Raw genomic sequence first — 50,974 nt, forward strand, 5'->3', positions numbered from 1 at the left:
TAGTACCACACACCCCGCATGGCTATAGCCAGCAATGAATTCACGTCAAGTCGTTACTACAAACGGGGGTAACCATCACGCGTTAGGTGATGTGTTCGAACCTCAATCAGCAGCACTCACAAGAGGAAACGATTAATGCCCCACGCGCGATGTCGGTGGCACGTGGGGCGAGGAGGTCCTACTGGGCGTCGGGAAGCGCGACGCTAGTGAGTGATTTATTCGTAACGCATATCACCGCGCGCAATATCCTTGCGCCCATGAACAAAGAAATAGACCACTGAGGCAACTAGCATCAAAGCCGCCAGCATCCAGTACATGGCGGAGTATCCCGTCGCGGAGATGACCTGCCCCAGCAGAATCGGGCCGAAGCCGATGCCTAGGTCCAGCAGCAAGAAAAAGGTCGAGATGCCCGCACCCATCTCATACATCGGCACCAGACGCACAGCGATAGCCTGACCGGCCGGCAGGATAGAGCCGTATCCGATGCCCACCAAGGCACCCGCCGCAACAATCTGCCAATCAGCACCAGCCGAAGCCAGAACAGCCAAGCCAGCGATAAAGAAGACGAGCGAGGAGTAGATGATGATGTTGTCACCGCGACGATCCTGCAGCTTGCCCAGCACAAAACGCAGGATGAGGCTCACCACCGCATAAGCCAAGAAGAAGTAGCTAGCGCCTTTCTCCAGACCGGCGTGAGAGGAATAGCCATTCAGGAAGGTAATAATGCCCGTATAAGCTACACCGACCAAAAGGATGAAGACACCGAATGGCGCCACGGCTGGGTGCACAATATTCCCCAAAGAGAAGGAGACACTACGCCGCTCCTCCGCTGGAGCCTTGACGACGAGCCCCAACCCCAAGGCCACTACCGTGAGTGTCAGCGCCACCAGAAACACGGTGTTATAGCCAGCACTGTGAACAATCGCCAATCCAGCCGCTGGGCCAAAGGCAGTGGCCAACGTTGTACCCAAGGCGAAGTAACCGGTTCCCTCAGCGCGGCGATGGTCAGGAATCACCGATTGCGCCACGGCCATCACAGCCGTCGACGCCACCGCATAGCCGAAGCCGTGCAAGATGCGGACAGCAAACAACAGTGGCAGTGACTGAGCTGGGAAATACAGCGCCATCGCCACAGTGACCACGATGAGGGAGATGACCAGCGAGCGCTTCCGCCCAGCAGCATCCACAATGTAGCCCGAAAAGAGGCGAGCAATCGTCGCCCCCACCACGAAGGCGCTTGAGGCAAACCCGCCCGCTGTGTCCGAGGCTTGGAACTGCTCGACAGCATAGAGCGCCATGAAGGTCACGAGCAGATAAAAAACCGTAAATTGGGCGAAATTGACCAACCACGCAAACACGAATGTCGGCGTAATGAGGGACTGGGATTCAGAGGACGTTTGAGACACCTTCTTCGACAGCGTTATGGAATTAAGACTTCCACACGCTATCAAAGATCAGAGATACTTTCGAATCCACCCTCAGGGTTGTACCACGCTTGACGACGCCCCTATCCGAACAGTTTCCGCAGGTAGGGTGAACCAAACTTCCAATCAGTGTCCATCCTTTCGCGCAACTCACAGAACTCATCAAATCTTGTATAAAGTTGAGCAAAGTCCTTTCGGGACAGGGAGTTCATCTTGCCCCAGTGCGGGCGTCCACCGGCCGCATGGAGGATCGGCTCCAGCTTCGGCATATAATCCTGCGGGTTGAGCGCACGCGGAATGTGGAAGGCAATGTACATAGATTCGCGGCCGGATGCCGTCGAGAGAGCAACGTCATCTGCGGCCGTCGTGCGCAGCTCCATCGGAAACCCGATCCGCCAATCCTGCTCGTCGATGAAGCGGCGGATTTCGCGGACGGTGGCGGGGCCGTCGGCAAGCGGCACGGCGTACTCCATCTCGTGGAAACGAACCCGGCGCGGGCTGACAAATACGTCGTGAGCAGCGGAACGGTAGCGGTTATGAGAGATGACCGAGGTAGCGAACTTGTTGAGCGTCGGGATCGTCCCGGGAAGAAGGCGCCCCAACGCTAGGGCCGCGGCGAAGGCACCGTTGCCGATGAGCTCGTCGTCGATAAGCTGCTTAAGCCGTGAGCGGCGCTCCCCAGTCGGTTCGAGGCGCGTGTTGGCCTTGACCATGGCGCGGTCGGTATGCGGGAACCAATAGGACTCGAAGTGATCGACGCTGCGGGAGAGCTCCTCCCAGTTGTCCATCAGCTCATCGAAGGCAATGCCGGATTCTTCCGCCAGCAGGTCGAAGGCATCCACGCACTGCATTTCGACCTCGACGACCACGCCGAGCGCGCCAACGCTAACCACCACGAGGCGAAGGAGCTCTGGGTCTTCGTCGATGGAATAGGTGCGGGTGTTACCGTCGGCGTCGATAAGCGTCAGCCCAGTAACCGTGCCCGCAAAGCCTGTGTAATTGATGCCGGTGCCGTGGGTCGACGTCGAAATCGCGCCCGCCAGCGATTGCGGGTCCACGTCACCCTGGTTAGCCAGAGCAAGCCCAAACGGGCGCAGGAGCTTAGGCACGTCCCGCAAGCGAGTGCCCGCCAGGAAACGGACGCGCTTGCACTGCTTGTCGACGCTCACCAGACCACTCACGTGATCGAGATTGAGCATCGTCTCCTCCCCCCCGCCGCAATGGGACTGAAAGAGTGGCCGGCACCCACAGCACGCACGCTGCGGGAGCGGCTAATGATTCCAGGGATCTCGTCGATGCGGGAGGGCTGTACAAACTCCTGCGGTTTCGTAGTGACCGATCCTGCCCAATTACTAAATGCGGTTGTCATCGGAGTGTCCATCCTTCTCCTCTATAGGTGTCCCATACATCAACGCCGTCTTGTCCAACGGCCAAAAGGCGGTCGACGTTCTCTGTCATTTCGCCGGCCTTGGCGTGTCGGAACCACACCAAGTCCTCGACGTTCAGGTCAGCCCCATGTAGCGGAGTTTGCACCTCACCGGCACCCTCCGTGCTGGAATAGCGCAGCCCTTCTGGCCACACCGGAACCGGAACGCGATCCTTCGCGGGTGGCCCGGAGGCAATCCAGCCTCCGGAGTTGACCGTGGCCCAGCCCGACGCGGGAACGCGGGAGACCTGGCAGACGAAGAATGCTGCCGCCTTGTGGTTGATGCCAGTGAAATCATCGAAGATCGCTGGTGTGTAGAAACCGGATCCAGCGGCCAGCTCGGTCAAGGTTCCCTCGGCCGCGGATTCTTGAAGGCTGCCCGTGCCACCGCCGTTAACGAATTCGATGTCCGACACCTCCCGCGCGGCCTCCACGCAGGCACGGCGTCGCGGGGCAAGGTCAGCCATGGACTTCGAACGCAACCAGCGCTTGACCGCCCCACCGGACCTGGCAGGCCATCCGCGACGGAGGCCACCTGCCCTTCATAGGCCATGAGTCCGACAAGCCGGTGCCCGCGGCGAAGAATCTCATGGGCTAGCGCTGAGACCTGTTCCGGTGTGCGCACGGGCGAGCGCCGCGGGCCGATAACCGCACCCGGCAAATGGAGGGTGCAGTCTATGTCAATGGCCACGCGCAGGGAACCCTCAAGCAGGTCTAGGAGCTCAGCACTATCCACCATGATGGTGATGGCCTCGCACGCAGTGTCATCCGCTGCGAGCTCACGCAGAGCCTTCCGATTGACGCTCGGGTAGGCCACCACGATGTCACGGAAGCCCTCTCCCACCAGATGCAGCGCCTCTGGAACGGAATACGCGAGGATACCCCGGTATCCCTCATGCTCGAGGGCGCGGCGAAGTGCCGCCACGCTGCGTATTGACTTCGAGGCCACGCGGATCGGCAGTCCTCCGGCACGAGTCGGCATCTGCGCAGCGTTGTAGTCAAACGCGGCGAGGTCAATAACGCCCACGGGCGCTGGGCTTTCTCCTGATCTGACGAGCGGCTCAACGGCCGCGCGTACCTGGGCCTGTGGAGTGGTCGCGAGGATTGGCATAGCGTCATCCTAACCACAACTAGTTTAGTTTGTGAGACAAATCTCGAAAGACTCATAGCGCCATCACATATTTTTGGGACAATAGACCGCATGAAGACCTTCACTCAGACCTGTCTGCCCCAGCGAGTGCTCAATTTCTTGGACACGGACCCCGCCCGCGATGTGCGCGGCACGGGTGAGCAGCACCAGGCCCACGCGCCATTTAGCGGTGAGGAGCTCTTTAGCTTCCCCGTCGCCACCGCCGGGGACGTCGAGAAGGCAGTCACCTATGCGCGTACCGGCGTTGGCCAAGGTGACCGCGCCGCCATCCTGCTGCGCCTGCACGACCTCGTCCACGAGAACGAGGAGCTCATTCTCGACCTCATCCAAGCCGAGAACGGCAAGTCCCGCTCCCACGCCTATGACGAGCTGATGGATCTGTATAACTGTGCGCGCTTCTACGCCGTCAACATCCGCAAGGCTTTCGGAAACGACCGCCACCCCGGCGCGCTTCCCGTGCTGACTAAAACGCGCACCCAGCACTACCCGCTGGGCGTGGTGGGACTTATCTCTCCGTGGAACTATCCTCTGTCCCTCGGTGTGGGCGATGTTCTGGCGGCCCTTTCTGCTGGTAATGCCGTGGTCCACAAGCCGGATTCTCAGACCACGCTGACAGCGATTCTACTGCGACGCTTAGCCATTGAGGCGGGCCTTCCGGAGGCCGCTTGGCAGCTGGTTCCCGGCCGCGGGGCGGAGGTGGGTGATGCCCTGGTTCCGCTGGTGGATGGGCTCTCCTTTACCGGTTCCACCAAGGCCGGTAAGTCCATCGCTACCCAGGCTGCGGGGCGCCTCATCCCCACCATGCTGGAGCTAGGCGGCAAGAACCCGATGCTGGTGCTTGACGACGCCCCCCTTAAGTCCACCGCCCAAGGTACCGTGCGCACCGCATTCTCTTCCTCCGGGCAGCTCTGCATGTCCGCCGAGCGCGCCTATGTCCACGAGAGCGTCTTTGAGGAGTTCCTCGCAGAACTCACAAATGCACTGGACCAGCAAGTGCTCGGGGCGGCATTCTCCGATGCTGCCACCATCGGCTCGCTGACCTCGCAACGCCAGCTCGATGCCGTTCAAGCCCACGTCGAAGACGCCGTGTCCAAGGGAGCCACCGTGGTCTACGGCGGAAAGGCTCGACCGGACCTCGGCCCCTTCTTCTACGAGCCCACCGTGCTGACCGGCGTGACCCCAGAGATGGATCTCTATGCCACCGAAACCTTCGGCCCAGTACTGGCGGTGTATGCGGTGAGCTCTGATGCCGAGGCCATCCAGCGCGCCAATGACACCACCTACGGTCTTTCTGCCTCCGTGTGGTCCGGAAACTCCCGCCGCGCGTGGAAGGTTGCCTCCCAGCTGGAGGCCGGCATGGTCAACATCAACGAAGGCTTCGCCGCCGCCTATGGCTCCATCGCCGCCCCCGGTGGAGGCGTCAAGGAGTCTGGCCTCAATCACCGCCACGGCATTACCGGCATGCGACTGTGGGCCAACGAGCGAACCGTGGCCGAGCAGCGCCTGCACCCGCTTGCGCCGTCGGAGTACATCTCGCCGGAACGCTTCCGCCAGCTGGTATCGACGGGCATGCAGCTGATGAAGACCTTCCGGCTCTAATCTAGACAGCCATGAAGGAACTTAACCGCGACGAGCTTCTAGCCCGCCGGCTCATTGCTCAAGGCCTCGCCCCATCGGCCGCGAGGCCATCGCTCGCCTCGGCGCTGGACGTCGCTGAGCATCTCCTCGCCCTGCAGGGTCAGACCTACGATGCCGGCGTTCGTGCACTCTCCCTGCGCGCCGGGTGTGACGAAGACAAGGTTGTGGAGGAGATAAAAAGGTATCGCGTGGTGCGCTGTTGGCCACAGCGCGGCACGCTGCACTTCATGCCGGCTGCCGACGTCCGTTGGATGTCCCGCTTGCTCTATCCGCGCGTGGCCTCCAGCCAGAAATCCCGGCGACCGAGCTTGGGGCTCAGCGAGGACATGGTGGCAGCAGCTTCGGAAGCACTACATGGCGCAGCCACCGAGCCTCTCACTCGCGCGGAGGTCTACGAGCTTTTCGCCGAGACAGGCGTGGATCCCACAGATGGTCGCGGCTCCCACTTATTGCGTGCCTTCGGCGGGGCAGGTGACCTAGTCCAGGGCCCAAAAGCTGGCAACCAAGAGACCTTCCTCCATGTCGATGCGCTACCTACCGTCCAGCGCGAGCCAGAGGAACCGCTTACTGAGCTGGCCCAGCGCTATGTCGAAGGCCATGGCCCCGTGTCCGTAGCCGACCTCCAAACATGGTCCAAGCTCAGCAAGTCCCAGGCCGCCAAGGCTCTTGCGAGCACGGAGGCCACGACCGTTAACCATGATGGGCAGAGACTGTGGATGGCGGGCTGGCAGGAGGATGTCACCGCGAGCGAAATCGACGGTGCCTTAAAAATCCGGCTCGAACTCCCTGCCTTCGACGAATACCTGCTGGGCTATGCCAACAAGGATTGGATCGTGCCCGATGAGATCCGAGCAAACGTCCTCACTCGAAATGGCCTCAGTTGGCCGTGGGTCATGGAAGGCGGACGCGGCGTGGCCAGCCTACGGCATCCGTAGGATGCGGCGATGAACCGTTCCTTCGGGCTCGACATGGATAAACACTTCCGCACCGGGAAAAAGCTCATCGATGGCGTCTTCGATGCGGTCGGCGATTGTGTGCGAGTGCAGTACCGTCCACTCGCCGGGAACATCCATGGTGAGGTAAACAAGGCGCTGGCGCCCTGCCGCGACCGTGCGGCGTGAGGTGAAGGAGACCTGGTGGTGGTCCTCCAGCTCATTGAGAAGCGCGTCCAGCTGGGCGTGCTCTTCCTTAGGCAGGGACTCCGACAACAGGGAGCTCAGTGATTCTTTGAGCAGCTTGTAGCCCGTCCACAAAATATTGAGGCCCACGGCAAACGCGATGGCTGGGTCGAGCCACAACCAATCCGTGAGGCTGACCGCGCCGATGCCAAGGAGGACGCCGACGGACGTCCAAACGTCGGTAAGCAGGTGCTTTCCATCCGCCTGCAAGGTGGCCGAACGATGCTGCCTGCCCGCGCGCACAAGCAGAAGGCCCACGCCCAGGTTAAGCAAGGAAGCCACAAGCGACAGCAGGAGGCCAAGCCCAGGCTGCTCCAGCGGCTGCGGATCCAGAAAACGGCGAATGGCCATGTAGATAATCATCGCTGCAGCGACGAAAATCATCACACCCTCGACCAGCGCGGACACATACTCGGCCTTGCCGTGACCGAACTGATGGTTCGCATCGGCCGGCTTTGCCGCAATTTTGATAGCCACAAACCCCACAACGGCGGCGACGAGGTTAACGCCGGATTCGAGGGCGTCGGAAAGAAAGCCCACCGATCCCGTCACCGCGGAAGCGATGACCTTGAGCGCAATCGTGGCCACTGCGGTGGCGATAGAGAGCTTCATAAAGCGCTCGAGCAGCAGTTGCTCTGAGCTAAGAGAAGACAAGTGAAAACTCCTTCGGTTCGGGTGCGGACCGAAGGTCTCGTTCACGCCGCAGGCTGTGCAAACGCTGGCTGGCCGGGCGGAAAAGCCAGTATGTCGACCAGGCATCTCGGAAAGTATCCGAGGGAACTACTCCCCTTCAGGAATATCTAACATTATAGAGGCCTTACAGCGGAAGCAAGACGCAAAAGCCGCGGGTTGCGCACCCGCGGCTTTACTAAACATAAGGTTTAGTGCTGGCCCTCTGCGAATTCCTCAACCAACTTAGCGTTGAAGGCTGGGAGATCGTCCGGGGTACGGGAGGAAACCAGACCCAGGCAGCGCCTGCCTTCTTGACTGCCTCCAGCGGAGAGAACTCGCCTACCACGTCGCTACACCCGAACGCTTTCGAGTTGGGTGCGCGGGCAGCATGTCGACCGCCCCATGTTCCCAGCTACTCCTTAAGGACATCCTTACGCTGATTACCCAGATAGGCGTAAGCAGCGGCGATGAGAGCCTGCGTCGCCGTGGTGAGCGTCGGCTGCAGCTCCGGAGCAAATCGCGAGTTGTGGTTGGGAATTGATGCGCCATCGGTACGCCCGCCGAAGCCCCAGAAACAATAGGGAGCGCCAAAGGCATCGGGGATGCGTGAGAAATCTTCGGACGCCGTCCACGGCTCCATGTCGAGAACATTGTCGCTGCCGAGGACGTCGATAAGCTGCGCGCGCACCTTTTCAGTCACGTCTTCATCGTTGACGGTGAGGGGGTAATTATCACTCTGCGCAAACTCTGGCTCGCGCGGGGACATCGCTGCCCGGCACTCTGCCTTCACAATGCGGTGAATCGCCTCAACGATTTGAGCCCTGACATCCTCATCATAAGCACGGATGTTGATGCGCAGGGTCGCCGAGTCCGGGATGATGTTTGCCTTCGAGCCCGCCTGCAGTGCCCCAACGGTCAACACGGCGAACTGGTGCGGATCGACCTCACGGGAGACAATTGTTTGCAGCCGCAGAACGATGGAGCTGGCCAGCACCACAGGATCGACGCTGAGGTGCGGCATCGAGCCGTGGGAACCGTGACCATAAACGGTGACCGTGAGTGAGGTCGCTGTAGACAAGACTGGGCCGGGCGCAATCAGTACGCTGCCGGCTGGGGCGTTCTTATCAATGAAGATGTGCTGGCCAAAGGCCACATCAGGCGTGGGGACTTTATCGGTGAGCCCTGCATCCACCATGGACTGCGCGCCCTCCGCGGTTTCCTCGCCCGGCTGGAAAAGGGCGACGAATGTACCGGACCACGCATCGGTCGCCTTGGCCAGCGCCTCGGTGGCGCCGAGTAACCCGGCCACGTGGGCATCGTGACCACAGGCATGCATTGCCTCGCCCGTAGCGGAGTAGTCCAAGCCGGTGTCCTCGGTGATGGGCAAGCCGTCGAAATCGGCGCGCTCTAGGACCGTCGAGCCTTCGCCGTTTCGGAGGATGCCGACGACTCCCCCGCCGAATTCCAGCACCTCAACTCCAGGAAACTCCCGGAGCTTATCCGCGATAACGCCGCGGGTGCGCTCCTCCTCCATGCTGAGCTCAGGATGCTGGTGCAAATCCTTGTAGAGGGCTTCTTGCCACTGCGTGGCCTCTGCTGCGCGATCTAGGATGTGGGCAATACTCATGCCCACAGCCTACGCGCTATGAGCGCACGGTTAGCCGCCGATCTTGAAATCGCAGACGTCGCCGTCCTGCATGATGTACTCCTTGCCCTCTTGGCGCACCTTGCCAGCATTGCGGGCTTCCGCCATGGAGCCGGCGGCGTCCAAGTCATCGAAGGAGACGATTTCGGCCTTGATGAACTTCTTCTCAAAGTCGGTGTGGATAACGCCGGCTGCTTGCGGTGCTGCAGAGCCTTGCTTAATGGTCCACGCGCGGGCCTCCTTCGGGCCGGCAGTCAGGTAGGTCTGCAGGCCGAGAGTGGCGAAGCCGGCCTTGGCCAACGTCGCCAAGCCGGGCTCCTCCTGGCCTACCGACTCGAGCAGCTCCAGGGCCTCCGCCTCGTCGAGCTCCAGGAGGTCGGTTTCGGTCTGGGCATCGAGGAAGACGCATTCCGCAGGGGCGACGAGCTGGCGCAGCTCCTCCTTCTTGGCGTCATCGGTGAGCACGGCCTCATCCGAGTTGAAGACGTAGAGGAAGGGTTTCGCGGTCATGAGGTGCAGCTCGCGCAGAAGCGCGAGGTCGATCTCGTTGTTCTTGGAAGCAGCGAAGAGGGTCCGGTCATCCTCCAAGATGGCCTGGGCCTTCTTGGTCTCCTCCACGGTCTCTGCCAAGTCCTTGTTCTTGCGGGCTTCCTTTTCCAAGCGCGGCAGGGCCTTCTCAATGGTCTGGAGGTCCGCGAGGATGAGCTCAGTATTAATAACGGAGATGTCGTGCGCCGGGTTGACCTCACCGTCGACGTGGATCACGTTTTCATCAGCGAAGGCACGAACCACCTGGCAGATGGCGTCAGCTTCACGGATGTTGGCGAGGAAGGCGTTACCCATGCCTTCGCCCTTGGAAGCGCCTTCCACAATGCCGGCGATATCCACGAAGGACACGGTGGCCGGCAGGATGCGCTCGGAGCTGAAGATTTCCGCAAGGCGGTTCAGGCGGGAATCGGGAAGCTCAACGAGACCGACATTGGGCTCAATGGTGGCAAACGGGTAATTCGCCGCCAAGATGTCAGAACGGGTCAGGGCATTAAACAAAGTGGACTTGCCCACGTTGGGCAGGCCGACGATTCCAAGTGTAAGACTCACGGGGCCAATCCTAACGCACCCCGAATCTTTTGAGGCAAGATGGTGGGGTGAGTTCTGATCAGCCATCCCCCAACGCCTCTTCCTCTGAGTTCGCCGCCGCGGAGGCAGCGCTCGGCGGGCGTTTCGATGACTCCGTCGATGCTGCTTCGCTGAACGCTGTCTCTCCGCACCCGCCCGGCAACCAGGTGGATCGCTCCGTGGTCGTCGGCGAGGTCATCAAGTCCGCATCGCTGTGGGCACTCCGCCTGACCATCATCGGGATATTCCTGTATGCCTCCTTCCGCATGCTGGGCAACTTTTGGCGCGGCATCCTGCCCGTTCTCATAGCGCTGATTATTTGCACTGTGCTTGCCCCCATTGCGAGCGCCATGCGGCGCAAGGGACTGCCCTCAGCTCTCGCTGCGGCAGTGACCATTCTGGTGTCTTTTACTGCGGTGGGCGCTCTTTTTATGTTCATCGCACCGGACTTCGCGCGGCAGTCCCAGACACTGTATCTGCAGACGGTAGAGGGCATTCAGCGCTTGCAGCTATGGGCACAGGGCCCGCCGCTCAACCTCGACGCGGATGAGATCGGCGGCTACATCGATGAAATCGCCCTGTGGCTACAGCGCCAAGCAGGATCCATCGCGGGCTCCGTATTCACCGGCATTGGCACGGCGACTTCCATCGTGGTCACGCTCTTCATCATCGTGGTGCTGACCTTCTTCTTCCTTAAGGACGGCCACAACTTCTTGCCGTGGCTGCGCCAGGCCACGGGCCGCCGGACCGGCTGGCACCTCACTGAGCTGTTGACCCGCGTGTGGAGCACGTTGGGTGGTTTCGTACGGGCACAAGCTGTCGTCTCCGCCGTTGATGCTGTCTTTATCGGCCTCGGCCTGGCACTCATCGGTGTGCCTTTGGCCATGGCGTTGGCCATCATCACGTTCATCGCCGGATTCATCCCCTTTGTCGGCGCGATCGTGGCCGGCGCCCTATCCGTGACCATCGCACTGGTCTCCTTGGGCCTTACCAAAGCACTGCTCGTTCTTGGCTTGGTCCTATTAGTTCAGCAGCTCGAGGGCAACGTGCTTTCCCCGTGGCTGCAGTCGAAGGCCATGAACCTGCACCCAGTTATCGTGTTGATTTCCGTGACCGTAGGTTCCGCACTCTTCGGCCTCATCGGTGGTTTCCTCGCCGTCCCAGCCGCAGCGACCATCGCGGTGGTCTACCGCTATTTCCAGGACATGATGATGCTCCAGTCGGGCGAGAGAACTGCCGAAGACTTGGAGTTTTCGACCGTCGCTGGTTTCCTCATCGGGCGCTATACGCAACAGCAGGGCGACCGAAAGCGCGAACAATGGCTGTCCATCCCCGACCACGCCGCACCCGAAGGTGCAGCCGAAGACGTCGCCCACAACGGTACGAGCCCTCTGGACCAAAAGATCGACGCGAATGTCGACGTTGACGCGGGCTTCAGTGAGCGCGATGGAGGAGCACGAGCGGGGATCAAGCGCGCAATTAACGCTCTCGAACAGATGTTGCAGTCAAAGGATAAGGACTAACCCTTCACGTCCGGGGCGCATGCCATGATGACAGGCATGACGTCTTCCCTCCCCGTAGTGCTCCTATTCCTCGGCCTCATCATTGGGGCCGCATTGGGCTGGCTAGCCCGCGCCTATTCAGCGCAATCCGCCCAGCCTTCAGAGGAGCATCGCGCCCTGCAAGAGTCCCAGCGCCGCCAAGCAGAGCTCGCTCCGCTGGAGAAGGCCATGGACCGTCTCGGACTACAGCTCCAGGAAATCGAGGAAGATCGAGCGACCTCACTCGCAGCACTCAGCAGCCAAGTCCAAGCGGTAACTCGTACCTCAACACGCCTGTCGGATCGCACGGACAAGCTGGTCGGCGCGCTGCGCTCCCCCAATGTCCGCGGACGGTGGGGCGAAGTGCAATTAGAGCGCGTCGTTGAACTCGGCGGCATGCGCAAACACGTCGACTTTGATTCCCAAGTCAGCGCCCGCATCAACGGATCGCTGGTACGCCCCGATCTGGTCATTCACTTGGCCGGAGGGCGCAGCATTGTCGTGGACGCAAAGGTTCCTCTCAGTGCCTACCTCGACGCAATGGAGACCGAGGACCCAGAGGAGCGGGCAGGGTATCTCCGGCGCCATGCTCACCTCATGCGTTCTCACGTGCAGGCATTGGCCTCCAAGGACTATATCGAGGCTTTCTCCCCCACCCCACAGTTTGTGGTTCTCTTTGTCCCTGCCGACACTTTCGTTGACGCTGCCCTGTCTATCGACGCCGAATTGCTGGAGTTCGGCTTCGAGCGCAACGTCGTCATCGCCACCCCAAGCACCCTCTTTGCCCTCTTGCGCACCGTCGCGGTGAGCTGGCAGCACGAGGAAATCTCCGATAAGGCCCGCGAAGTCCAGCGTTTGGGTCGCGAGCTTTATACGCGCTTGAACACTCTTAACGAACACTACGACAAGGTGGGCCGCGGACTCGAACGCGCGGTGGAAGCCTATAACGCAAGCTTGGCCAGTTTGAATTCTCGCGTCGGGGTTACCGCGCGGCGGCTCAAGGATCTCGATGTTCCAGCCCGCGTCGACCGCCTTCCGGTGGAACCGCGCAGCGTCGGGTCTTGGCCGCGGCGCGCCCAGAATGAATAACGTTTTGGTCACCAAGCCCGGTAAGCTTTCTGGGCGTGTCTGTAGCCAAAAATCGTCGCCGCCCTCCCCGCCGCGGGATGCCGCTTAGCCGAGCACTCCTCGTCGCGCTCGTCGTTACGCTTGTGGCCTTGGCGGTCTCAGGCATTCTGGGCAGCGTGGGGCTGCCCTTCGCCCTGATTTTTGGACTCGGCTCGCTGTCTGTCACCTGGTTGGTGGAAACTCGCGGCCTCTACATGACGGTAATTTCCCTGCCGCTGCTGTACGCATTAGGAACCGTGGTTGGCGGGTTCATCAACTCCACCGCTGGATTGCCGGAAGGGGCCTCGCCCTTTTCCAAGACTGCGATTCTCACCACGGCTTTCCCACTGTTGCAGCATTTCCCCGTGCTCATCGTCACGGTTGTGGCTTGCGCGCTACTTGCAGTTCTGCGCCTGTGGCGCAGCGATAGCCACGCGAAGGACCTTGAGGCGGAAGCCCAAGAAAAGCGCCGCGCCGAAGTTGCGTCCGATCGCCGGAGCCGCTCCGAGCGCCTGTCCGTAGCAGAACTCCTTGCCCGTGAGGCCACGGGCTCAGGCCGAGTCCGTGAGCGCGACCGTGAAGAACGTCGCCGGATTCAAGCTGAAGAACGCGCGAAGCGCCGACAGGCTTCCCCCGATGCGGATGAGCGGGAAGATTTCCGCCGCGCTGCAGCCGAATCAGCGGAGAATGCGCGGCGTGCGCGGGAGCGCTCCCAGCGGACCTCCCAGCCGCTGGAAGAAAATCTCTACGACGAGGATTAACGCGCCGTACGTGCCGGACGCAGTTCGCGCGGCAGGGAGAAGGTAATGGTCTCCGTAGAGGTGGTCACCTGCTCAACATCGTTGTAGCCGCGCTCATCGAGGAACTCCAGCACTTCACGGACGAGCAGCTCAGGCACGGACGCACCACAGGTCACGCCAACGGTGTTTACGCCTTCGAGCCAGGCTTCGTCGATCTCCGAGGCAAAGTCCACTAGGTGTGAGGTCTTAGAGCCCGCCTCCAAAGCAACCTCGACGAGGCGCTTGGAGTTCGAGGAGTTCTCGGAGCCCACAACGATCATGAGATCGCACTTCGGCGCAATGGCCTTAACCGACTCCTGGCGATTCTGCGTGGCGTAGCAAATGTCATCTGATGGCGGGTTCTCCAAGTGCGGGAAGCGCTCGCGCAGCTTGTTGACGATCTGGATGGTTTCATCCACCGACAACGTGGTCTGGGACAGCCAGATGAGCTTTTCCTCATGCAGAAAATCGGGCAGCTTGTCGACGCCCTCCAGGCCATCCACGAGGTGGGTGACGTCTGGGGCCTCACCGGCGGTGCCTTCGACCTCTTCGTGCCCCTCGTGGCCGACAAGGAGGATCTGGTAGCCATCGCGCTCAAAGCGCTGAGCTTCCTTGTGAACCTTGGTCACCAGCGGGCAGGTGGCATCGAGCGTGAGCTGCTTGCGCTCTTGTGCCTCCTTGCGCACGCTCGGCGCGATGCCGTGTGCAGAGAACACGAGGTGAGCGCCTTCGGGGGCTTCGGAAGCCTCCTCCACAAAGATGACACCACGCTTAGCCAGGGATTCAACAACGAACCGGTTGTGCACAATCTGCTTGCGCACGTAGATAGGGGCGCCGTACTTCTCCAACGCCTTCTCCACTGTCTCAACAGCACGGTCCACGCCGGCACAGTAGCCGCGGGGAGCCGCCAGGAGCACCTTCTTTGCAGTTTCAGTCATGGCACCCACAGTATCGAAAGTCGCAGACATACTGTAGTTCCCGCCCAACCGGCTTGGCGGTGACACCGGATGTCCGGCACGCCTCCTAGACTGAGCCATACACTGTTCAGAACAGACCCCAACGAGAAGACCGCTCAAGAGAAAGGACTGCGCGTGAACCAACCGGCCAATTCCGCGGAGACTCCGTGGCCAGTCGGCAAGGTCAATGACCAAGTCAAAGGCTGGATCGAACGCCTCGGCTTCCTCTGGGTGGAGGGGCAAATTACCCAGCTGAACATGAAGCCGACGTGGAAACTCTCCTACATCACGCTGCGTGACGTCGAGCAGGAAAAGTCTGTTCAGTTGACGTGCAACACCTCGCTCATCCGCAATGCTCCCTCACCGCTCAAAGATGGCGACCGCGTCGTGGTGTACGGCAAGCCTGCCTTCTACGCTGGGCGCGGAAGCTTCTCCCTGTGGGTGACCGAGATCCGTCACGTCGGCATCGGTGATCTCCTCGCTCGGGTGGAAATGCTGCGCCAGAAGCTGCGCCAGGAGGGCCTGTGCGATCCCTCGCGCAAGTTTCCGCTTCCCTACCTGCCCAAGAAGATCGGCCTCATCACCGGTCGCGGCTCCCACGCCGAGCGCGATGTCCTGTCTGTGGCACAGGACCGCTGGCCGGCGGTCCAGTTCAACGTCATCAATACTGCGGTGCAGGGAGCCACGGCTGTTACCCAGGTGATTGACGCCCTGCGGACTCTCGACGCGGACCCAGAAGTCGATGTCATCATCATCGCTCGCGGCGGCGGTTCAGTGGAGGATCTCCTCCCCTTCTCCGAGGAGGCACTCCAGCGCGCCGTAGCGGAGGCTCGCACTCCTGTCGTTTCCGCCATCGGCCACGAACCGGATCACCCGGTGCTTGATGATGTCGCAGATCTCCGCGCCGCCACCCCCACCGATGCGGCCAAGCGTGTCGTGCCCTCCGCCGCCGAGGAATACGCGCTGATCTCCGAAGCACGCTCGCGCATGGCGGCAGCGCTGCGCGGCTGGGTGGACCGGGAGCGCCGCGGACTCGAAAACATCCGCTCCCGCCCGGTTCTTGCAGATCCGATGGTGCCGATCAACGCACGCCGCGAGGAGCTGGAGCGAAATCTCGCGCTGATCCGCCGGGTGATGAGCCACCAGCTGGACCGCGAAACTAACCAGGTAGCCTCGTTGCGTGCTCGGGTCTCCGCCTTAGGCCCCTCGGCCACCCTCGAACGCGGCTATGCCATCGTGCAGGTCCTTCCGCGCGATGGCAGCGGTCCGGAGGTCGTCACGAGCTACACGCAATCACCACCGGGTTCGCAACTGCGCATACGTGTGGGCGATGGCTCGATCACCGCTGCTGCAATGGCTTCTCAGGCCGCAGATTAAACAGAACACCTAATAGGTAAAACGAATCATACAAGAGAAAGAAGATACTTCACCTCATGACTGACACGATTGGCGCCGGCCAGCCCGGCCAGGACGCGTTCCCGCCGGTGGAAGAGCTGAGCTATGAGCAGGCTCGTGATGAGCTCATTGAAACAGTGAAAATCCTCGAGCTAGGACAGATGGGACTGGATGAATCCCTCAAGTACTGGGAGCGCGGCGAGGCCCTAGCTAAGGCCTGCGAGGCGCATCTCGACGGCGCTTCGAAGCGCGTAGAGGAGGCTCTCCGAAAGAACGCAGAGGGCACCGATAGTGCAGCACACAACGAAGAAGCAGGAGAAGACTAAATGAAGATTTACGGCTACCCGGGAAATCGCGTGGACTTCGTCTCCAAGTCAGGCGGAGCAGGGTCCATGGTCTTTGGTGATTCGCGCCAGCTCGCCGAAGAATTCTTCGGCCCCCCGCACACCGCGAATGGCGAAGAGATCAGTTACTTCTCCGGCTCCATTGTTCTGCGCTTTAGCGAGAATAGGCTCAGCGAGATCGCCGTCTTCCCCGGCAAGTCCCTCCATGAGAAGGTGGATGTATACCTCGGCAAGACGCGTCTGAGCGGCCTCGATCCAGAGTCCCTCACTAGCGCCGCTGGAGATTCGGTCGAGGTGGAATGGGACGGAACCACGCTGCAGAGCGTAACCTTCCGCTAAGCAGCGGAGCTTACTCGCTGATGACGCTTCCATCCTCAGCGATCTGGAGTGGCTCGGCCTCAGTGAATGCGGTCAGGGCTGCTTCATAGTCGGCGTCGGAGGCGGAGCCGGTGAGGACGAGGCGGGCATCACCCAAGTCGGTAATCCACAGCGGGCGCACGTCTTTGTCATCGCTGCTTAAGATTTCCACGTCCTGACCCGCTACCTCACGCCGCTCAGAGTTAGCACGATAGTTGGAGTCATAAGCCGCGGGGACATCGCTAAGCGCTACCTGCGTCTGCGCCGACTCGACATAGCCTTCATTGGTGGTCAGCCAGCTCACCACGGCAGCGGATTCGCCGCCCATCTGCTTGCGCCGAGCCGCGGTGGGCTGCCAGCCCTCCGGCATGACCGGCTCCCTAATGACGGCCCCACTGCCGCGCGCTTCCATTTCCAGGAAGGTAGCGGCATCCACGTTTTGCACGGGCCCCGACTTCTCCGGATTGATGGAGCACAATCCCGTTGCCCCGACCGCGAGGAACATCATGATGAGGATGACGCCCACCGTCAAGGTGATATCGCGCGCGTCCTCAAAAATCTTTGGTTTATCTTCAGATGCCACCCGCCCAGTATGTCACGCCGCCTCCGCCACACGCGACAGCGACCTCCGACCTGCCCTTTTGACGGCACCTACCCCCGATTCCCACTTCTGGGGGAGGCATTCGGGCTTGGATGCGCGGGAAAAGTGGAAGAATGGAATTTGTATTCCGGGTTGTCCCCCACCCGGGCCGAGCCACCTGAAAAGAAAGGGACTAATCACACATGTCTGATAACACGTCTTATATCCCCGACCGCAACCTAGCCATGGAGCTGGTGCGTGTCACCGAGGCGGCAGCGCTCGCCTCGGGTCGCTGGGTTGGCCGTGGACAGAAGAATGAGGGTGACGGCGCCGCGGTGGATGCTATGCGCAAGCTCATCAACTCCGTCGAGATGAACGGCGTCGTCGTCATCGGCGAGGGCGAGAAGGATGAAGCCCCCATGCTGTTCAACGGCGAGAAGGTCGGCACCGGCCAGGGCGCCGAGATGGACATCGCCGTCGACCCGGTTGACGGCACCCGTCTGATGGCTGAAGGCCGCCCGAACGCTATTTCTGTCATCGCTGCTGCCGAGCGCGGCACGATGTACGACCCGTCCGCTGTCTTCTACATGAAGAAGATTGCTGTCGGCCCCGAGGCAGTCGGTGCCATCGACCTCAACGAGTCGGTCGAATGGAACGTGAAGTCGGTGGCTAAGGCCAAGGGCATCAAGCCAGCTGACCTGACCGTCGTCGTTCTCGACCGTCCGCGCCACGATGACCTCATCCGTCAGATCCGCGAGGCCGGTGCCAAGGTTCGCCTCATCATGGACGGTGACGTCGCAGGCGCCATCGCCACCTGTCAGGACAGCAACTCCATCGACATCATGATGGGCATCGGCGGCACCCCAGAGGGCATCATCACCGCCTGCGCCATGAAGTGCATGGGCGGAGAAATTCAGGGCAAGCTGTGGCCCAAGGATGAGGAGGAAGCCGAGAAGGCTCGCAAGGCTGGCCACGACCTCGACCGCGTCCTCACCACCAACGACTTGGTCTCCTCTGAGAACTGCTACTTCGCCGCTACCGGCGTGACCAATGGCGATATGCTCCGCGGTGTCTCTTATCGCCCGAACGGTGCCACCACCCGCTCTCTGGTCATGCGCTCCAAGTCCGGCACCATCCGCTACGTCGACTCCATCCATAAGCTGGCTAAGCTGCAGGAATACTCCGTGGTGGACTACACCAACCCACACGATAAGGAAAGCTAGTTCACTTTCCTAGGAAGAGTGCTACGGTAGCGGTCAATGCCGTGCCACGGCACACATAGCGAACCCCTCAAATCTCATCTCACAGAAAAGGTGACTTCATGACTGAATACCGCATCGAACACGACACCATGGGCGAAGTTAAGGTTCCGGTCGACGCCCTGTGGCGTGCCCAGACCCAGCGCGCAGTGGAGAACTTCCCGATCTCCGGCCGCGGTCTCGAAGATGCTCAGATTCGCGCTCTCGGCCTACTCAAGGCTGCCTGCGCTCAGGTGAACAAGGACTCCGGCAAGCTGGACGCGGAGAAGGCTGACGCCATCATCGCCGCAGCCACCGAGATTGCAGAGGGCAAGCACAACGATGCTTTCCCGATTGACGTCTTCCAGACCGGCTCCGGTACCTCCTCCAACATGAACACCAACGAGGTCATCGCTTCCATCGCCCACAAGAACGGCGTGGAGATTCACCCGAATGACCACGTGAACATGGGCCAGTCCTCCAACGACACCTTCCCCACTGCAACCCACGTTGCGGCAACCGAAGCTGCCGTTAATGACCTCATTCCGGGCCTCAAGGTCCTGCACGATTCCCTGCTGGCCAAGGCCAAGGAATTCGCTGATGTGGTCAAGTCCGGCCGTACCCACCTGATGGACGCCACCCCGGTCACCCTGGGCCAGGAGTTTGGCGGCTACGCTCGCCAAATCGAGCTTGGTATTGAGCGCGTCGAAGCTACCCTGCCGCGCTTGGGTGAACTGGCTATCGGCGGCACCGCTACCGGTACCGGCCTGAACACCGACGCTGAATTTGGCGGCAAGGTCACCGAGGAGCTCAAGAAGCTCACCGGCATCGATCAGCTCTCCGAGGCCAAGAACCACTTCGAGGCTCAGGCTGCACGCGATGCTCTCGTTGAGTTCTCCGGCGCCATGCGCACCGTGGCTATCTCCCTCAACAAGATTGCCAACGACATTCGCATGATGGGCTCCGGCCCGCTGACCGGCCTTGCGGAGATCCACCTCCCGGATCTGCAGCCGGGCTCCTCCATCATGCCGGGTAAGGTCAACCCGGTTCTGAGCGAGGCCGCCACCATGGTGGTCAGCCAGGTCATCGGCAACGACGCTGCTGTTGCTTTCGGCGGCTCCAACGGCCACTTCGAGCTCAACGTTTACATCCCGATGATGGCCCGCAATGTTCTCGAGTCCTCCCGCCTGCTGGCCAATGTTTCCCGCGTCTTCGCTGAGAAGTGCGTTGACGGCATCGAGGCCAACGAGGAGCGCATGAAGAAGTTTGCGGAGTCCTCCACCTCCATCGTGACCCCGCTGAACTCCAAGATTGGCTACGAGAACGCCGCCAAGGCAGCTAAGCACGCTCTGCACGAGAAGATTACTGTCCGCGAGGCAGTCATCGACCTCGGCTTCGTCGACGGCGAGAACCTCACCGAGGAGGAGCTCGATGAGCGCCTCAACGTTCTCACCATGACCAACCGCGACCGCGACAACTTCTAAGCTCGCTTTCGTCCACGCCGCCGCTCTCCTTCGGGAGGGCGGCTTCGCCGTTTTCCCATCCACCCCGCTGGGCCAACAACAGGGCGGGGTAGCCAAACTGCCCGATCTGCCAAAGTTATAGCCTCAAGATCTGGCAATAACTTCGTCAACTAGGGCAGTTTTGGGCTTGAGAGTTTCTTTCCTAGCCATCACTTCACGCCCTCCGCGCTCACGGCGAGCCTTAACCAGCCACAGCCCACGCTGCCGGTGGGCGCGAAGGTCGGATTGCTGTTCTTATCTCCTTTCCTGTGCGCCGCGCCATAAAAATCGTCCCACCATCATGAGAATCACCAGCTTTGCACTTGGTGCAAACTTGCACTGGGTGTAGCATTGCACTCCGTGCAAGAAGAACTGTCATTACGCGAGCAAAAACGCCTGAAAACTCGCCTACGCATAGAGGATGCTGCCACCCTCTTGGTAGACGAGCACGGCTTTGCTGCAGTTACGGTGGAGGAGATTTGTGAGAAGGCCGGGATTTCTCGGCGCACCTTCTTTAACTATTTCGATTCCAAGGACTCAGCCGTCTTGGGCAACCCCAGCCAAGAGTTCTCCCAGGAGCAGAAGAGCTACCTGCTCGAAACTCCCACGGAGAACCTCTTCAAGCTGGCCGTAGACCTCATCAAGGAACACCTCATTGGGCAGCACGCCAATAGGGACATTGCTGAGCGACGCCGCCGTATCTCCCGCGATGCGGACGCAGCGGCGGCGTCCTTAAGCAGAAAGCGTGCCAAATCCAACGAAGTCCTTGAGCTTCTCACCCAGCGGCTGGAGAAGGAACCAACGCTAAAGACCATGCCGGATGTCTCCCCGCACACGGAGGCACTCCTCATTGCTGCCACCATCCGTGAGGCTTTTTGGTTGGCCACCTCCTCGCCAGACTTCAGCTGCGCTATCCCCTTTGAGCAGCGCTTTGATTCCGCACTCACACTCATCAACAACTATTCGAAAGAACTTTCATGGTAGCTACCGCGAAACCGTCAGTGGCCCACACTGACAACGGCAAGCCGGAAAACAACCTTGCCCTCGTCTTCTCTGCCCTTGTGCTCACCATGTTGATGAGCTCTTTGGGGCAAATGATTTTCGCCTCCGCCCTCCCCACCATCGTCGGCGAGCTCGGTGGTGTCGACCACATGAGCTGGGTTATCTCCGCCTTCCTGGTCACCATGACCATTGCTATGCCTATCTCCGGCAAGCTCGGTGACATGATGGGCCGCAAGTGGCTCTACATCGGAGGTATTGCCACCTTCGTCATCGGCTCCACCGTGGGCGGCTTCGCCAATTCTATGAACCTGCTCATCATCGGCCGTGCCATTCAAGGCTTCGGCGCCGGATTCATGATGATCTCCTCCCAGTCCATCATCGCGGAGGTCACCACGGCACGTGAGCGCGGCAAGTTCATGGGCATCATGGGCGGCGTTTTCGGCCTGTCCTCCGTCCTCGGCCCAGTCCTTGGCGGCTGGTTCACTGATGGTCCAGGCTGGCGCTGGGGCCTGTGGATGAATATTCCCATTGGTCTGCTCGCCATGACTGTGTGCGTGCTCGTTCTGCACCTGCGCGTCGGCGATACTGATCTGCGCAAGTTTGATGCCTTGGGAGCCACCTTCATCGCTATCACTACCGCCTCGCTCATCCTCATGACCACCTGGGGCGGCACCCAGTATGAGTGGTCGGATCCCATCATTCTGACCTTGGCCGTGATCGTTGTGATTGGTGCTGTCATCACGGTCTTCGTCGAGAAGCGGGCCAAGGAACCCCTGATCCCAGTGCTGCTGTTTAAGAACCGCAACATGGTTCTCACGACGGCAGCTGGCATGGTGCTGGGCTTGGCTATGTTCGGCGTGCTGGGCTACATGCCGACTTACCTGCAGATGGTGCACACCCTAACGCCGACCAAGGCGGGTCTCATGATGATCCCGATGATGCTCGGCATGATCGGTACTTCCACCACCGTTGGGTTCGTCATCGCCCGCACCGGCCACTACAAGCGCTACCCCATCATTGGCCTCGCAATTACGGCAGGCGCTCTGTTCTGGATGTCGAAGCTGACTGTGGACACCTCCCTGACTCAGCTTGGAGCCGAGTTCCTCGTCTTCGGCATCGGCCTCGGCTTCGTCATGCAGGTGCTCGTTCTCATCGTTCAGAACTCTTTCCCCGTGGCGCTGGTGGGTACCGCAACGGCGGCTAACAACTTTTTCCGCCAGATTGGTTCCGCCATGGGTGCGTCCTTGGTGGGCTCGCTGTTCATCCACAACATGAAGGATGAGTTGGCTGCCAATATGCCGGCTGCTATTGCCTCCATGGGCAATGCCGGTGCACCCTTTGCGGAAAAGTTCAGCGCCGAGGGCGGCGGTTCCTCTAGCCTGACCCCGTCGATGGTGGCACAGCTTCCTGACCCAATCCGCGACGTTATCCTCAATGCCTACAACGACGGACTCACCCCAGTCATCCTGCTTATGGTCCCGATGGCCATCATCGCTCTCCTGCTCATCCTGCCGATACGGGAGGAGCACCTCAAGGAGACCATCGATTAGAGCACTCCCCCAAGGTCTCAGCAACAAGAAATCCTCGCTACGAATACTCACGTAGCGAGGATTTTCTCGTAACACAGTGCCTAGCGCAGGATTCCTAGCTGGCGCGCCACCTGCGCGGCCACACCGATAAGTGGCCAGCAGGCCGGCAATGATGCCCACACTGGTCGCAGTGCCTCCGGACCACTCATAACGCGGGATAATTACTTTCTCTTCTGGTTGGCTTCTGCCTTCTTCTCTTCCGGCTTCGGAAGGAGCAGCTCATAGACATCGGTATCGCGCCACTGGCCGGCTAGCTCACCATAAGTCATCTTTGCCATGTGCGAGTAGGTACCCACCTTGACGAAGCCGCGGGACTTGTGGAGACCAGCGGAACCTTCGTTCTCCGGGAAAATCCACGAATGGATGGCCCACTTGTGCAGGTCACGGCAGACCTCGATGAGCTGATCCAGCAAAGCACCACCGATACCCCTGCCCTGGGCTTCCTTGCTCAGGTAGATGGAATCCTCCACCACTCCGTGGAACACGGTCCGAGTGGACGCCTGCGCAGCGCAGACCCAACCGAGAACCTTCGAGTCATCGTCTTCCTCAACAGCGACGAAGACGGACGACATAATCTTGACGTTCTTAAATTCCTCGAAGGTCAACGAGCGGGTCTCGTAGGTGGCGTGACCAGTGTTAAGGCCCTGCTCATAGATTTCCCGCATTTGCGGATAGTCCGCAGCGTTGAAGGGCCGGATGCGGAAATCCTTCTTCTTGTCTTTCGCGTTGTCGCTCATGGAACAATTATTACTGAGCGCACTGCGTTAATGCCAAGCTGAGAGCAGGCAGATCGCCATTCGCGAACGCGTTAATTCTCACCCTCCAACAAATCGGTGACGAGCTCTGCAATGGCAGAGCGCTCAGAGCGCTGCAGGGTCACATGCGCAAAGAGCTCATGCCCCTTGAGTTTCTCAATGACTGCCTGCACACCATCGTGGCGACCAACGCGCAAGTTATCGCGCTGGGCAACATCATGCGTGAGCACCACACGGGAGCCGCGGCCCAACCGCGACAGGACAGTCAGCAGCACATTGCGCTCGAGCGACTGGGCCTCGTCGACGATGACAAAGGAATCATGCAAGCTGCGGCCGCGGATATGGGTCAGCGGGAGAACTTCCAAGAGACCGCGGTCTTGGACTTCCTCCATGACGTTGTCGGATACCAAGCCTTCCAGGGTGTCATACACGGCCTGCGCCCATGGGTTCATCTTCTCGCTCTCAGAGCCTGGCAGGTACCCCAAGGACTGCCCGCCCACCGCATACATCGGGCGGAACACCACGATGCGGCGGTGCTCGCCACGTTCCAGCACTGCTTCCAAGCCAGCACACAACGCCAGCGCGGACTTACCCGTGCCCGCTCGGCCGCCGATGGACATGATGCCCACGGAAGGATCTACTAAGAGATCCAACGCAACGCGCTGCTCGGCGGAACGGCCTTGCAGGCCGAAGACGTTGGTATCCCCGCGCACCAACCGCACGGTGCCCTCAGGCGTCATGCGTCCCAGTGCTGACTGCCCGCCTGCCTGCAGCGTCACGCCACAGTGCACCGGCAGGTCTTCGACGCGGGTGCCGGCGGTGGTCACGGAGCCGTCGATAAGCACCTCGCCCTCCCCGTAGAGTTTATCGATGACCTCGGAACTGGTGGGCACGGTGGCCATGCCGGTGTAGCCGGTGAGCACAACGTCCTGTGCATGGTACTCATCGGCCTGCAGGCCCACAGCGCCAGCCTTGACACGTAGCGGAACGTCCTTGGTCACCAGAACGGTGTCCTTCCCCTCGTGCTGGAGGTTGAGCGCGCACGCGAGGATTCGGTGGTCCCCCTCCGGCCCACGGAAGGCTACCGGCAGCAGGGATTGGTCCTGGTGGTTAAGCTCCACGCGCAGTGTTCCGCCCGCGGCATTGACGGGCAGCGGTTGGTCTAGAGCTTCATAAGTGGCGCGGAGGTCCTCCAAAAAGCGAAGAGCTTGGCGGGCGAACCAGCCAAGCTCCGGGTGATGACGTTTTCCTTCCAACTCAGAGATAACGACGATGGGCAGCACCACATCGTGCTCTGCGAATTTACGCAACGCCCAGGGGTCGGAGAGAAGGACGGAGGTATCGATGACATAGGTCTTGGTTGCCACAGCGGCCTCGTGCGGCTGCTCGGTCAGGACGGAAGGATTGGTCATAGCGGCAGGGTTCTCCCTTGTTATGCCCGCCCCTACTCATCGACCTGGGAGGGCATGGTGAAGCTGGTGATTGTCGGACTGCCCGGAGACTGCACTTAACCTCCGGACACCGTCCACGCTAGAGAGTGAAGGTTGAAATTACATGGGTGCAAGATGAACAGTATTAAAACGGCATTCACCGCAGTCACACCATTCCCACGAGTTGGGAGCCGTTTTTAGCGAAGCCGTGACCATGGAAAACAGAAACAGGCTCCGCACCGTTCTATCAGTGCGGAGCCTGTCTTAAAAGCTCAACGGGTGACTATTCCCGTTTTATAGCTCTGAGTCTTTAGTTGATCGTGGCCTCGTACTCGCCGGACTCACCCTGCAGCCAGGAGATAGTGCCGTTGGTGAACTCCTGTACCCAACCGTTGCCCTCGGCCTGCTCCGGGGCAGTCGGCAGGCCAACCTTGCTCTCAAGGCCGCCTTCCTCGGTCCAGGTCTCGGCGATCTTGCCAATAATCGGCTGGGTGCCTTCACCCTCAGCGAATGCCAGCAGCTTGTCCTTGGCAAAGGTCGCAACGCTGCCCTTGTCGGTGGTCTCGATGGACTCCGGGTCGCCCCACTCAGCAGCCTTCTCCTTGATGGCCTGAGCGAAGTCAGCAGGGACCTCTACATCACCATTGGCGGTGGATACGCCCTCCTTGTCACCCTCGGCGCCAGCCTCAGAGTCAGCGGAGTCTGATTCAGAGGAGTCAGCACCCTCAGCATCGGAAGGATCCGCGGACTCGGAGTCCTTCATGGAATCCTTGGCGTCCTGAGCGGCAGAGCCGGCAGCATCGGTAGCGTCGGACGCGGCGGACTGTGCGGCGTCGCCAGCCTCCTTAGCGGCATCCTCAGCATCCGAGCAAGCAACGACGCCTAGGGACAGGGTGGCGGCGGCGATACCAGCAGCGAAACGACGAGTCATCTTCTTCATTCTTAGGCCTTTCTCTTCTAGTTGAGCACTGTTCTAAGTACTTTTGTTGAGAACGAAGCCCACCGTAGGCATAGCCAGCACGTCTTGCCACCATCCAGCCTATGATTTGACAACAAAGAGGTTTCTTTATCTACGTTTCCGCTGTTGAGAACCCTTATATCTTTTCGGTAACGGTTTGAAAATCGAGCCCTTTTGAGACTTTCCTTGGGCCCTTCTGCGTTCTTGCTTAGCCTTTGCTTTATCGCGCGCACTGCGCTTCTCAGCAGTGTTGCGGGAGGAATTCCGCGTCCTTCCCTTGGCCACCCCGACGAAGTCCTGAATCTCGTCGCCATCGTCAGCCCGGCGCCACACCAAAGCGATCTCCGTGCGCGCAACGGAAGGGTCCTCCAGCCCAAGTGCGACTACCTGCTTCTTGCTCAGCACCTTCAGCAGGGGGCGAGGTGCGATGGCCACGCCCACGTTGGCTGCCACAATCTGGAGGGCGGTGCGCAGCGCGGGAACGTCGACGCTGCCGTCCTGCGCAATCCGGTAGTTCACGATCTCTTCGGCGACGTCCTCTGGTGAAATGTCCTCCCCCACCTCCGCGTAGACCGAGTCTTTCGGCACCGCAATACCAGGCGCCTCCTCATAAAGACGGACCACATGGAAGCTGTCATCAACCCGCGAATCTGGCAGGCGGGTCAGCGCGAGGTCTGCCTCATGCGCGAGAAGAACCGCCATCGCATCATCGGCGTCGACGGTCACCAGGGACTCGGGAGAATGCGAGTCACGGTAGCGGCGAAACCACTTACCGGGTTCTGTACCAGTGGAAAAGACAAGGCGGAGCATGCACCTCATACTACGTTGCTGCTAGCGTGGTGAGCGTGACTGATACCCCAAATAATGAAACCCCGACCACCGAAACCCAGCAGCCTTCCGGTACCGCCATGCGCGCGCAAACCGCGGCCAAGAAGCTGGGCATCTACCTGCCGGCCACCCCGGAGGAGTTTCAAGCCAACGCAGTAACCCACGCGCAACTGCGCGACTTGCAGGAGAATCCGCCGGAATGGCTCGCTAACCTGCGCCGAGAAGGCCCGCATCCGCGCCCAGTGGTGGCACAGAAGCTGGGGATCTCCGTGACCGCGCTGAAGAAGAACGAGATGGACCGCCCTCTCACCACCGCGGAAATTAAAGAACTCCTCAGCGCAATGCCCGAGTGGCTCGAGGCCGCCCGGAAAGCTCACGCTGAGGAGCGTTCGGAAGCTTAGACCAACTTCCAGTCTTCGAGGCCGTCGTAGAGCGGGAAGTCCGCGGCGACCTTCTCCACGCGGGCGCGCAGCTTGGCGACGTCCGCGTTCTTGCCGTTTGCCAGTGCGGTACCGATGACATCGGCTACCTCGGTGAAGGCCGCCGCGTCGAGGCCGCGGGTAGCCAAGGCCGGGGTACCGATGCGCAGGCCGGAGGTGACCATCGGCGGGCGCGGATCATTCGGAACCGCATTGCGGTTCACGGTGATGCCGACCTCGTGGAGAAGGTCCTCCGCCTGCTGGCCATCGAGCTCGGAGTTGCGCAGGTCCGCCAGGACGAGGTGCACGTCGGTGCCGCCGGTGAGGACGTCGACACCTGCCTTGGTGCAATCCTCAGCGGTCAGGCGCTCAGCCAGAATGCGAGCACCTTCCAGGGTGCGTTCCTGGCGCTCCTTGAACTCCTCGGTGGCCGCAATCTTGAGGGCGATAGCCTTTGCCGCGATGACGTGCATGAGCGGACCACCCTGCTGCCCCGGGAAGACGTTGGAGTTGATCTTCTTGGCAAAGTCCTGCTTGGCCAAGATAATTCCGGAGCGCGGGCCACCAAGCGTCTTGTGCACGGTGGAGGACACAACATCGGAGTGCGGCACCGGTGAAGGGTGCAGACCGGCGGCCACGAGGCCTGCGAAGTGCGCCATATCCGTCCACAGGTAGGCGCCGACCTCATCAGCGATGGAGCGGAAGTCCTCAAAGTCAATGGTGCGCGGGTAGGCGGACCAACCTGCAATGATTACCTGCGGCTTCTCAGCCAGAGCCTGCTCGCGCACCTTATCCATGTCGAGGCGCATGGTTTCCGGGTCAACCTCGTACGCGGCAACGTCGTAAAGCTTGCCGGAGAAGTTCAGCTTCATACCGTGGGTCAGGTGACCGCCATGCGCCAAGGACAGGCCCATGATCTTATCACCTGGCTGGATCAGCGAGGCCAGCACAGCAGCGTTGGCCTGCGCACCGGAGTGCGGCTGGACGTTGGCAAAATCGGCGCCAAACAGCGCCTTGGCGCGATCGCGTGCCAGGTCCTCCACGACGTCGACGTGCTCGCAGCCGCCGTAGTAGCGGCGTCCCGGGTAGCCCTCTGCGTACTTGTTGGTGAGAACAGAGCCCTGTGCCTGCAGAACCGCGCGGGGGACGAAGTTCTCCGAAGCAATCATCTCGAGGGTATCGCGCTGACGAGCAATCTCACCGGAGATAGCATCGAAGACCTCGGGGTCAAGATCGCGCATCTCCTGGTAGCGCACGTCTGAATTGTTCGTAGTCGTCATGAAAGCGTGGTGTCCCTTCCTAAAGATGGTCAAGATCGCCAGCAGTGCCCGCTCGCAGCACAACACCACCGGCTTTAAAAATCGCCGAAGCTAGTTCTACATCCTAACGCCCGCATCCCCCGCGCGGGGGCCTCTAGGAATCTTTTCATTCGGGGCAATTGCACTAGGCGCCTGATGCAGTGCGACAATAGTCGGCATGGCGCGAATGACCGATGCGAGCCCGTACCTCGATTTTGACCGTGATACGTGGCGTGCCCTGCGTAAATCCATGCCACAGGTGCTCACGGCAAACGAGGTGGAAAAACTCCGCGGCATCGGTGACCGCATCGACCTCACCGAGGTAGCAGAGGTTTACCTCCCTCTTTCGCGTCTCATTCATATGCAGGTGGAGGCCCGGCAAAAACTCACCGCGGCCACTGAAGCCTTCTTAGGTAATCCGCCGACGCACGTGCCCTTCGTCATCGGCGTCGCCGGCTCTGTTGCCGTGGGCAAATCCACGACAGCACGCCTGCTCCAAGTGCTCCTTGAGCGCTGGGAATCCCACCCGAAGGTCGACTTGGTAACCACGGACGGCTTCCTCTACCCCACCGCCTACCTCAAAGAACACGGTCTAATGCAGCGCAAGGGCTACCCGGAGTCCTATGACCGCCGCGCGCTGATGCGTTTTGTTACCGACGTTAAGTCTGGCAAACCTCTAGTCACGGCCCCGCTCTATTCGCACGTGTCCTATGACATCGTCCCCGGGGAATTCCAGGAAGTCCGGCAGCCGGACATCCTCATCTTGGAGGGCCTCAACGTGCTGCAAACCGGCCCGACCCTCATGGTCTCCGACCTGTTCGACTTCTCTGTTTATGTGGACGCCCGAGTCGACGACATTGAGAAGTGGTACATTGACCGCTTCCTCAAGCTCCGGCACACGGCTTTCCGCGAGCCAGGTGCGCACTTCGCCTCCTTCGCGGACATGACGGATGAGGAAGCCTACGTGCAGGCCCGTGAAATCTGGCAGTCCATCAACCTGCCCAACCTCATCGAGAATATTTTGCCCACCCGGGTGCGCGCTTCCTTGGTTCTGCGCAAAGGCTCACACCACTTGGTAGATCGGGTGCGGATGCGCAAGCTGTAGCCAGCGAACTGAAATTAGCGTCCGAAGCGGCGCGAGCGCTGAGAATAATCGCGCAAGGCGCGTAGGAAATCTACCCGGCGGAAAGCAGGCCAATAGGTATCGGTAAACCAAATCTCTGAATAAGCAGCTTGCCACAGAAGGAAGCCGGAAAGGCGCTGTTCGCCGGAGGTGCGGATCACAAGATCGGGATCCGGCAAACCTTTGGTGTAGAGGTTGCCCGTGATGGCCTCCGCCGTCACGCTCTCCGCTATTTCCTCCGCGCTCAATCCCTTTTCGGCTTCGCTGCGAATGAGGCTCTGCACGGCGTCGACGATTTCTTGACGCCCACCGTAGCCCACCGCGATGTTAACGATGACGCCCTGATGATCCTCCGTGGCTTCAGCAGCGCACTGCATTTTGGCGGTAACTTGTTCAGGAAGCAGATCCAGGTGCCCCACGAGACGAATTTGGCAATCCAGGTTCCCTTGGGAGAGGTGCGTGACAACATCGGAAATGATGTCAAAGAGCAGCTGCACTTCCTGCTCGCTGCGCTTCAAATTTTCCGTCGACAACAGGTAAATAGTGACGACCTCAATGTCGGTGCCTTGGCACCAAGAGATCATCTCACTAATTTTCCGCGCCCCCTGGCGGTGACCGTGGCTAATATCCGTAAAGCCCGCCTCGCGCGCCCAGCGGCGATTGCCATCCGCCATGATTGCCACGTGGCGCGGCTGCGGTTTGTTCTTAATCTCACGCGTTAGACGCGCCTCATACAGGGGGTATAGGAGCTGGCTTAGGAACTTCACGGTGGGGAAACGTCCTCTGCGTTAAAAGATGGACTTCTTACTGTTATCGAGGATGCCGGCTTCCTTCATTGCCGCATCGACCGCCTCATCGTCGAAAGGATCAATGCCGTGATCCTGAGCGAACATGGTGCGGCGACGGAAACGCGAGTAACGGCGGTGAAAATTCCAGCCTGCGAAGAGGACGGCAACGCCCATCAGGGCAAGGATGAGCAAACCGATAGGCGAGGCCTTACCGAACTCTGGTCCTACCGGCCCGCTTTGGCTCCCCTGGGCGAGCAGGGCGACGTCATGCGCCGCGAAGTACAAAGCGTTCATGTTTTAAGACTCCCCTACTTCCGGGATTCCCGCAAATAAATCATCCTCCGGCAGCGCCGTCGAAACGCGGGTCTTAGCCAACTCAAATTCCTCCGTGGGCCAATGCTCCTGTTGCACGGACACCGGCGTCGCAAGAAAGGCACCGGCCGGATCAATTTGGGTGGCGTGAGCGCGGAGAGCGTCCTCACGGTTTTGGAAGTAGTCCGCGCACTCTACCTGCGTGGTCACTCGCGCCATGATGTCACCGAAGGCGGTATCCCACCGCGCGAGCATTGGCTCATACGGGCTCACCTTTCCCTCTTCCACAAGGAGGTCGTGGAAAATCTTCATCCTTTGATACACAAAGCCGTGCGTGTAATAAAGCTTCAGCGGCTCCCACGGCTCCCCCAATTCTGGGTGGTACGCGGCATCGCCCGCTTTTTCCCACGCCAACATAGACGCCCGGTAGACCATGAGATGATCCGGGTGCGGGTAGCCGCCGTTCTCGTCATAAGTAATGATGACGTGAGGGCGGAACTCACGGATAATCTCCACCAGCTCTTGGGCTACCTCATCATCTTCCTTGAGAGCAAAGCAGCCCTCAGGAAGCAGGTCCTTAATATTAGGTGCGAGTGGGTTTCCGGGAAGGCCCGAGTCCACGTGCCCAAGCCAGCGGTGTTGCACGCCCAAAGCCGCGGCCGCTTCCGCCATTTCCTCTCGACGAATACTGCCCATGTTCTCAAGGACACCAGGGCGGTCCATGGCTGGGTTGATAATATCCCCACGCTCACCACCGGTGCAGGTGACGACGAGGACCTCCGCCCCTTCCGCAGCATACTTCGCGGTTGTCGCCGCACCCTTCGAGGATTCGTCGTCAGGGTGCGCGTGAATAGCCAAAAGGCGCTTCGTACTCACTGGGTGCTACATCTCCCTACATTGCTTCTTTAAACAGACGCCCAGTCTAGTGGATACTAACTTCGCGGCGACCGTTGGATAGAATCAAACTCATGTCTGACGCCCAACCTGCTTCTCGCTCCTCACGTTCACAGTCTCGCTACGGCTCCACGAACAGCTCTCCGCTCAAGGGAGGCTCGTGGACCAACCGGGCACTGGTATTGGCGTTTTTGGGGATGCTCGTCGCGGCCATCATCTTTGGCGTCCAGTACTTCCGCGGCCAGCAGAAGGTCAACGCAGATATATCCTATGTCACCCACGAGATTCTCTCCGATGACTCCATGCGCATTTGGGTAGACATCACGCGCAACCGCGTTGAAGAACCTGCTTATTGCATCGTGCAGGCTTTTGACTACTCCAAAGCGGAGGTCGGCCGCCGCGAATTTGCTGTGCCGGCCGGCGGCGAGTCTGCCCAGCGCGTCGCAGTGGACATCCCCACCAATCACCCGGCTGTCGCCGGTGGCGTCTACGGCTGTTCTGGAAATATTCCTTCTTATCTCGATACCAACACTATGGATACAGCGGGTGAGGCAACCGACAACTAAAAGCCCAGCTGTGCTAGTATGTTGAGCGTTCTGAATGGGCTGCGCCACCTGCACTTTTACGCCCGTTCTTTGAGAAATAAAAGTGATCATTAGAAACCGTATACGGAAGGTTGCACTATGGCTGAGCAGCAGAAGCAATACATCACCCCGGAAACCAAGGCCAAGCTCGAGGCCGAGCTGCAGGCCCTGATCGACCACCGCCCGGTCGTCGCCGCGGAAATTAATGAGCGCCGCGAGGAGGGTGACCTTAAGGAGAACGCGGGTTACGACGCCGCCCGCGAGATGCAGGACCAGGAAGAGGCCCGCATCAAGCAGATCTCCGAGGTTCTGGCTAACTCCACCACCGAGCGCACCGCCGTCCAGGAGGGCGTTGCCCACATCGGTTCGGTTGTCCACGTTTACTACAACGGTGACGAGGAGGACCGCGAGACCTTCCTCATTGGTACCCGTGCTGCTGCTTCCGACAATAAGGATCTCGAAACCTACTCTGAGCAGTCCCCGCTGGGCGCTGCCCTTCTGGGCGCCGCCGAAGGCGAGACCCGCGAGTACACCGCGCCGAACGGCAAGACCTTGTCGGTGACCGTAGTCTCCGCTGCGCCTTATGATTCCGCAAAGGCCGCAACTCCGCGCAAGTCCTAATTTATACTGCTCTTAGGTCACCGTTTTTCTGAGAAAGAGTTTTATCCCCATGAAGAAGTTCACTCGTTTCGCCGCCGCTGGTTTGGTTTTCTCCGCTGGCCTCACCCTCGCTGCCTGCCACCCTCCGAACCAACAGGATTCCACTGAGAAGGTAGACACCGGCGCCACCTTCACTGGTGAGGCCCCCGGCTCTGGTGCCGCCGCATCCTCCGAAGCAGCGGCTGAGACCGAGGTTGCTGAGACTGGAGTTGCTGGCACCGAGGTTGCTCCGGCCGGATACACCACTGCCCCGGTTCAGCAGTAGGCTCTGCGGAAACTTGAAGCGAAAGCGGCAACCCGAATATTCGGGTGCCGCTTTCAGCGTTTTGAGGGCAATCACCCTCAACCACATACCCCTAGTTTTCTTCGCGGGCCCAATCCCCAATGACTCCCGGCAGCACCGCAGGCGCTTCGCCGAGCAGGTCACGGCGGTTGGGGTCGCGCTCCACCTGCGTCGTGACGGATTTGATCCGACGCTCACCATCGCTCCCGCGTGCCATTCCGCCCATCAGGGGCATCATGCGCATCCCTGCACCACGGGCATTGCTAACACCCGACTTCGCGCCGTGCGCTCCGCCGGCAGCGCCCACGACACCACCGGCGCTGCCACCGGCACCAGCGCCACCAGGACCGGCCACGCCGCCCATGCCACCCACACCAACCGCACCACTGCCTGCACTACCGCCTAGGAGGCCACTGCCGCTTAGCGACGCCCGCCCCTCCCTCTGCTGACCAGCCCCTGTTACGGCCCCTGGAAGGCCACCGAGTACCGGATGCGTTCCGGTCTGCGGCCCGCCGAAGGAAGAATTCAAGCCGCCCAAGCCCGCTGCAGATGTGGTTGGATTCGCTGATGCCTCCGGCAAACGACCATTGAGTCCCGCAATTCCTCCGGGAAGCTGGTTGCCACGTCCATCAGCGAGACCGACTGATCCCAATCCGTTGAGACCACCTGCCGCATAGGGCGCACCGCCCGGGGCAGTCGTGGCTCCTGTCATCGTGCCGTGAACCGGGTTAAGAGCCCCGACTCCCGCACTAGCGGCCGACGTGTTTACCCCGGCTGCATCGATGGGCGCCAGCGCCTCACCAAAGCCAAGGTCGCTAAGAATATCGCGCCCACGGTTCTGCAATTCTCCATGAAACTTCGCGATGTCCTCAGCGCCCATCCCGACGCCACCAAGCCCTTGGATCTGGCCGTTTGCGACGTCAAAAGACCCAGGCCCCACAGCGCCACTCTGTATTGCTTCAGCAATCTTTTGGGGCCAGGCAACCCCATCTGTGTTGTACCGGTTTCCGTCGCCCGCGACGGCCCCAAAATGAGTGCTTGTATCCCCACCGCCACTGGGTGGTGCCGCATCCATGAGTGCATGCTGATACGGCATAGCCGAAATCACTTGCTGCTGCAGAACACCCTGCATATAGGTCAATGCTGCTTTTTCAGCGGCTGCGCGTGCAACAGGATCTGGAATCGCGGCCACCTCGAATGCCAGGGCAATGGCTTCGGGTTGAACGTTCACTAGCTGCGCTTGGAAGCCAAATAGCTTCTGCTGCATAACATTTGCATTAGCGATGAAGTGTGTTCCTGCCTGCGCGACCTCACGAATCTTGTGGGCCGCACGAGTAGTAGCTTCGCTGTCATTCTCCGATTCCAAGGACGCGGCTGAGCGCTCAAGTCCAGCGACGATATCGGCGACTTCCCCACTCAGCGCTCCCCACCGTGCGTTGGCTTCCGAAACGTCCCAGAAGCGAGTGCTGAACAAATTCGATGCCAGGCCCATAATGGATGCGCCGGGATCCACGATTGGAACAGTAAACCCAAACGGACAGTAGCCCGGGTCTGGTTGTGACACTATCGGCATCGACGACGCCCCGCCTCCCCCGCCAGCATCAGCGACATCCAGCCCCCGGCTGGTGAGTTCGTCTTGCGATTCGAAGCTTGCTAATTCAGTTTGAAGTGCCTCCCCGAGCCAAGATACCTGTCCCCTAAACCCCTCCAAAGAATTACGCGCCGACCCCGGATCCGTAGCCAGCACGCGCTGGTGAATTGCACCAACTTCACTTAGGCCGGTAACCGTGGAGAAGCCTCCATCTAGAGGACTATGCACCCTTTGCGTGGCCAGAGATAGATTTTGGCCCAGATTGTTAATTGCGTCGACTTGCTGATTTAAATTCTCTTGATTAATAATCATCGCTTACCCCGAGCCCCATCCAACTAGATAGCGGCGCTTGCTAACCTTTCAACGTTTTTACAGTTATCTACTATCGAAATAGCGTCGGACAAGTTCGTCCAAGAGATTGAGAGCGTCCCCTGTACAGTCTCCACATACCCAGTGCAGGTCGCGTTCGTTATAAACGATTCCTCAACAAGGTAGATTGATTTGGCTTCTTCTTCAGTCGCCTCCACCCCGTCAGGGAACGCTGAGCGAACCTCAGAGATAGTGGAATCCCTTGATACCACAGTCACGCTTGCTTTACTTCCATCCTGATCCAGCGCCTCAAACTGACAAGCCCGATATCCAGTTTCGCGTTTAACCGAACCAGTAGACACCAAACCCAAGTCTTCAAACACTGCTTGAGACTCCGTGGTACATGGATCAAACACTTGAAATCCAGGCACCGTACGATCAAACTCACCACGTGGCGGCAGAACCCCACCTCCCGCACGAGGCTCGTCGCGTGAAGCCTGAGCCTCTCGCGACCTCGTGGCGGTGGCATCAGCGACCCCCGAGTCCCCTGAGCCACCGCCGGTGCTATCGCCAGGAAAATTGTGAAAGTCCCCCGGATTATCACCATGGTCGCGAGCACCTAGACCTAGCGGAGATGCGCAGTTTGACAGCACCCCGATACAAACCGCCACCAGCACTAGGCCCCCGATTCGCTTCATGGTTTCCCTTCAACCAACTTTCCTGACTGTCAGAAGCCCCTCACTGAAGCTGATAGCTTCGAGCGGCTTCTGCGACCAGAATGCACGAGAACTATCAAGATGTCGCGTCAGACCCAAATAAGCTTCACGCAATATTTCCAGACAGGTCAATTATTAGACGCCATTAATAGCACTTTTATAAATAATCGCTGGTCGTAGCCTGCAAGAAACTTGGATGCCGGCAGGGAGCTACATGTGACCGAGCTGCCGATTATAACCAAATGGGGGTCCCCTAATTACAACACTGTTAACTTCCGGGTGTCGTTTTTCCAGTAGAAAAGCAGAAAGCCAACCACCTCACATGATCCCACTCAACAACACCTCAAGCTCCACTTAAAAGCCCAGCTAGTTCAGCCGACCTACAAGAGAATGACAACGGCATAGCAACGCATTACTGCGGCTTAGCAGCAGTCACATCAATACCGAAGGACTAGCAATGACCCACTCGTCCCCCGACTTCCGGCTTTCAACCTTCCATAAATCGAACATTTTGCCCATAACCATCAAGAGAACCTTTGGCTTCACAAGCATAACTAAGTGTGTGCTCATCCACGTCGTGCGGGGAAGATGACTATCTCACCGACCGGAATTGATACACAATCACGCGTGGGACTCCAGGAACATTCGTGCTAACTACTGGCTAGCTCCGACGGTTTAGCCCTGAGGTGACAGAGAGAACGCTCCGCCTATAGCCTGCGCTGTGTCCAATAGGAGGTTCTCCGCTCACAAAAGAAACCGACGGCCGACATCACCAAAGTTTGTGATGCCGACCGCCGGTTCGCAACAGCGCTATGAGACCAATTAGTCCCTGAAGTAGCTCAGCAGACGAAGAATCTCGGTGTAGAGCCAGACCAAGGTCACAGCCAGACCAAGAGCGATACCCCAAGCGTACTGAGCCGGAGCGCCCTGACGGATAAGTCGATCAGCTTGGTCGAAGTCCGTCATGAAGGACAGCGAGGCCAAGACGATGCAGACAAGGGAGAAGATGATGGCGAGCATGCCGCCGTCACGCAGCGGATTGAAACCGAAGAAAATAGCACCCAGCATGTTACCCAGCGCCAACACTGCCACACCAGCAATAAGGCCAAACATGATCTTGTTGAACTTCGGGGTGACCTTGACCGCACCGGTCTTGTAGACCATCAGCATGCCGATAAACACACCGACAGTGCCCATGATGGCCTGCCCAATGAGCGCCATGCCATCGGAGTTGCCGAAGGAAACGCCGGCGAACATGAGCGAGAATCCGCCCACGAAAAGGCCCTCAAACACGGCGTAGATCAACGTCACCGCAGCAGAGCCAAACTTCTTTCCAAACGTTGAGACGAGGACAGTAATAAAACCGCCTAGCGCACCAACCAGGGTCAGGATCATCGCAATGCCCGGGTTAACCAACTCGCCGATGGCAAAGTTGAGCACAGCCATAACAATAATGACGCCAAGAGTAATACCAGTCTTGGTCACGACATCATCAACCGTCAGCGGACGATCGGCGCTACGGCTTCCCTGGTTGAACGGATTGTCGCTCTGACCGTAGGGGTTGACCTGGGTCTGGCTTTGGCTGGACGAGAGGGAACTCATGACGGGGTTGCTAGAACGCACGCGAATCCCGATTCCTTTCACAGTCGTTCTCTAAAATGCGGCCACTCGGGGCCGCCTTGTCTTTCACTTCACTAGGATCAACGCTCCCCATTGCTAGGAAGTTCCCAAAAATCTCAAAATTCGCAAAATTATCCCCGTTTAATAGGGACTCGTCGTCAAGCAGTGCCCCTCACCCGCAACGACTGGTTGATTAAACCAGCGTTTCCGCTGGTCATGGCACCCCAGTGGTGCCCCCAGTGGGACTCGAACCCACACTGAATCGATTTTAAGTCGACTGCCTCTGCCGATTGGGCTATGGGGGCCAAACCGTGCCCACTTATCTTAGGGCACGGATAGTCATGAGCTGAAAATAGGGTCGGCTTCTGCGCAACCTCCAGGCCTTAGCCCGCTAGTTTTGCTGCAAGGCCAGTAATGATGCCATCGAGGATGTCCTTCTCACTGATGAAGAAGGAACGCGCCTCACTATTGCGTTCAATCATCGTCATGATGCCCTCGACTGCCACGCATCCACCGCCGATGACATCCGCGCGTCCCGGGTGGATAACGGGATTGAGAGCGCGAACATCCGAAGGCAGACCGATCATCTGTCGGGTGAGCACCCGTAGAGCGTCGAAACGCAGCTCGGAGCCATGAATGGAATCGGCATCGTAGCGTTCCATCCCTTGGGCCAGTGCCGACAGAGTCGTAAACGTACCGGCGCAGCCAACGAAGGTCAGGGCTTTATCGATAGGAACGATCTTCTCAACTTCAGCCATGCGCTCAGCCACGTAATCCGTAGCGATCTCAATTTCTGCTTCGGTGGGTGGATCATTGCGCATGATGCGCTCAGTAAGTCGCACACAGCCCATTTGTGCCGAGTGGGAGCCGAGAATCTCACCGTCGATGGTGCCAACGACGAACTCCGTCGAACCACCACCCAAATCGATAACGCAGTACGGGCCCTCCTCAGAATGCAGGTCCCCCACCGCGCCGGTAAAGGACAGCAGCGCTTCCTCTTCGCCGGAAATAACCTCCGCACGAGCACCAGGCTGAACTTGACCGAGCAGTTCTTCAGTCATGTCAAAGAACTCGCGGTGATTCTTTGCATCGCGGGTGGCTGAGGTGGCCACCATCCGTACACGCTCGACCTTCTCAAACTTCATCTGCTTGACGTAGTCCTCAAGCGCCGCGCGGGTCCGCGCAAGGGCCTCTGGTTCAAACTCGCCGGTGGCGTCGACGCCCTGCCCGAGACGAACAATCTCCATCGTGCGGGAGATATCGCGGATCTTTCCATCTTCCTGAATCTCACTGATAAGCAGACGGATGGAGTTGGTTCCGCAGTCGACAGCAGCGACGCGTGTCATAAGGCTAGCCTTTCTCTTAACCGGCGTTAGAAAAATCGAACTGGGCCATATCAATGCCCAGGTCCCCCACGGTGGGCCAATCCTCTGGGATGGCACTTCCTCGAAGTTTACCGTGTTCTGCGGCCATCGCTACGGCTTCGGTGCCGAAACGTACGCGGCCCGGCCCCTCCGCCAGGGCATAGGCGATGAGAACGTGAAGGCACTTCACGCGCTCAGGCATGCCACCACCGGAAAAGCCAGTACCGAGGTCTTCCATGGCGTTGCGGGTTGTCAGGTAGTGTTCATGCGCGGCTTGGTAATCCTTCTGCAGGTCCTCATCCTCTGCAAGGCGCTGCTCCATCCATTTCATGACATGGGCAACCTCAAGGCGCGATGCTTCGGCGGTCAAGCGCGGGTCGGTGAGGTAATAAAGGGTGGGAAACGGGGTGCCGTCGGGAAGCTTAGGCGCGGTCTTAATCACCGCCGGGGCTCCGTCCGGAGTGCGGTAAGCAATGTCCACGACGCCGCGCGGGTTGCGGCCCAACTGTTCGCGGACGACTTCAAGGTCAGCATCGGTCACGGTCATAGGAACCATTGTGACATGGAGATATGGATGAGTCCTATTCAGCAGGTGTTTCCGGTAGGTTTTCGGCTTCTTCCGATACCGAATCCCACAAAACCGTGTACCACTCGCGGTCATCGGCTTCTTCACGACGCTCTGAGGTCACCGTGTCACCAGAGTCCATGCGCGGATCCATGATGCGAAAGGCCATCTCGCCTTCATCCATGACACCGAAGCGGCGACGTGCCTCTTGCTTGACGTACTCCTCCGAGTTGTATTTATCAATCTCGGTGAGGAGATCATCCTTGTGGGCCTGCTTGGCAGCAATAGAGCTTTCTAGGCGAGCAATTTCTGATTGGCCGTGGTAATAGTTGCGCAGCGGAACAGCAATGGATAGCAAAACTACGAGAACAACGGCAATAATCACGCCGACGCCCAGAATGTCCAGGCCCTTAGGCTGGACCGGGGTCTTCTTCCGCTTGGTGCGCTGCGCGTCGCGGGCACGCGTGTGTACCGGAACGGTGTTCCGGCGCTTCGTGCGGGGAGAAATAGTGCGTGCCATCGGGAAGCCATTGTATCCCGGACCGGCCCCAGTGCCGTGCGGCGCGCGTCGTGTCTCAGAAATAACACCTGTCACAGAAGTTCAGAGTCCGTTCCGGCACGTGCGCTGCGTCAGGTTGACCTCTACGGCTGCCCTCCCAACGCAAAAGGTGCCACAGCTTCCTGTGACACCTTCTGGATTAACACTAGCTCAGCGAGCAGTCCGAGAAGACTGCCACTAGAAGCTAGCGGGCGAACTTAACCCTGGAAGCGCGGGAATGCGGAGCGGCCGGCGTAAACAGCGGCATCGCCCAGCTCCTGCTCAATACGCAGCAGCTGATTGTACTTGGCCACGCGCTCAGAGCGGGCCGGAGCACCGGTCTTGATCTGGCCACAGTTCAGGGCGACTGCGAGGTCAGCAATGGTGGTGTCCTCGGTCTCACCGGAGCGGTGGGACATCATGGTGCGGTAACCGTTGCGGTGAGCCAGCTCGACGGCGTCAAAGGTCTCGGTCAGGGTACCAATCTGGTTGACCTTGACCAGCAGAGCGTTGGCAGCCTTCTTGTCGATGCCCTCCTGGAGGCGGGCCGGGTTGGTGACGAAGAAGTCATCGCCGACGATCTGAACCTTGTCACCGATAGCCGCGGTGAGCTTGGTGTAGCCCTCCCAATCATCCTCCTGCAGCGGGTCCTCAATGGACACGATCGGGTACTTAGCAACGAGCTCCTCGTAGACCTTGGCCATCTCCTCAGCAGTGTGCTCGCCGCCCTCGAAGTGGTACTTGCCGTCCTTGAAGAACTCGGAGGAAGCAACGTCGAGCGCCAGAGCGACGTCCTTGCCCGGCTCGAAGCCTGCCTTCTTGATGGCCTCAATGATGAGATCCAGAGCAGCCTTGGTGGACTCAGCCTCCGGAGCGAAGCCGCCCTCGTCACCGAGGCCGGTGGACAGGCCCTTGGACTTAATAACGGACTTCAGTGCGTGGTAGACCTCTGCGCCGATACGCAGCGCCTCGGAGAAGGACTCCGCACCGATCGGCGCAATCATGAACTCTTGAACGTCAACGCCAGAGTCAGCGTGGGCACCACCGTTAACAATGTTCATCATCGGAACGGGCAGGACATGAGCGTTCGGGCCACCGACGTAACGGTAGAGCGGCAGGCCAGCGGACTCGGCAGCGGCCTTAGCGGCTGCGATGGAAACGCCCAGGATGGCGTTGGCGCCAAGGCGGGACTTGTTCTCAGTGCCGTCCAGCTTGATCAGGGCCTGGTCAATGAGGCGCTGGTCATCGGCCTCGAAGCCGGCAAGTTCATCAGCGATCTCTTCGTTGACGTTCTCAACGGCCTTAAGAACGCCCTTGCCCAAGTAGCGGTCACCACCGTCGCGCAACTCGTGAGCCTCGTGAACACCGGTGGAAGCGCCAGACGGAACGCCGGCGACACCGCGTGCGCCATCGTCGAGGAAGACTTCAGCCTCAACGGTGGGGTTGCCGCGGGAATCAAGAATTTCGCGTGCCATTACGTGGATGATGTCAGCCATACTGCTTTCACTCCTATAGAGCCAAATTGATCTTGGTTTGTGTTCTGGGAGGTGCTCCCAAACCACCTGCAGCCAATTGTTCCAGAAAACTTCGGAACGTGTCGGGCTTAAACGGACAACGTGACAAAGATCTAGGAAGGGACTAGGACGTCGCAGACTGTTCAATGGCGTAGGAGTTCGCCGCTGCCGCCACTTTACGCAGGTAGTCCTCTGATTGGTTGTAGTTAAGGACAGCTGAGCGCCAGCCTTCCGGCGTGGAAAGGTCCCTATCTCCAAAACACAACAATGCGGCGGCACCTAGCGCAGCATCGTCGATCTGGTTGGGATCAGCCACCCCATCGCCATTGGCATCACGACCTAAATGCTCCCAAGAAGAAGCGATAAACTGCATCGGCCCGACGGCGCGATCAAACTCGGTATCGCCGTCAATCACGCCTCCGTCACTATCCGGAACCATGGTGGTGTTATTCGTACCATCGAGAGGTATACCCACGATGGGTGGGTCGGGGTAGCCGTTCTCATCGAGTGAAGAACGGTGAAAGAGATTGCCGTTATAGGTCCCGTGACGGCTTTCAACCCAGCCGATCCCCGCAAGGGTATTCCAGCGCAAATTACAGTTCGGCCAGGACTCCCGCGCAATCAACTCCGCATTGCCATAGGCCCGCAAGGCCTGATCGGGGATGCTGGTGGCATCAGCAAGCTGGTCGGACCACCACGTCAATTTATCCGCCGTGCGCCCCGGACCTTCGACATCAATATTGGGCACTTCTGCCCCACCCACGGGAGGTAGATCCTCTGGGACGGGGGAAAGCTGCCGGAACGGGGATGGCCTATCTAGGAAGGAAAGGCTCCAGGCCACCAGGGAAATGATCAGAATGATAGCCAAGACAATGCCAAGGCCACAGCCCCCGATCCTCCTAAGCCCCTGCGTCATAAAGGTGAATACTACAGCCCGTTGCAGGAAGGGGGTCGAGCGACACAGAGGGCGCAACGAGGCGACTGCATAGACCAGTCTTAGGAAAGTGCGAAGCAGAAGTTATGTCACAATGTTCCCATGCGTAACATTCTGCGCTACACTCCAGCCTTGAACAGAGAGCCGAGGCCCCGCTGGTGCTCCACGTTCTACCACCGTCCGTTCCAGAAACGTGCTTTCCCTTATTCAAGGAGTTCCATGCCCATCCGTCGTATCCTCGCCACTACTTCTGCCGTCGTCGCCCTAGGCGCCATCGCACCCGCCACCGCCTCTGCCGCTTCCCTCACTGAACTGGGCGGCTTCCTTTCCCAGGGCATCCAGTCGGCTGACTGCAACACCCTGCGCAGCACCCTCACGCTTATCGATCGCAGCACCGAAGGCGAGCTCCTAACTCCGGACACCACCCGCAACCAGCTTTCGAAAAACCTCACTGCACTGGGCAACTCCAAGGAGCTTGGTCCGCTGGCTTTCGCCGCTGTGAAGTACGCCGGCCAGACCGCTGACCGCGCCCTCGAGTGCAAGATTGTCAAGGAAGACACCATCGCCACCGGCGGCACGGGTCTATCCTCCAAGATCGCTGACTATGCTCCCCTGCTGTCCTCCATGATCCAGAAGGGCTAGTCCTTCTTTTCTCGGGCCTTACCTTCGGCCCACAGGCGCTCCTGCTCCTCTACCCCCACGATGTCCTCTGAGCCATCAAAAAGGTAGGGCGCGCGGGAGCGCATTTTATTGACGAAAGACATCGCAACATCATCAAGGTTGAAGGCCCCACGGCGTGCCGCGATTTCGGCGTGGAAGAGGATCTGCAGGAAGATATCGCCCAATTCCTTGAGCAGCTCAGCATCCGAAGCGTGCTCCCGCACCGCCTCGGCAAACTCCGCAGACTCTTCCTCCAGATACCGCAGCAGAGTCTCGTGGGTTTGTTCGCGCTCCCACTCCCCCATGCGCCGCGCTCGCGTCATCACCTCGCGCGCTTGCCACATCGGCTCCTCCAAGGAGGGGGCCAGGATGAGCTCCGCGTGGGCGTCGATAAGCGCGCGCACCTGCGGATGAGAAGGATCTGTGCTCACCACAACACCGTGGCCCGCAGGATCCTCCCCGCACAATAACTGGTCGAAGTCCCAGCGAACCTTCACTGGTACTTCATCGGTAAAAACAACAGGTCCCTGCAGTTTTCCAACGGCCTCCATGGGTATTAGGGTGGGCCAGCGCGGATCTAACAACAGGACAGTCATAAGCAACGAGTATAGGTCCCAGCCTCCATGAACTTTCGCTGCAGTTGCACAAAAGCCCGCCTAAAGGGGTATTTTTAACCAATGACCACTTCCAATCTCACCGAATCGCCGCGCACGCACTCCGTGACGCTGTGGACGCTCGTCGCGCTCATCATCGGTTCCACGGTGGGCGCCGGAATCTTCTCTCTACCGCAGAACATCGCCTCCGTGGCCGGCCCCGGCGCCATGCTCATCGGCTGGCTCATTGCTGGCGTGGGCATGCTCTCTGTCGCCTTCGTTTTCCAGATCCTGGCTCACCGCAAGCCACACCTCGACTCCGGCGTGTACTCCTATGTCCGTGCCGGCTTGGGTGATTTCATCGGCTTTACCTCTGGTTGGGGCTACTGGCTCGGCTCCGTGATGGCGCAGGTGGGCTACGCCACCCTGTTTTTCAACACCATCGGCCACTACGTCCCTTTCTTTGACGCCGACCACCGCTGGGTTTCCGCCATTGCGGTGTCGTTGCTGTCCTGGGGTATTTTTGCCGTGCTTGCCCGCGGTATTAAGCAAGCAGCCATCATGAACATGGTGACGTCCGTCGCCAAGATTGTGCCCATCCTGGCCTTCATCGTCATCCTCGCTTTCGTAGGCTTTAGCTGGGATAAGTTCACCCTGGATATCTGGGGCAAGGCTTCCGACAAGTCCCTCTTCGAACAGGTCCAGGGCATCATGCTCTTTACCGTGTGGGTCTTCATCGGCGTGGAGGGCGCATCCGTGTATTCGAAGCAGGCGCGCACCCGTTCCGACGTCGGTCGCGCCACCGTCATCGGCTTCATCAGCGTTTTGGCACTGCTGGTCTCCGTGTCCACGCTGAGCTTCGGCGTACTCACACAGGAAGAGCTTGCAGCACTGCCGGATAACTCGATGGCCTCCGTGCTCACCGCCGCCGTGGGTAAATGGGGTGGCGCGCTCATCTCCCTCGGCCTGTGCCTTTCCGTGCTCGGCGCCTACGTGTCCTGGCAGATGCTGTGCGCGGAGCCGATCGTCATGATGGCCGTCGATGGTCTTCTCCCCCGCAAGATCGGCACCGTGAACATCGCCGGCGCGCCGTGGGTAGCGCAGCTGATTTCCACGCTGACGATTCAGCTCTTCGTCATCGTCTTTTTCCTCAACGAGACCTCTTACAACGCCATGGTGCAGCTGGCCACCATCATGTACCTGCTGCCCTACATCTTCTCCTCGCTGTACCTGGTTCTTTTGGCCGTGCGCGGCAAGGGACTAACGCACCCGCATGCCGGGGTGCGTTTCGACATCTCGGGCCCAGAGGTGAGCCGTCGCGAGAACCGGCGCCATCTCTTCATCGGGCTCGTCGCCTTCATTTATTCCCTCTGGCTCATTTACGCCGCCGACCCAGTCTACGTGCTGCTTGGCGCACTGGCCGTGGTCCCCAGCATGATTCCTTACGTGGCCACCCGCCTGTACAAGAAGGAACGCGTGTTCAACACTTTTGAGTGGTTCGTGGTTGCTCTGGTGATTATCGGCGCGGTGGCCGCGGTGTGGGGCTTGGGCACCGGCCGGTTGGTGCTCTAGAAGGCCTCGGGCGCCGAGCGGTGCGATAACACCGCATACGCGATGCAGCTCACTAGCCACAGCACATGACCAATGGCGCTGACGACGAGGAAGATGCCACCAGTAATAGAGGCCGCTTCCTCGTTGCCAAACCACCACGTCGGCACGGTGGCTGGTCCGATGTCCCCAAAGTCCGGCAGGTTGGCGTTGCCCACGATAAAGCCGATGAACGCTAGGGCCATCGATGCCCATGCCCACTCCAAGCGGCTTGCGTAATCACTGCGGATGAACAGCGGGAGCAACCCGAGAAACACCCAAAAGCCAACCAGGAAGATCCCAAACATCACCAAAATGAAGGTGAGCCAGCCACCGTTCTCACCGCTGAACTTGATAACCAGGGAGACGGGGATACTGAACAACGCCGCGAACATCCACACCACCATCATGATGATTCGGGGATTAGCTCTACTAGGCCCAATGTGGTTGTTCGAGGCGTCCATTATTTTTCTCCTACGCTAATGACGTTCTTTTTAGTCTTAGCACCGCTGACGTCGACGCGCTCGAGTTCGAACATCGACGCCAAGAAATCCGCCATCCACTGCAGGAGTTCAATGTCTCGCAGCTTGGGGTCAGTGACATTGCGGCCAGCCTTGGGGAAGTTGAGCTGGATGGCCTTGGCCGCCGCGCGGTAATTCGAGCCCGGGAAGAGGCGCTTGAGGCGTACCTGTTTCGAATCCGCCAATTCCACCGGGTGGACCTTAATGCGCGTGCCCTGCACCGTAATATCGCTGACCCCGGCCCGGCGGGCCTGGTGGCGCAGGCGGGCCACTGCGAGAAGACGCTCCACCGGCTCCGGAACAGGGCCATAGCGGTCCTGCATTTCCTCCACCACGTGTGCCAGATCCGCATTCTCCTTGGAAGCTGCGAGCTTGCGGTAAACCTCCAGGCGGAGGCGTTCGGAGTTGATGTAGGACTCCGGGATATGAGCATCCACCGGCAGGTCGATGCGGATTTCCTTTGGCCCTTCGTCCGTGACCACGGGGGTCTCACCACGCGCGAGCGCCTTGAAGGTCTCCACTGCCTCACCGACAAGACGCACGTAGAGGTCAAAGCCCACACCGGCGATGTGGCCCGATTGCTCAGCACCCAGCACGTTGCCAGCACCGCGCATCTCAAGGTCCTTCATGGCCACGGCCATACCCGCACCCAGATCGTTGTTCTGGGCGATGGTGGCCAGGCGGTCATAGGAGGTTTCCGTCAGCGTGGCGCCCTTCGGGTACAGGAAGTAGGCATAGCCGCGCTCGCGGGAGCGGCCCACGCGCCCACGCAGCTGGTGCAGCTGGGACAGGCCCATGTGGTGGGCGTTCTCCACGATGAGGGTATTCGCATTAGCAATATCCAGGCCGGTTTCCACGATGGTGGTACACACCAGGACGTCGAATTCGCGGTCCCAGAAACCCTGGACGGTGCGCTCAAGCACGTCCTCGTTCATCTGGCCGTGCGCGACGACAATGCGCGCCTCCGGCACTAGGTCCCGCAGTTCGCGGGCCTTCTTCTCGATGTCAGCGACTTTGTTGTGAATGAAGAAGACCTGGCCGTCGCGCAGCAGCTCACGGCGGATGGCCGCGGCCACTTGCTTATCCTCATACGCACCCACATAGGTCAGGACCGGGTGACGGTCTTCCGGCGGGGTCAGGATGGTGGACATCTCGCGGATGCCCGCCATGGACATCTCCAAGGTGCGCGGAATCGGCGTCGCGGACATGGTGAGCACGTCCACGCTGGCCTTCAGTGCCTTGATGTGCTCCTTGTGCTCCACACCGAAACGCTGCTCCTCATCCACCACGATGAGGCCCAGGTTCTTCCACTGCACGCCAGTCTGCAACAAACGGTGGGTACCGATGACGATGTCCACGGAACCATCCGCCAAACCAGCCAGAATCTCCTTGGATTCCTTGGTCGAGGTAAAGCGCGAAAGCACCTCGATATCCACCGGGAATCCCTGCATGCGTTCGCGGAAAGTATCGGTGTGCTGCTGGGCCAGCAAAGTGGTGGGCACGAGGACCGCGACCTGCTTGCCGTCCTGTACGGCCTTGAAGGCTGCGCGCACCGCAACCTCGGTCTTGCCATAGCCCACATCGCCGACGACCACGCGGTCCATCGGCACCGTGGATTCCATATCCTGTTTGACGGCGTCGATGGCCAGCATTTGGTCCTCGGTCTCGACGAAGGGGAAATTATCCTCCATCTCGGCCTGCCACGGGGTGTCGGGGCCAAACTGGTGACCGGGTGCGGCCTGGCGCTTGGCATAGAGTTCCACCAGCTCACCGGCGATCTCGCGCACCGCGGCGCGAGCCTTCTTCTTGGTGTTCTTCCAGTCCGAGCCGCCCATCTTGGACAGCGTCGGCGCCTCACCGCCGGTGTACTTGCTCAGCAAATCTAGCGAGTCCATGGGCACCCACAGCTGGTCGGCCGGTTGGCCGCGCTTGGACGCCGCATACTCCAGCACGATGTACTCGCGGCGCGAAGTCTCGTCACCGGATTGAACGGTGCGCTCGGCCATCTTGAGGAACTTGCCGATGCCATGAGTCTCATGCACCACGTAGTCACCCTGCTTGAGTGCGAGAGGATCCACGCGGTTACGGCGCTTTGCTGGGCGACGCTTCGCCCCCGCAATATCGCCCACACGGTTACCCGTCAGGTCAGTTTCCGTGATGACGACCAGCGGCAGCGCTTCAGCGTCCTTGAGCTTGCGTACCTTCGGGAACACCAGACCAGCATGGGACAAGGCCTGGTAAAGAGTGACTTCGCCGGGGCTCGGCTCCCAGCCAGGTGTGGCCACCTTCGTGGGAATCCCCTTTTCCGCGAAGCGCTCCACCATGCGCTTAATCGCGCCCTGTGCAGGGGCAATAAAGGCGGCACGCCCGCCGGCCGTGGTGTGCGCCAGAAGCTGCGCCATCATGGCATCGATCTCTGGAATATCACCGCGCGGGGTAGGTCCGGGCTCAAAGTCCAGCGGCAGAGTCTCCGATTCAGCCGCCGCAAACATCCCCGGCGGCGCAAAAGTCCACAGCGGGGCCTCGATATTCCGGCACGTCGCCTCCAAGGACTCATAGGAGCGATAACTCGACGCCGAGGTATCCAGGCCCTCGGCCGCCAACGGACCATCCGCGCCCATCGCGGCGGCCTCCCAGCCAGCAGCCAAGAACTCCGCATCGGTGGATTCCAGATCCGCAATGCGGGTGCGGATCTTCTCCGGCGCCACAAGCAGCACGTGCGTACCCGGGGCAAGGAGTTCGGGGAGGGTGACGAAGGGCTCGGCGGCAAGCACGGCCAGCACAGCTTCCATACCTTCAGCCGGGATGTGCTCCCCTACCTTGGTCAGAAGCTCTGCCAGCGCTGCGTTGCCCCCAAACTTCTGCGCCAGCTCGCGGGCGCGTGCGGCTACCTCATTGGTGATCGGCAGCTCGCGGGCGGGATAGATAGCGACCTCGCCGACCTCGATCTCCGGGATTGCGCGCTGGTCCGCCACAGAAAACTGACGGATATCCGTAATCTCATCACCCCAAAACTCGACGCGCACCGGGTAATCAGAGGTGGTGGGGAAAACATCGAGAATGCCGCCGCGCGTGGCATACTCACCGCGCTTAGCCACCATATCCACGTGCTTATAAGCGCGAAACTCCAGCTCCGACAGGATATGAGAAAGCTCGTGCTCATCTTCTTCCTTCAGGAAGATGGGCGCGCGACCCTCCACCTTGCTCAGGATGGGCTGGCAGTACCCGCGGGCAGAGGTCACCACGACCTGGGCTTTGCCCGCCCCCACCAGGTCAAGCACACGCGCGCGCTTGCCGACGATATCCGCCGCCGGCGACAGCCTCTCATGCGGAAGCGTCTCCCATGCCGGGAAATAAGCGACCTTATCCCCCAGCATGGCCGTCAGCTCCGCAGTGAGATCCTCCGCCTCACGCCCGGAGGCAGTCACCACCAGCACCGGCGCATGGTGCGCCAGCGTGCCGATGGCCCACGGGCGCGCCTGGTCAATGCCAGTAATGTGCAATGAGGCTTCCCCCACTTGGGAGGCGAGGCCTTTAAGTTTTGGATCTGAGGCGGCTACCTTGAGCAGCCCGCCCAGCATCGGCGTTGCCACCTACTTAGCTCCCTTCAACTTCGGTGCTGCTTCCATGCCGGAAAGACCATTCCAGCACAAGTTGACGATGTGCGCTGCGACGGTCTCCCGCGAGGGCTCGCGCACGTCCAACCACCACTGCGCAGTGGTGGCCACAATGCCGACGAGCGCTTGGCCGTAGAGCACCGACAGCTCGGGGTCGAGACCACGGTGTTCGAAGGCCTCACCGAGGATATGCGCAATCTGATTTACCGCCGTATTCAACAACGTGGAGAAGCTACGCTCCGCCCCTGGCTTGGAGTCACGCACGAGGATTAGGAAACCATCGGTCTCCTCCTCCACATAGGTCAGCAGGGCGACGACCCCCTGCTCGATGCGCTCGCGCCAAGAACCCGTCTGCAGCGATTCCGTCACGACCTTTTCCAAAGCCACGAGCTCGCGGTCAATGACGACGGCATAGAGGCCTTCCTTGCCGCCGAAGTGCTCATAGACCACCGGCTTGGACACACCAGCGCGTGCTGCAATGTCCTCCACGCTGGCGCCATCGAAGCCGCGTTCTGCGAAGGCTGCACGTCCTATGGAGATCAACTGCTCACGGCGCTCACGCCCGGTCATCCTTTGTCGAACCATGTCTTCTACTGTATCTCCCCCACTGGACATGGCCCGCACCAGCTAAAAGTCGGCCGTTAACCACGCGCCCGAAAGTCTCGGGCACCTGTTTAGGTTTGGCCCACACCTGTCATGTAATATGTCCTCCAGCGCTCATAATATGTGCGCAGTTTCCCCATGGTGTAATCGGCAACACTACGGTTTTTGGTACCGTCATTCTAGGTTCGAGTCCTGGTGGGGAAGCAAGCACAAACACCGCCTGGACTGCAATTATTCAGCGCTTGGCGGTGTTTGTTTTCTTTTCTTACGACCGCGCCTAAATCCCCTAATTTCAGCTTTCCGCGCAATCGACGCCACCTGCGCCGCGGTGTAGTTCAAGGGAGCAATACCAGCGCGCGGAAGCACCCACCCGCGCCAATACGCCATAACCGCTAGGCCAAAGCCCACGAAGGGCGAGATGACCATACCAAGGGCAAACTTGTCGAAGTGCGCGAAGGATGCCATCACGATTCCTGTAAGCACCGCCGGCACGGCGTAGAGCGGGCTTCCCCCAAAGACCGAGGGAATCTGGCCGGAAGCAACATCGCGCACCATTCCGCCACCCACTGCGGTCAAGACTCCCAAGAATACGCAGGCGATAAACGGCATTCCATGGGTCAGCGCCTTCACACATCCAGTCGTGCACCACACACCCAAGATGACAGCATCCGCGTGCTCGAGGAAGATTTCCCAGGCCTTGCCCTTCAGGTCCGTCAAAAAAGCAATGAGCGCGCCCACACACGCCAGCGTGAGATACAGCGGATCAGAGATAGCCGCTGCCGGACCGCTGGCGATCAGCATGTCACGAATCATGCCGCCCGCCAGCGCTGAAAAGAGCGCCAGAAAGACGAAACCGATAATGTCGAATTCCCTACGGCGTGCAATCGTGCCACCAATGATGCCGTTGAGCACCACACCGATGAGGTCAAAGACCTGGTACAGGGAATGGATGAGCGGGTCGACGTCCTGAATCACAGATACTGACCTTAGCTGATCACATCACTTTTAATCCTCGACTCCATCCAGTTTCATCGCCGCACGGGTAAATGAAGCGGTTCACGCACCGACTGCAACCAAGCAAAGCGGCCCGAAGTAAGAACCCCTCGAAGGACGATAGCAAGTTCTCGGCCACACAAGTAGGCAATAAGGGTTGTTCGATGGGGCTAACTCCCGCGTGTCCGATTCATACCTACTTACGCGGGGAGCACCGCTCCAAATACACCGAACCAGTGGATACCGGAGGGCTCATCCCCGCTTACGCGGGGAGCACG

The 50,974-nt window shown here is 59.8% G+C and carries 49 protein-coding genes, 1 tRNA gene and 1 pseudogene; 19 read left to right on the forward strand and 32 right to left on the reverse strand.

Annotated features, from left to right (window positions below; all coding sequences use genetic code 11):
• Positions 1-215: 215 nt before the first annotated feature.
• From HMPREF2537_RS11215 to HMPREF2537_RS11225, 4 genes are all read right to left on the reverse strand, one after another.
• Entirely contained in the window at positions 216-1,406 is a 1,191-nt protein-coding gene (locus tag HMPREF2537_RS11215) for an MFS transporter (protein ID WP_070529071.1), read from the reverse strand.
• A 101-nt stretch (positions 1,407-1,507) separates the two neighbouring features.
• A complete protein-coding gene (locus HMPREF2537_RS11220; RefSeq protein ID WP_246820318.1) occupies positions 1,508-2,623 on the reverse strand; it encodes a D-arabinono-1,4-lactone oxidase in 1,116 nt (371 codons plus the stop codon).
• Between the two features lie 166 nt (positions 2,624-2,789).
• Positions 2,790-3,197: a type III PLP-dependent enzyme domain-containing protein gene (locus tag HMPREF2537_RS13075; protein ID WP_246820320.1), complete on the reverse strand. Its 408-nt coding sequence runs from the start codon at positions 3,195-3,197 to the stop codon at positions 2,790-2,792.
• Complete coding sequence (locus tag HMPREF2537_RS11225) at positions 3,194-3,961, reverse strand: alanine racemase (RefSeq protein ID WP_246820321.1); 768 nt, start codon at positions 3,959-3,961, stop codon at positions 3,194-3,196. Before HMPREF2537_RS11225 ends, HMPREF2537_RS13075 begins: the two co-directional genes overlap by 4 nt.
• 90 nt (positions 3,962-4,051) lie before the next feature.
• Here HMPREF2537_RS11225 and HMPREF2537_RS11230 point away from each other — a divergent pair, with 90 nt between their 5' ends.
• Both HMPREF2537_RS11230 and HMPREF2537_RS11235 read left to right on the forward strand, forming a co-directional pair.
• On the forward strand, positions 4,052-5,599 hold the full coding sequence (locus HMPREF2537_RS11230; RefSeq protein WP_070529078.1) for a succinic semialdehyde dehydrogenase: 1,548 nt from the start codon (positions 4,052-4,054) through the stop codon (positions 5,597-5,599).
• 11 nt (positions 5,600-5,610) lie between these two features.
• Positions 5,611-6,573 (forward strand): winged helix DNA-binding domain-containing protein, encoded by a 963-nt coding sequence (locus HMPREF2537_RS11235; RefSeq protein ID WP_070529081.1) that lies wholly within the window; start codon positions 5,611-5,613, stop codon positions 6,571-6,573.
• Here the strand turns inward: HMPREF2537_RS11235 and HMPREF2537_RS11240 are convergent.
• The 4 genes and pseudogenes from HMPREF2537_RS11240 to ychF all read right to left on the reverse strand — a co-directional run bounded on the left by HMPREF2537_RS11240 (position 6,559) and on the right by ychF (position 10,231).
• A complete protein-coding gene (locus HMPREF2537_RS11240; protein WP_070529085.1) occupies positions 6,559-7,470 on the reverse strand; it encodes a cation diffusion facilitator family transporter in 912 nt (303 codons plus the stop codon). The two genes, HMPREF2537_RS11235 and HMPREF2537_RS11240, sit on opposite strands and share 15 nt — an antisense overlap.
• A 227-nt stretch (positions 7,471-7,697) precedes the next feature.
• Positions 7,698-7,781, reverse strand: a pseudogene (locus tag HMPREF2537_RS13080) (peptidase C56); the annotation flags it as partial.
• Positions 7,782-7,900: 119 nt separating this feature from the next.
• The gene (locus tag HMPREF2537_RS11245; RefSeq protein ID WP_070529088.1) at positions 7,901-9,115 is read right to left on the reverse strand and encodes an amidohydrolase; all 1,215 of its coding nucleotides are present in this window, start codon (positions 9,113-9,115) and stop codon (positions 7,901-7,903) included.
• 30 nt (positions 9,116-9,145) lie between these two features.
• Positions 9,146-10,231, reverse strand: a complete 1,086-nt coding sequence (ychF, locus tag HMPREF2537_RS11250; RefSeq protein WP_010187319.1) for a redox-regulated ATPase YchF — start codon at positions 10,229-10,231, stop codon at positions 9,146-9,148.
• Between the two features lie 47 nt (positions 10,232-10,278).
• On the opposite strand from ychF, the gene HMPREF2537_RS11255 reads away from it, so the two are divergent.
• Genes HMPREF2537_RS11255 through HMPREF2537_RS11265 form a run of 3 tightly spaced genes read left to right on the forward strand, consistent with a single transcriptional unit; the run spans position 10,279 to position 13,658 of the window.
• On the forward strand, positions 10,279-11,772 hold the full coding sequence (locus tag HMPREF2537_RS11255; RefSeq protein WP_070529092.1) for an AI-2E family transporter: 1,494 nt from the start codon (positions 10,279-10,281) through the stop codon (positions 11,770-11,772).
• A gap of 36 nt (positions 11,773-11,808) precedes the next feature.
• Positions 11,809-12,879: a DNA recombination protein RmuC gene (locus HMPREF2537_RS11260; RefSeq protein WP_070529507.1), complete on the forward strand. Its 1,071-nt coding sequence runs from the start codon at positions 11,809-11,811 to the stop codon at positions 12,877-12,879.
• Between the two features lie 35 nt (positions 12,880-12,914).
• Positions 12,915-13,658, forward strand: a complete 744-nt coding sequence (locus HMPREF2537_RS11265) for a DUF6542 domain-containing protein (protein ID WP_246818775.1) — start codon at positions 12,915-12,917, stop codon at positions 13,656-13,658.
• Here HMPREF2537_RS11265 and HMPREF2537_RS11270 read toward each other — a convergent pair.
• Positions 13,655-14,614, reverse strand: coding sequence for a 4-hydroxy-3-methylbut-2-enyl diphosphate reductase (locus HMPREF2537_RS11270; RefSeq protein ID WP_201828430.1), 960 nt, complete (start codon positions 14,612-14,614; stop codon positions 13,655-13,657). The two genes, HMPREF2537_RS11265 and HMPREF2537_RS11270, sit on opposite strands and share 4 nt — an antisense overlap.
• A 153-nt stretch (positions 14,615-14,767) precedes the next feature.
• On the opposite strand from HMPREF2537_RS11270, the gene xseA reads away from it, so the two are divergent.
• Genes xseA through HMPREF2537_RS11285 form a run of 3 tightly spaced genes read left to right on the forward strand, consistent with a single transcriptional unit; the run spans position 14,768 to position 16,710 of the window.
• Complete coding sequence (gene xseA, locus HMPREF2537_RS11275) at positions 14,768-16,009, forward strand: exodeoxyribonuclease VII large subunit (RefSeq protein WP_070529101.1); 1,242 nt, start codon at positions 14,768-14,770, stop codon at positions 16,007-16,009.
• Positions 16,010-16,065: 56 nt separating this feature from the next.
• Complete coding sequence (locus HMPREF2537_RS11280) at positions 16,066-16,353, forward strand: exodeoxyribonuclease VII small subunit (RefSeq protein ID WP_010187330.1); 288 nt, start codon at positions 16,066-16,068, stop codon at positions 16,351-16,353.
• Positions 16,354-16,710: a hypothetical protein gene (locus HMPREF2537_RS11285; RefSeq protein WP_070529104.1), complete on the forward strand. Its 357-nt coding sequence runs from the start codon at positions 16,354-16,356 to the stop codon at positions 16,708-16,710.
• Between the two features lie 10 nt (positions 16,711-16,720).
• Here HMPREF2537_RS11285 and HMPREF2537_RS11290 read toward each other — a convergent pair whose 3' ends face one another.
• Positions 16,721-17,311, reverse strand: a complete 591-nt coding sequence (locus tag HMPREF2537_RS11290) for a DUF4245 domain-containing protein (protein ID WP_070529106.1) — start codon at positions 17,309-17,311, stop codon at positions 16,721-16,723.
• Between the two features lie 200 nt (positions 17,312-17,511).
• Between HMPREF2537_RS11290 and glpX the strand changes: the two genes are divergently transcribed.
• From glpX to HMPREF2537_RS11310, 4 genes are all read left to right on the forward strand, one after another.
• Positions 17,512-18,531, forward strand: a complete 1,020-nt coding sequence (glpX, locus tag HMPREF2537_RS11295) for a class II fructose-bisphosphatase (protein ID WP_010187336.1) — start codon at positions 17,512-17,514, stop codon at positions 18,529-18,531.
• A 98-nt stretch (positions 18,532-18,629) separates the two neighbouring features.
• Positions 18,630-20,030, forward strand: a complete 1,401-nt coding sequence (locus HMPREF2537_RS11300; protein ID WP_070529108.1) for a class II fumarate hydratase — start codon at positions 18,630-18,632, stop codon at positions 20,028-20,030.
• 378 nt (positions 20,031-20,408) lie between these two features.
• Positions 20,409-21,032, forward strand: a complete 624-nt coding sequence (locus HMPREF2537_RS11305) for a TetR/AcrR family transcriptional regulator (protein ID WP_070529110.1) — start codon at positions 20,409-20,411, stop codon at positions 21,030-21,032.
• Positions 21,026-22,600, forward strand: a complete 1,575-nt coding sequence (locus tag HMPREF2537_RS11310) for an MDR family MFS transporter (protein ID WP_070529113.1) — start codon at positions 21,026-21,028, stop codon at positions 22,598-22,600. The genes HMPREF2537_RS11305 and HMPREF2537_RS11310 overlap by 7 nt, the downstream gene beginning before the upstream one ends.
• A 200-nt stretch (positions 22,601-22,800) precedes the next feature.
• Here HMPREF2537_RS11310 and HMPREF2537_RS11315 read toward each other — a convergent pair whose 3' ends face one another.
• The 4 genes from HMPREF2537_RS11315 to HMPREF2537_RS11330 form a co-directional block, all read right to left on the reverse strand.
• Positions 22,801-23,376, reverse strand: a complete 576-nt coding sequence (locus tag HMPREF2537_RS11315) for a GNAT family N-acetyltransferase (RefSeq protein ID WP_010187346.1) — start codon at positions 23,374-23,376, stop codon at positions 22,801-22,803.
• 71 nt (positions 23,377-23,447) lie between these two features.
• Positions 23,448-24,806 carry a PhoH family protein gene (locus HMPREF2537_RS11320; RefSeq protein WP_070529116.1) on the reverse strand — a complete coding sequence of 453 codons (1,359 nt, stop codon included), beginning with the start codon at positions 24,804-24,806 and terminating at the stop codon, positions 23,448-23,450.
• A gap of 328 nt (positions 24,807-25,134) precedes the next feature.
• The gene (locus HMPREF2537_RS11325) at positions 25,135-25,755 is read right to left on the reverse strand and encodes an LGFP repeat-containing protein (RefSeq protein ID WP_246820322.1); all 621 of its coding nucleotides are present in this window, start codon (positions 25,753-25,755) and stop codon (positions 25,135-25,137) included.
• 135 nt (positions 25,756-25,890) lie between these two features.
• Positions 25,891-26,592, reverse strand: coding sequence for a LysR family transcriptional regulator substrate-binding protein (locus HMPREF2537_RS11330; RefSeq protein WP_070529121.1), 702 nt, complete (start codon positions 26,590-26,592; stop codon positions 25,891-25,893).
• A 98-nt stretch (positions 26,593-26,690) separates the two neighbouring features.
• Between HMPREF2537_RS11330 and HMPREF2537_RS11335 the strand changes: the two genes are divergently transcribed.
• A complete protein-coding gene (locus HMPREF2537_RS11335) occupies positions 26,691-27,011 on the forward strand; it encodes a DUF5997 family protein (RefSeq protein ID WP_210383661.1) in 321 nt (106 codons plus the stop codon).
• Here HMPREF2537_RS11335 and glyA read toward each other — a convergent pair.
• Complete coding sequence (glyA, locus tag HMPREF2537_RS11340) at positions 27,008-28,309, reverse strand: serine hydroxymethyltransferase (protein WP_070529124.1); 1,302 nt, start codon at positions 28,307-28,309, stop codon at positions 27,008-27,010. The two genes, HMPREF2537_RS11335 and glyA, sit on opposite strands and share 4 nt — an antisense overlap.
• A 196-nt stretch (positions 28,310-28,505) precedes the next feature.
• On the opposite strand from glyA, the gene coaA reads away from it, so the two are divergent.
• Positions 28,506-29,432 (forward strand): type I pantothenate kinase, encoded by a 927-nt coding sequence (gene coaA / locus HMPREF2537_RS11345; RefSeq protein WP_010187363.1) that lies wholly within the window; start codon positions 28,506-28,508, stop codon positions 29,430-29,432.
• 14 nt (positions 29,433-29,446) lie between these two features.
• On the opposite strand, the gene HMPREF2537_RS11350 is transcribed toward coaA, so the two are convergent.
• From HMPREF2537_RS11350 to mca, 3 genes are read right to left on the reverse strand one after another with little or no spacing between them, the layout of a single operon-like run.
• On the reverse strand, positions 29,447-30,217 hold the full coding sequence (locus HMPREF2537_RS11350) for an isoprenyl transferase (protein WP_070529137.1): 771 nt from the start codon (positions 30,215-30,217) through the stop codon (positions 29,447-29,449).
• 21 nt (positions 30,218-30,238) lie between these two features.
• Positions 30,239-30,532 carry a hypothetical protein gene (locus HMPREF2537_RS11355; RefSeq protein ID WP_010187365.1) on the reverse strand — a complete coding sequence of 98 codons (294 nt, stop codon included), beginning with the start codon at positions 30,530-30,532 and terminating at the stop codon, positions 30,239-30,241.
• Positions 30,533-30,535: 3 nt separating this feature from the next.
• Positions 30,536-31,426 (reverse strand): mycothiol conjugate amidase Mca, encoded by an 891-nt coding sequence (gene mca / locus HMPREF2537_RS11360; protein ID WP_070529140.1) that lies wholly within the window; start codon positions 31,424-31,426, stop codon positions 30,536-30,538.
• Positions 31,427-31,518: 92 nt separating this feature from the next.
• Between mca and HMPREF2537_RS11365 the strand changes: the two genes are divergently transcribed.
• From HMPREF2537_RS11365 to HMPREF2537_RS11375, 3 genes are all read left to right on the forward strand, one after another.
• Entirely contained in the window at positions 31,519-32,010 is a 492-nt protein-coding gene (locus tag HMPREF2537_RS11365; RefSeq protein ID WP_070529142.1) for a DUF4307 domain-containing protein, read from the forward strand.
• Between the two features lie 117 nt (positions 32,011-32,127).
• Positions 32,128-32,649, forward strand: coding sequence for a transcription elongation factor GreA (gene greA / locus HMPREF2537_RS11370; protein ID WP_010187368.1), 522 nt, complete (start codon positions 32,128-32,130; stop codon positions 32,647-32,649).
• Positions 32,650-32,698: 49 nt separating this feature from the next.
• Positions 32,699-32,953, forward strand: coding sequence for a hypothetical protein (locus HMPREF2537_RS11375; RefSeq protein WP_070529145.1), 255 nt, complete (start codon positions 32,699-32,701; stop codon positions 32,951-32,953).
• Positions 32,954-33,044: 91 nt separating this feature from the next.
• On the opposite strand, the gene HMPREF2537_RS11380 is transcribed toward HMPREF2537_RS11375, so the two are convergent.
• The 9 genes from HMPREF2537_RS11380 to HMPREF2537_RS11425 all read right to left on the reverse strand — a co-directional run bounded on the left by HMPREF2537_RS11380 (position 33,045) and on the right by HMPREF2537_RS11425 (position 42,104).
• On the reverse strand, positions 33,045-34,484 hold the full coding sequence (locus HMPREF2537_RS11380; protein ID WP_246820323.1) for a hypothetical protein: 1,440 nt from the start codon (positions 34,482-34,484) through the stop codon (positions 33,045-33,047).
• A 413-nt stretch (positions 34,485-34,897) separates the two neighbouring features.
• Positions 34,898-35,569 carry a DUF3558 family protein gene (locus HMPREF2537_RS13180; protein WP_083299021.1) on the reverse strand — a complete coding sequence of 224 codons (672 nt, stop codon included), beginning with the start codon at positions 35,567-35,569 and terminating at the stop codon, positions 34,898-34,900.
• 840 nt (positions 35,570-36,409) lie between these two features.
• Positions 36,410-37,210, reverse strand: a complete 801-nt coding sequence (locus HMPREF2537_RS11395; protein WP_070529157.1) for a Bax inhibitor-1/YccA family protein — start codon at positions 37,208-37,210, stop codon at positions 36,410-36,412.
• 225 nt (positions 37,211-37,435) lie between these two features.
• Positions 37,436-37,512: transfer RNA gene (locus HMPREF2537_RS11400), tRNA-Leu, on the reverse strand.
• A 78-nt stretch (positions 37,513-37,590) separates the two neighbouring features.
• Positions 37,591-38,553, reverse strand: coding sequence for a Ppx/GppA phosphatase family protein (locus HMPREF2537_RS11405; protein WP_070529160.1), 963 nt, complete (start codon positions 38,551-38,553; stop codon positions 37,591-37,593).
• A 16-nt stretch (positions 38,554-38,569) separates the two neighbouring features.
• Complete coding sequence (locus tag HMPREF2537_RS11410; protein WP_070529163.1) at positions 38,570-39,118, reverse strand: DUF501 domain-containing protein; 549 nt, start codon at positions 39,116-39,118, stop codon at positions 38,570-38,572.
• Between the two features lie 34 nt (positions 39,119-39,152).
• Positions 39,153-39,656, reverse strand: a complete 504-nt coding sequence (locus HMPREF2537_RS11415) for a septum formation initiator family protein (protein WP_070529164.1) — start codon at positions 39,654-39,656, stop codon at positions 39,153-39,155.
• Between the two features lie 236 nt (positions 39,657-39,892).
• Complete coding sequence (gene eno, locus HMPREF2537_RS11420; RefSeq protein ID WP_070529165.1) at positions 39,893-41,170, reverse strand: phosphopyruvate hydratase; 1,278 nt, start codon at positions 41,168-41,170, stop codon at positions 39,893-39,895.
• 142 nt (positions 41,171-41,312) lie between these two features.
• Positions 41,313-42,104 (reverse strand): lysozyme family protein, encoded by a 792-nt coding sequence (locus HMPREF2537_RS11425; protein ID WP_070529167.1) that lies wholly within the window; start codon positions 42,102-42,104, stop codon positions 41,313-41,315.
• A 237-nt stretch (positions 42,105-42,341) separates the two neighbouring features.
• On the opposite strand from HMPREF2537_RS11425, the gene HMPREF2537_RS11430 reads away from it, so the two are divergent.
• On the forward strand, positions 42,342-42,764 hold the full coding sequence (locus HMPREF2537_RS11430) for a hypothetical protein (protein WP_070529169.1): 423 nt from the start codon (positions 42,342-42,344) through the stop codon (positions 42,762-42,764).
• Here the strand turns inward: HMPREF2537_RS11430 and HMPREF2537_RS11435 are convergent.
• On the reverse strand, positions 42,761-43,378 hold the full coding sequence (locus HMPREF2537_RS11435; protein WP_070529172.1) for a MazG nucleotide pyrophosphohydrolase domain-containing protein: 618 nt from the start codon (positions 43,376-43,378) through the stop codon (positions 42,761-42,763). The two genes, HMPREF2537_RS11430 and HMPREF2537_RS11435, sit on opposite strands and share 4 nt — an antisense overlap.
• 81 nt (positions 43,379-43,459) lie before the next feature.
• On the opposite strand from HMPREF2537_RS11435, the gene HMPREF2537_RS11440 reads away from it, so the two are divergent.
• Complete coding sequence (locus tag HMPREF2537_RS11440; protein ID WP_070529175.1) at positions 43,460-44,947, forward strand: amino acid permease; 1,488 nt, start codon at positions 43,460-43,462, stop codon at positions 44,945-44,947.
• On the opposite strand, the gene HMPREF2537_RS11445 is transcribed toward HMPREF2537_RS11440, so the two are convergent.
• The 4 genes from HMPREF2537_RS11445 to HMPREF2537_RS11465 form a co-directional block, all read right to left on the reverse strand.
• On the reverse strand, positions 44,944-45,426 hold the full coding sequence (locus tag HMPREF2537_RS11445; protein ID WP_070529180.1) for a hypothetical protein: 483 nt from the start codon (positions 45,424-45,426) through the stop codon (positions 44,944-44,946). The two genes, HMPREF2537_RS11440 and HMPREF2537_RS11445, sit on opposite strands and share 4 nt — an antisense overlap.
• The gene (gene mfd / locus HMPREF2537_RS11450) at positions 45,426-49,064 is read right to left on the reverse strand and encodes a transcription-repair coupling factor (protein WP_070529189.1); all 3,639 of its coding nucleotides are present in this window, start codon (positions 49,062-49,064) and stop codon (positions 45,426-45,428) included. Before mfd ends, HMPREF2537_RS11445 begins: the two co-directional genes overlap by 1 nt.
• 12 nt (positions 49,065-49,076) lie before the next feature.
• Positions 49,077-49,685 carry a TetR/AcrR family transcriptional regulator gene (locus HMPREF2537_RS11455; protein ID WP_070529191.1) on the reverse strand — a complete coding sequence of 203 codons (609 nt, stop codon included), beginning with the start codon at positions 49,683-49,685 and terminating at the stop codon, positions 49,077-49,079.
• A 249-nt stretch (positions 49,686-49,934) separates the two neighbouring features.
• Positions 49,935-50,675 (reverse strand): trimeric intracellular cation channel family protein, encoded by a 741-nt coding sequence (locus tag HMPREF2537_RS11465; RefSeq protein ID WP_210383662.1) that lies wholly within the window; start codon positions 50,673-50,675, stop codon positions 49,935-49,937.
• Between the last annotated feature and the right edge of the window lie 299 nt (positions 50,676-50,974).

The organism is Corynebacterium sp. HMSC074E01, assembly GCF_001808885.1.
In the GTDB taxonomy this organism is placed as follows: Bacteria; Actinomycetota; Actinomycetes; order Mycobacteriales; family Mycobacteriaceae; genus Corynebacterium.

Bases quoted from the DNA above. Each gene is read 5' to 3' on its own strand.
- HMPREF2537_RS11220 (WP_246820318.1), bottom strand. From the start codon at position 2,623: ATGCTCAATCTCGATCACGTGAGTGGTCTGGTGAGCGTCGACAAGCAG.
- HMPREF2537_RS11410 (WP_070529163.1), bottom strand. From the start codon at position 39,118: ATGACCGTGACCGATGCTGACCTTGAAGTCGTCCGCGAACAGTTGGGC.
- HMPREF2537_RS11310 (WP_070529113.1), top strand. From the start codon at position 21,026: ATGGTAGCTACCGCGAAACCGTCAGTGGCCCACACTGACAACGGCAAG.
- HMPREF2537_RS11245 (WP_070529088.1), bottom strand. From the start codon at position 9,115: ATGAGTATTGCCCACATCCTAGATCGCGCAGCAGAGGCCACGCAGTGG.
- HMPREF2537_RS11285 (WP_070529104.1), top strand. From the start codon at position 16,354: ATGAAGATTTACGGCTACCCGGGAAATCGCGTGGACTTCGTCTCCAAG.
- eno (WP_070529165.1), bottom strand. From the start codon at position 41,170: ATGGCTGACATCATCCACGTAATGGCACGCGAAATTCTTGATTCCCGC.
- HMPREF2537_RS11330 (WP_070529121.1), bottom strand. From the start codon at position 26,592: ATGCTCCGCCTTGTCTTTTCCACTGGTACAGAACCCGGTAAGTGGTTT.
- HMPREF2537_RS11415 (WP_070529164.1), bottom strand. From the start codon at position 39,656: ATGGCACGCACTATTTCTCCCCGCACGAAGCGCCGGAACACCGTTCCG.
- HMPREF2537_RS13180 (WP_083299021.1), bottom strand. From the start codon at position 35,569: ATGAAGCGAATCGGGGGCCTAGTGCTGGTGGCGGTTTGTATCGGGGTG.
- HMPREF2537_RS11325 (WP_246820322.1), bottom strand. From the start codon at position 25,755: ATGACTCGTCGTTTCGCTGCTGGTATCGCCGCCGCCACCCTGTCCCTA.
- HMPREF2537_RS11315 (WP_010187346.1), bottom strand. From the start codon at position 23,376: ATGAGCGACAACGCGAAAGACAAGAAGAAGGATTTCCGCATCCGGCCC.
- HMPREF2537_RS11280 (WP_010187330.1), top strand. From the start codon at position 16,066: ATGACTGACACGATTGGCGCCGGCCAGCCCGGCCAGGACGCGTTCCCG.
- coaA (WP_010187363.1), top strand. From the start codon at position 28,506: ATGGCGCGAATGACCGATGCGAGCCCGTACCTCGATTTTGACCGTGAT.
- HMPREF2537_RS11365 (WP_070529142.1), top strand. From the start codon at position 31,519: ATGTCTGACGCCCAACCTGCTTCTCGCTCCTCACGTTCACAGTCTCGC.
- glpX (WP_010187336.1), top strand. From the start codon at position 17,512: ATGTCTGATAACACGTCTTATATCCCCGACCGCAACCTAGCCATGGAG.
- HMPREF2537_RS11260 (WP_070529507.1), top strand. From the start codon at position 11,809: ATGACGTCTTCCCTCCCCGTAGTGCTCCTATTCCTCGGCCTCATCATT.
- HMPREF2537_RS11425 (WP_070529167.1), bottom strand. From the start codon at position 42,104: ATGACGCAGGGGCTTAGGAGGATCGGGGGCTGTGGCCTTGGCATTGTC.
- HMPREF2537_RS11430 (WP_070529169.1), top strand. From the start codon at position 42,342: ATGCCCATCCGTCGTATCCTCGCCACTACTTCTGCCGTCGTCGCCCTA.
- HMPREF2537_RS11355 (WP_010187365.1), bottom strand. From the start codon at position 30,532: ATGAACGCTTTGTACTTCGCGGCGCATGACGTCGCCCTGCTCGCCCAG.
- HMPREF2537_RS11440 (WP_070529175.1), top strand. From the start codon at position 43,460: ATGACCACTTCCAATCTCACCGAATCGCCGCGCACGCACTCCGTGACG.
- HMPREF2537_RS11405 (WP_070529160.1), bottom strand. From the start codon at position 38,553: ATGACACGCGTCGCTGCTGTCGACTGCGGAACCAACTCCATCCGTCTG.
- HMPREF2537_RS11435 (WP_070529172.1), bottom strand. From the start codon at position 43,378: ATGACTGTCCTGTTGTTAGATCCGCGCTGGCCCACCCTAATACCCATG.
- HMPREF2537_RS11455 (WP_070529191.1), bottom strand. From the start codon at position 49,685: ATGGTTCGACAAAGGATGACCGGGCGTGAGCGCCGTGAGCAGTTGATC.
- mfd (WP_070529189.1), bottom strand. From the start codon at position 49,064: ATGCTGGGCGGGCTGCTCAAGGTAGCCGCCTCAGATCCAAAACTTAAA.
- HMPREF2537_RS11375 (WP_070529145.1), top strand. From the start codon at position 32,699: ATGAAGAAGTTCACTCGTTTCGCCGCCGCTGGTTTGGTTTTCTCCGCT.
- HMPREF2537_RS11335 (WP_210383661.1), top strand. From the start codon at position 26,691: ATGCGCGCGCAAACCGCGGCCAAGAAGCTGGGCATCTACCTGCCGGCC.
- HMPREF2537_RS11235 (WP_070529081.1), top strand. From the start codon at position 5,611: ATGAAGGAACTTAACCGCGACGAGCTTCTAGCCCGCCGGCTCATTGCT.
- HMPREF2537_RS11225 (WP_246820321.1), bottom strand. From the start codon at position 3,961: ATGCCAATCCTCGCGACCACTCCACAGGCCCAGGTACGCGCGGCCGTT.
- HMPREF2537_RS11270 (WP_201828430.1), bottom strand. From the start codon at position 14,614: ATGACTGAAACTGCAAAGAAGGTGCTCCTGGCGGCTCCCCGCGGCTAC.
- HMPREF2537_RS11230 (WP_070529078.1), top strand. From the start codon at position 4,052: ATGAAGACCTTCACTCAGACCTGTCTGCCCCAGCGAGTGCTCAATTTC.
- greA (WP_010187368.1), top strand. From the start codon at position 32,128: ATGGCTGAGCAGCAGAAGCAATACATCACCCCGGAAACCAAGGCCAAG.
- glyA (WP_070529124.1), bottom strand. From the start codon at position 28,309: ATGACGACTACGAACAATTCAGACGTGCGCTACCAGGAGATGCGCGAT.
- HMPREF2537_RS11320 (WP_070529116.1), bottom strand. From the start codon at position 24,806: ATGACCAATCCTTCCGTCCTGACCGAGCAGCCGCACGAGGCCGCTGTG.
- HMPREF2537_RS11445 (WP_070529180.1), bottom strand. From the start codon at position 45,426: ATGGACGCCTCGAACAACCACATTGGGCCTAGTAGAGCTAATCCCCGA.
- HMPREF2537_RS11300 (WP_070529108.1), top strand. From the start codon at position 18,630: ATGACTGAATACCGCATCGAACACGACACCATGGGCGAAGTTAAGGTT.